The 57,339-nt window shown below is 71.2% G+C and carries 52 protein-coding genes (1 of these 52 only partly in view); 25 read left to right on the top strand and 27 right to left on the bottom strand.

Annotation, left to right across the window (positions count from 1 at the left end; all coding sequences use genetic code 11):
• The 3 genes from Pph01_RS42695 to Pph01_RS09295 form a co-directional block, all read left to right on the top strand.
• On the top strand, positions 1-478 hold the end of the coding sequence (locus Pph01_RS42695; protein ID WP_239116544.1) for a hypothetical protein. Its footprint begins 890 nt before the window's first position; the window shows 478 of its 1,368 coding nt (coding positions 891-1,368); the start codon falls outside the window, past its left edge; the stop codon is at positions 476-478.
• Positions 479-643: 165 nt separating this feature from the next.
• Positions 644-817, top strand: coding sequence for a hypothetical protein (locus Pph01_RS09300; RefSeq protein WP_204072599.1), 174 nt, complete (start codon positions 644-646; stop codon positions 815-817).
• 281 nt (positions 818-1,098) lie between these two features.
• Positions 1,099-1,683 carry a DJ-1/PfpI family protein gene (locus Pph01_RS09295; protein WP_204072598.1) on the top strand — a complete coding sequence of 195 codons (585 nt, stop codon included), beginning with the start codon at positions 1,099-1,101 and terminating at the stop codon, positions 1,681-1,683.
• A 6-nt stretch (positions 1,684-1,689) separates the two neighbouring features.
• On the opposite strand, the gene Pph01_RS09290 is transcribed toward Pph01_RS09295, so the two are convergent.
• From Pph01_RS09290 to Pph01_RS09265, 6 genes are all read right to left on the bottom strand, one after another.
• Positions 1,690-2,658 (bottom strand): M24 family metallopeptidase, encoded by a 969-nt coding sequence (locus tag Pph01_RS09290; protein ID WP_204072597.1) that lies wholly within the window; start codon positions 2,656-2,658, stop codon positions 1,690-1,692.
• 67 nt (positions 2,659-2,725) lie between these two features.
• Positions 2,726-3,640, bottom strand: coding sequence for an ABC transporter ATP-binding protein (locus tag Pph01_RS09285; RefSeq protein WP_204072596.1), 915 nt, complete (start codon positions 3,638-3,640; stop codon positions 2,726-2,728).
• The gene (locus Pph01_RS09280; protein ID WP_204072595.1) at positions 3,640-4,431 is read right to left on the bottom strand and encodes an ABC transporter ATP-binding protein; all 792 of its coding nucleotides are present in this window, start codon (positions 4,429-4,431) and stop codon (positions 3,640-3,642) included. The genes Pph01_RS09285 and Pph01_RS09280 overlap by 1 nt, the downstream gene beginning before the upstream one ends.
• A complete protein-coding gene (locus tag Pph01_RS09275) occupies positions 4,428-5,324 on the bottom strand; it encodes an ABC transporter permease (protein ID WP_239116543.1) in 897 nt (298 codons plus the stop codon). Before Pph01_RS09275 ends, Pph01_RS09280 begins: the two co-directional genes overlap by 4 nt.
• A complete protein-coding gene (locus Pph01_RS09270) occupies positions 5,321-6,451 on the bottom strand; it encodes an ABC transporter permease (protein WP_204072594.1) in 1,131 nt (376 codons plus the stop codon). The genes Pph01_RS09275 and Pph01_RS09270 overlap by 4 nt, the downstream gene beginning before the upstream one ends.
• Entirely contained in the window at positions 6,426-8,018 is a 1,593-nt protein-coding gene (locus Pph01_RS09265) for an ABC transporter substrate-binding protein (protein ID WP_204072593.1), read from the bottom strand. Before Pph01_RS09265 ends, Pph01_RS09270 begins: the two co-directional genes overlap by 26 nt.
• A gap of 120 nt (positions 8,019-8,138) precedes the next feature.
• Here Pph01_RS09265 and Pph01_RS09260 point away from each other — a divergent pair, with 120 nt between their 5' ends.
• On the top strand, positions 8,139-8,774 hold the full coding sequence (locus tag Pph01_RS09260) for an Lrp/AsnC family transcriptional regulator (protein ID WP_204072592.1): 636 nt from the start codon (positions 8,139-8,141) through the stop codon (positions 8,772-8,774).
• Between the two features lie 7 nt (positions 8,775-8,781).
• On the opposite strand, the gene Pph01_RS09255 is transcribed toward Pph01_RS09260, so the two are convergent.
• Positions 8,782-9,129, bottom strand: a complete 348-nt coding sequence (locus tag Pph01_RS09255) for an avidin-fold protein (RefSeq protein ID WP_204072591.1) — start codon at positions 9,127-9,129, stop codon at positions 8,782-8,784.
• A gap of 124 nt (positions 9,130-9,253) precedes the next feature.
• The gene (locus Pph01_RS09250) at positions 9,254-10,282 is read right to left on the bottom strand and encodes an ROK family protein (protein WP_204072590.1); all 1,029 of its coding nucleotides are present in this window, start codon (positions 10,280-10,282) and stop codon (positions 9,254-9,256) included.
• A 239-nt stretch (positions 10,283-10,521) separates the two neighbouring features.
• Here Pph01_RS09250 and Pph01_RS09245 point away from each other — a divergent pair, with 239 nt between their 5' ends.
• Positions 10,522-11,469 (top strand): endonuclease/exonuclease/phosphatase family protein, encoded by a 948-nt coding sequence (locus Pph01_RS09245; RefSeq protein ID WP_204072589.1) that lies wholly within the window; start codon positions 10,522-10,524, stop codon positions 11,467-11,469.
• Positions 11,470-11,505: 36 nt separating this feature from the next.
• Here the strand turns inward: Pph01_RS09245 and Pph01_RS09240 are convergent, their stop codons facing one another.
• Positions 11,506-12,612: an MBL fold metallo-hydrolase gene (locus Pph01_RS09240; RefSeq protein WP_204072588.1), complete on the bottom strand. Its 1,107-nt coding sequence runs from the start codon at positions 12,610-12,612 to the stop codon at positions 11,506-11,508.
• 200 nt (positions 12,613-12,812) lie between these two features.
• Positions 12,813-13,772: an alpha/beta fold hydrolase gene (locus tag Pph01_RS09235; RefSeq protein ID WP_204072587.1), complete on the bottom strand. Its 960-nt coding sequence runs from the start codon at positions 13,770-13,772 to the stop codon at positions 12,813-12,815.
• Between the two features lie 197 nt (positions 13,773-13,969).
• Here Pph01_RS09235 and Pph01_RS09230 point away from each other — a divergent pair, with 197 nt between their 5' ends.
• Positions 13,970-14,950, top strand: a complete 981-nt coding sequence (locus Pph01_RS09230) for a hypothetical protein (protein ID WP_204072586.1) — start codon at positions 13,970-13,972, stop codon at positions 14,948-14,950.
• A gap of 100 nt (positions 14,951-15,050) precedes the next feature.
• On the opposite strand, the gene Pph01_RS09225 is transcribed toward Pph01_RS09230, so the two are convergent.
• The gene (locus Pph01_RS09225) at positions 15,051-17,423 is read right to left on the bottom strand and encodes a Tex family protein (RefSeq protein ID WP_204072585.1); all 2,373 of its coding nucleotides are present in this window, start codon (positions 17,421-17,423) and stop codon (positions 15,051-15,053) included.
• A 183-nt stretch (positions 17,424-17,606) separates the two neighbouring features.
• Between Pph01_RS09225 and Pph01_RS09220 the strand changes: the two genes are divergently transcribed.
• Positions 17,607-19,523, top strand: coding sequence for an amino acid transporter (locus tag Pph01_RS09220; protein WP_204072584.1), 1,917 nt, complete (start codon positions 17,607-17,609; stop codon positions 19,521-19,523).
• A 99-nt stretch (positions 19,524-19,622) separates the two neighbouring features.
• On the opposite strand, the gene Pph01_RS09215 is transcribed toward Pph01_RS09220, so the two are convergent.
• The gene (locus Pph01_RS09215) at positions 19,623-21,572 is read right to left on the bottom strand and encodes a glycosyl hydrolase family 18 protein (protein ID WP_239116542.1); all 1,950 of its coding nucleotides are present in this window, start codon (positions 21,570-21,572) and stop codon (positions 19,623-19,625) included.
• A gap of 327 nt (positions 21,573-21,899) precedes the next feature.
• Positions 21,900-22,331 carry a hypothetical protein gene (locus Pph01_RS09210; protein WP_204072582.1) on the bottom strand — a complete coding sequence of 144 codons (432 nt, stop codon included), beginning with the start codon at positions 22,329-22,331 and terminating at the stop codon, positions 21,900-21,902.
• A gap of 223 nt (positions 22,332-22,554) precedes the next feature.
• Here Pph01_RS09210 and Pph01_RS09205 point away from each other — a divergent pair, with 223 nt between their 5' ends.
• Together Pph01_RS09205 and Pph01_RS09200 are read left to right on the top strand one after the other, a co-directional pair.
• Entirely contained in the window at positions 22,555-23,550 is a 996-nt protein-coding gene (locus tag Pph01_RS09205; RefSeq protein WP_204072581.1) for a Ppx/GppA family phosphatase, read from the top strand.
• Positions 23,551-23,629: 79 nt separating this feature from the next.
• The gene (locus Pph01_RS09200; RefSeq protein ID WP_204072580.1) at positions 23,630-23,851 is read left to right on the top strand and encodes a hypothetical protein; all 222 of its coding nucleotides are present in this window, start codon (positions 23,630-23,632) and stop codon (positions 23,849-23,851) included.
• Between the two features lie 167 nt (positions 23,852-24,018).
• Here the strand turns inward: Pph01_RS09200 and Pph01_RS09195 are convergent, their stop codons facing one another.
• Positions 24,019-24,156, bottom strand: coding sequence for a hypothetical protein (locus tag Pph01_RS09195; protein WP_203955333.1), 138 nt, complete (start codon positions 24,154-24,156; stop codon positions 24,019-24,021).
• 167 nt (positions 24,157-24,323) lie between these two features.
• Between Pph01_RS09195 and Pph01_RS09190 the strand changes: the two genes are divergently transcribed.
• The 5 genes from Pph01_RS09190 to Pph01_RS09170 all read left to right on the top strand — a co-directional run bounded on the left by Pph01_RS09190 (position 24,324) and on the right by Pph01_RS09170 (position 29,997).
• On the top strand, positions 24,324-24,815 hold the full coding sequence (locus Pph01_RS09190; protein ID WP_204072579.1) for a metallophosphoesterase family protein: 492 nt from the start codon (positions 24,324-24,326) through the stop codon (positions 24,813-24,815).
• 77 nt (positions 24,816-24,892) lie between these two features.
• Entirely contained in the window at positions 24,893-25,306 is a 414-nt protein-coding gene (locus Pph01_RS09185) for a PH domain-containing protein (protein ID WP_204072578.1), read from the top strand.
• A gap of 79 nt (positions 25,307-25,385) precedes the next feature.
• Positions 25,386-25,811 carry a DUF3592 domain-containing protein gene (locus Pph01_RS09180; RefSeq protein WP_204072577.1) on the top strand — a complete coding sequence of 142 codons (426 nt, stop codon included), beginning with the start codon at positions 25,386-25,388 and terminating at the stop codon, positions 25,809-25,811.
• Between the two features lie 166 nt (positions 25,812-25,977).
• A complete protein-coding gene (locus tag Pph01_RS09175) occupies positions 25,978-28,422 on the top strand; it encodes a CehA/McbA family metallohydrolase (RefSeq protein ID WP_204072576.1) in 2,445 nt (814 codons plus the stop codon).
• Between the two features lie 108 nt (positions 28,423-28,530).
• On the top strand, positions 28,531-29,997 hold the full coding sequence (locus Pph01_RS09170; RefSeq protein WP_204072575.1) for a WS/DGAT/MGAT family O-acyltransferase: 1,467 nt from the start codon (positions 28,531-28,533) through the stop codon (positions 29,995-29,997).
• A 61-nt stretch (positions 29,998-30,058) separates the two neighbouring features.
• Here the strand turns inward: Pph01_RS09170 and Pph01_RS09165 are convergent, their stop codons facing one another.
• From Pph01_RS09165 to Pph01_RS09135, 7 genes are all read right to left on the bottom strand, one after another.
• Positions 30,059-31,663 (bottom strand): serine/threonine-protein kinase, encoded by a 1,605-nt coding sequence (locus Pph01_RS09165; protein WP_204072574.1) that lies wholly within the window; start codon positions 31,661-31,663, stop codon positions 30,059-30,061.
• 88 nt (positions 31,664-31,751) lie between these two features.
• A complete protein-coding gene (locus Pph01_RS09160) occupies positions 31,752-33,062 on the bottom strand; it encodes an NAD(P)/FAD-dependent oxidoreductase (protein WP_204072573.1) in 1,311 nt (436 codons plus the stop codon).
• Between the two features lie 115 nt (positions 33,063-33,177).
• Positions 33,178-33,999: an ABC transporter permease gene (locus tag Pph01_RS09155; RefSeq protein ID WP_204072572.1), complete on the bottom strand. Its 822-nt coding sequence runs from the start codon at positions 33,997-33,999 to the stop codon at positions 33,178-33,180.
• A 37-nt stretch (positions 34,000-34,036) separates the two neighbouring features.
• Positions 34,037-34,756, bottom strand: a complete 720-nt coding sequence (locus Pph01_RS09150) for an ABC transporter ATP-binding protein (RefSeq protein WP_204072571.1) — start codon at positions 34,754-34,756, stop codon at positions 34,037-34,039.
• Positions 34,757-34,843: 87 nt separating this feature from the next.
• Positions 34,844-36,430, bottom strand: a complete 1,587-nt coding sequence (mctP, locus tag Pph01_RS09145; protein ID WP_239116541.1) for a monocarboxylate uptake permease MctP — start codon at positions 36,428-36,430, stop codon at positions 34,844-34,846.
• Positions 36,427-36,630 (bottom strand): DUF3311 domain-containing protein, encoded by a 204-nt coding sequence (locus Pph01_RS09140; protein WP_204072570.1) that lies wholly within the window; start codon positions 36,628-36,630, stop codon positions 36,427-36,429. The genes mctP and Pph01_RS09140 overlap by 4 nt, the downstream gene beginning before the upstream one ends.
• Positions 36,631-36,922: 292 nt before the next feature.
• A complete protein-coding gene (locus Pph01_RS09135) occupies positions 36,923-38,569 on the bottom strand; it encodes a CocE/NonD family hydrolase (protein WP_308441887.1) in 1,647 nt (548 codons plus the stop codon).
• 274 nt (positions 38,570-38,843) lie between these two features.
• Here Pph01_RS09135 and Pph01_RS09130 point away from each other — a divergent pair, with 274 nt between their 5' ends.
• The 5 genes from Pph01_RS09130 to thyX all read left to right on the top strand — a co-directional run bounded on the left by Pph01_RS09130 (position 38,844) and on the right by thyX (position 44,866).
• Positions 38,844-40,970: an anthranilate synthase component I gene (locus Pph01_RS09130; protein ID WP_204072569.1), complete on the top strand. Its 2,127-nt coding sequence runs from the start codon at positions 38,844-38,846 to the stop codon at positions 40,968-40,970.
• Between the two features lie 77 nt (positions 40,971-41,047).
• Positions 41,048-42,217, top strand: coding sequence for an amidohydrolase family protein (locus Pph01_RS09125; protein WP_239116540.1), 1,170 nt, complete (start codon positions 41,048-41,050; stop codon positions 42,215-42,217).
• Positions 42,218-42,278: 61 nt separating this feature from the next.
• Entirely contained in the window at positions 42,279-43,169 is an 891-nt protein-coding gene (locus Pph01_RS09120) for an ABC transporter ATP-binding protein (RefSeq protein WP_204072568.1), read from the top strand.
• Complete coding sequence (locus Pph01_RS09115; protein WP_204072567.1) at positions 43,166-43,954, top strand: ABC transporter permease; 789 nt, start codon at positions 43,166-43,168, stop codon at positions 43,952-43,954. Before Pph01_RS09120 ends, Pph01_RS09115 begins: the two co-directional genes overlap by 4 nt.
• A 129-nt stretch (positions 43,955-44,083) precedes the next feature.
• Complete coding sequence (thyX, locus tag Pph01_RS09110; protein WP_204072566.1) at positions 44,084-44,866, top strand: FAD-dependent thymidylate synthase; 783 nt, start codon at positions 44,084-44,086, stop codon at positions 44,864-44,866.
• A 10-nt stretch (positions 44,867-44,876) separates the two neighbouring features.
• On the opposite strand, the gene Pph01_RS09105 is transcribed toward thyX, so the two are convergent.
• The 3 genes from Pph01_RS09105 to Pph01_RS09095 all read right to left on the bottom strand — a co-directional run bounded on the left by Pph01_RS09105 (position 44,877) and on the right by Pph01_RS09095 (position 47,473).
• Positions 44,877-45,185, bottom strand: coding sequence for a ubiquitin family protein (locus tag Pph01_RS09105; RefSeq protein WP_204072565.1), 309 nt, complete (start codon positions 45,183-45,185; stop codon positions 44,877-44,879).
• A 1-nt stretch (position 45,186) separates the two neighbouring features.
• The gene (locus Pph01_RS09100) at positions 45,187-46,290 is read right to left on the bottom strand and encodes a WD40/YVTN/BNR-like repeat-containing protein (RefSeq protein WP_239116539.1); all 1,104 of its coding nucleotides are present in this window, start codon (positions 46,288-46,290) and stop codon (positions 45,187-45,189) included.
• A 67-nt stretch (positions 46,291-46,357) separates the two neighbouring features.
• Entirely contained in the window at positions 46,358-47,473 is a 1,116-nt protein-coding gene (locus Pph01_RS09095; RefSeq protein ID WP_204072564.1) for a globin domain-containing protein, read from the bottom strand.
• A gap of 312 nt (positions 47,474-47,785) precedes the next feature.
• On the opposite strand from Pph01_RS09095, the gene Pph01_RS09090 reads away from it, so the two are divergent.
• Together Pph01_RS09090 and Pph01_RS09085 are read left to right on the top strand one after the other, a co-directional pair.
• On the top strand, positions 47,786-48,469 hold the full coding sequence (locus Pph01_RS09090; RefSeq protein WP_204072563.1) for a gamma-glutamyl-gamma-aminobutyrate hydrolase family protein: 684 nt from the start codon (positions 47,786-47,788) through the stop codon (positions 48,467-48,469).
• Positions 48,470-48,509: 40 nt separating this feature from the next.
• Positions 48,510-49,292, top strand: a complete 783-nt coding sequence (locus Pph01_RS09085; RefSeq protein ID WP_204072562.1) for an enoyl-CoA hydratase/isomerase family protein — start codon at positions 48,510-48,512, stop codon at positions 49,290-49,292.
• A 37-nt stretch (positions 49,293-49,329) separates the two neighbouring features.
• On the opposite strand, the gene Pph01_RS09080 is transcribed toward Pph01_RS09085, so the two are convergent.
• From Pph01_RS09080 to Pph01_RS09070, 3 genes are all read right to left on the bottom strand, one after another.
• On the bottom strand, positions 49,330-49,752 hold the full coding sequence (locus Pph01_RS09080; RefSeq protein WP_204072561.1) for an SRPBCC family protein: 423 nt from the start codon (positions 49,750-49,752) through the stop codon (positions 49,330-49,332).
• A 77-nt stretch (positions 49,753-49,829) separates the two neighbouring features.
• Positions 49,830-51,011, bottom strand: coding sequence for an acyl-CoA dehydrogenase family protein (locus Pph01_RS09075; protein WP_204072560.1), 1,182 nt, complete (start codon positions 51,009-51,011; stop codon positions 49,830-49,832).
• A gap of 77 nt (positions 51,012-51,088) precedes the next feature.
• Positions 51,089-51,679 carry a class I SAM-dependent methyltransferase gene (locus Pph01_RS09070; RefSeq protein ID WP_204072559.1) on the bottom strand — a complete coding sequence of 197 codons (591 nt, stop codon included), beginning with the start codon at positions 51,677-51,679 and terminating at the stop codon, positions 51,089-51,091.
• Between the two features lie 197 nt (positions 51,680-51,876).
• On the opposite strand from Pph01_RS09070, the gene Pph01_RS09065 reads away from it, so the two are divergent.
• From Pph01_RS09065 to Pph01_RS09050, 4 genes are read left to right on the top strand one after another with little or no spacing between them, the layout of a single operon-like run.
• Positions 51,877-53,538 carry a sensor histidine kinase gene (locus Pph01_RS09065; RefSeq protein WP_239116537.1) on the top strand — a complete coding sequence of 554 codons (1,662 nt, stop codon included), beginning with the start codon at positions 51,877-51,879 and terminating at the stop codon, positions 53,536-53,538.
• Positions 53,535-54,224, top strand: a complete 690-nt coding sequence (locus Pph01_RS09060; RefSeq protein ID WP_239116536.1) for a response regulator — start codon at positions 53,535-53,537, stop codon at positions 54,222-54,224. Before Pph01_RS09065 ends, Pph01_RS09060 begins: the two co-directional genes overlap by 4 nt.
• 10 nt (positions 54,225-54,234) lie before the next feature.
• The gene (gene clsA / locus Pph01_RS09055) at positions 54,235-54,801 is read left to right on the top strand and encodes a cardiolipin synthase ClsA (RefSeq protein ID WP_239116535.1); all 567 of its coding nucleotides are present in this window, start codon (positions 54,235-54,237) and stop codon (positions 54,799-54,801) included.
• A gap of 2 nt (positions 54,802-54,803) precedes the next feature.
• The gene (locus Pph01_RS09050) at positions 54,804-57,308 is read left to right on the top strand and encodes a mannose-1-phosphate guanyltransferase (RefSeq protein WP_204072556.1); all 2,505 of its coding nucleotides are present in this window, start codon (positions 54,804-54,806) and stop codon (positions 57,306-57,308) included.
• The last annotated feature ends 31 nt before the right edge of the window (positions 57,309-57,339 follow it).

The following is a 57,339-nucleotide window of genomic DNA, read 5'->3' as shown; positions in this document are numbered from 1 at the left end:
CCGGGCGGTGGTCGCACGTCCGGTGGTGGCGCGTCCGGCGGTGGTGCGGCCGGCCGTGGTTCGGGCGGTGGTCGTCCGTCCGGCGGCGGCACGTCCGGCGGTGGTCGTCCGCGCGGTGGTCGCACGTCCGGCGGTGGTCCGTCCGGCTGCGGCGCGTCCGGCGGCGGCACGTCCGGTGGTGGTGGCCCGTCCGGCGGCGGTGCGGGCGGTGGTGGCGCGTCCCGCGGCGGTGCGGGCGGTGGTCGCGCGTCCGGCCGTGGTCCGTCCGGCTGCGGCGCGTCCCGCGGTCGTCCGGGCGGTGGTGCGCTTCGCCGCCCCGGCCGTCGGCTTGCGCGCGGTGGTGCGCCGGGCGGCGGGCTTGCGCGCCGCCGGCGCCTCGGCGCCCTCGGCGGCCTTCTCGGCCGTTCGCGTGGTTTTCGGCGGTGTGGGGCGCTGCGCGCGGAGCGGGGACCAGCGCTCCTGCATCTTGGTGCGCTGAGCGATTATCGTCCCGGCGCCGATGGCCGCCGCGACGGGCCATTCGATGAGCCCGAGGACGGCGAGCGCGCCCAGGCCGCCGTAGTAGACGATGCGCTCAGGCGGGGGGAGGAACGTCCGAGCGATGTCCACGGCCTGTCCGACCTCACGCTTGCTGATGTGAGGCATGTCCATGTGCGGCATCCGCATTTCCGGCTGGCGGACCTGGATGCTCATGAACGGCAGGTTGAGCTTGAGCTGGTGGCCGGAGGGCCTCTTCGCCACTGCGGGCCTCTTCGCCACTGCGGAGCGAGTTCTGGAGGTGCTGGACGTTCGCGTGCGTGACGGCCTTGTCGTCTGAGCCACGGTCATGGTTCCTCCCCCGAGTGCGAAACCCCCCGGCATGGTGGCGGGGTGTGGTCGGCCTGCCCGTGAGGTCCACGAGTGCAAAACGACCTTTCTATCTTCCACCGTGTCAGGTGGGGTTTCTGGAGCCGATAGCGGTTATTTGCTCACTTTTGCAGAAGCGATCTCCTGCATAGAGCTCGCTTCCGGGATATTCCCCACTAAAGCGCCCTTGGCTCGTCATAAGCGCGCGAAATCGAGTGGGATGACCAGAAACCGGTGCGCGAGGATGTCGACATGACACGTATCGGCATCCTGTTGTTCGAGCACGTCGAGGAGTTGGACGCGGTGGGCCCCTGGGAGGTGTTCGGCATGTGGGCGACCAAATGGCCGGGCGAGGCGGAGGTGGTCGCGTTCGCCGCCGAGGCCGGACCGGTTCTCGCGTCGAAGGGCATGACGCTGCACGCCGACCGCGGATACGCGGACGTCGGGCCGCTCGACGTGCTGGTCTATCCGGGGGGAAGGGGCACGCGCCCGCACCTCGGCGACCCCGCCCGGCTGGCGTGGGTGCGCGAGCAGCGGGAGCGGGTGCCGTTGCTGACCAGCGTGTGCACCGGCTCGCTCGTCTTCGCCGCCGCTGGACTGCTCGCCGGCCGCCCGGCGACCACGCACTGGGGCAGCCTCGACACCCTGAAGGAGCTCGACCCGAGCATCGACGTGCGGCCCGACGACCGCTACGTGGACGACGGCGACATCGTCACGTCCTCCGGAGTCTCCGCGGGGATCGACATGGCGCTGCACGTCGTCGCGCGGCTGGCGGGGACGGAACGCGCCCGGGAGGTCAGGCGCATGATGCAGTACGACCCGATGCCCCCGGTGTAGCGCCGGTCAGTGGTCGGCGATGTGCAGGGCCTGGGGGCCGGAGCTCAGCCGCTCCGGCCCCTCGGGGCCGCAGAGCACGACGTCGGCCACCCGCGCGCCGAACAGGTCGGGCAGATGGATGGCCGTTTCCAGGCAGACCGTCATGCCGGGGGCCAGCAGTTCGCCGGAGTCCAGCGACGGGCCCTCGTGGTCGCTGAGGCCGATTCCTCGCCCCTGCCGTTCGGACATGTAGTGGCCGTAGCCGCTGCCGTCGATCACCTCCCGGGCGAGCCGGGCCGGCTCGGAGGCTGGAACTCCCGCTCGTACGACCCCGGAAGCCGCCTGCTGGGCCGCGAGGACCACCGAATACATGGCCTCGAAGTCCTCGGGGGGCTCGGCGACGGCGAACACGCGGGCCACCTCCGCGCAGTAGCCGTCCCACCGCCCGCAGACCGATACGGCCACCGCGTCTCCGGGGTTGATCACCCGGTCGCACGGCGTGTGCGCCGGGTCGGCCGTGTGCTCACCCGCCGCGACGACCACGGAGAGGGCCTCGTCGCACCCGGCCTCCGCCAGCATCGCGCGCAGTCTGTAGCCCATGCCCCGCTCCGTGGCGCCGAACCAGGTCAGGTCCCGAGCCGCGAGCAGCACCGAGTCGGCGGCCGAGGCCGCCCGTCGCAGGGCCGCGACCTCGGCCGGACGCTTCGTCAGGCGGAGCGGCCCCAGCACGACCGAGGCCAGCATGAGCTCGGCGTCCAGCCCCATGATGAGCAGCTCCCGCGCCCGGGTCTCGGGGTCGACGGCGACGCGCCTCGCCGAGACGGGAACGAGTGACGCGGCCTCGGCCGGTCCCCGTGCCGTCCGCGGCGGTCCCTCGAGCGTGAGGACGAGATAGCCGGCGCCCCGCCCGCCGAGATAACGGAAGTCGGGGGAGGGGCGCAGCACCAGCGCGTCGACGCCCGCGGCGGCCATCCCCGCCCGCACGTCGTCGATCATGCCCGGGTCCATCAACGGAGGTCCGTCAGGCGCGGCTCGCTCCGGCGTGGCCCGTCGTGCCGCTCGGTCACGCCGGCTCGTGAAGCCAGCAGGCGACCGGCCCGAACTCCGGTTCCCGGTCCCGGCAGACGTCCATCACCAGCGGGCAGCGCGGGTGGAACCGGCACCCGGAGGGCGGATCCGCCGGGTCGGGCACGTCACCGGGCAACTCCGCGGGTAGCACGCCGCGGCCGTCGGGGTGCGGGATCGCGCCGAGAAGGGCCCGGGTGTAGGGGTGCTTCGGATCGGCCCACACCTCCGCGGTGGGTCCCGTCTCGACGATCCTCCCGAGGTACATCACCGCGATGCGGTCGGCGATCAGCCGCACGACCGACAGGTCGTGGCTGATGAACAGCAGCCCGGCCCCGGACTCCACGGCCAGGTCGCGCATCAGCCGCGCCACGTGCGACTGGGCCGAGGCGTCGAGCGCCGAGATCGGCTCGTCTCCGATCAGCAGGGACGGCCTGGCCGCCAGCGCTCTGGCGATCGCGATCCGCTGCCGCTGCCCGCCCGAGAACTCGTGCGGGAAGCGCTCGGCGAACTCGCGGGGCAGCCCGACGCGTTCGAGCAGGTCCTCGGGGGTCGCGGTGCGGTCGCCGGCCGTGCGGAGCCCGTCGGCTATCTGCGCGCCCACCCGCCGCCGCGGATTGAGCGAGGCGTAGGGGTCCTGGAAGACCATCTGCGCGCCGGTGAGCGCCCGGCTCCGGCTGCGCAGCCCGAGAGGGGTCACCGGGTGCCCGCCGACCGTGATCGTGCCCGCTGCCGCCGGATGCAGGCCGCAGACCGCACGCGCCAGCGTGGACTTGCCGCACCCCGACTCGCCGACGAGACCGACGACCTCCCCGGCCGCGACGGTCAGGCTCGCCCCCGCCACGGCCCGGACGAGGGGGCGTCCCGGCGTGCGGTGCTCGACGACGAGGTCGTCGATCGTCAGCAGTGTCATCACCGCTCCTCTTGCGGAAGCTCGGAGCCGTCCCCTGGCAGGGACTCCAGCAGGGCGCGGGTGTACGCGTGGCTCGGCTCCGTGAGCACCTGCCCGCGCGGCCCGGTCTCCACGACCAGCCCGTCCTTCATCACGCTCACCTCGTCGGCCACCGCCGACATCACGCCGAGGTCGTGGGTCACGAGGAGCACCGCCAGGCCGAGGTCGTCGCAGAGCCCGCGCAGCAGCCGCAGGATGCCCGCCTGGACGGTCACGTCGAGCGCCGTCGTCGGCTCGTCCGCGATGAGCACCTTGGGCTCGCAGGCCAGGGCGACGGCGATGGCGATCCGCTGGCGCATGCCGCCCGAGAACTGGTGGGGGTAGCGGTCGACGGCCGCCTCCGGAGAGGGGATGCGCACCTTGGCGAGCAGGCCGACGGCCCGCTCGCGGGCCTCCTTCCTGCCGATGCCGAGGTGGTGCCGCATGTGCTCGGTCAGCTGGACGCCGACCGTCACCATGGGGTGCAGGCTGGTGGCGGGGTCCTGGAAGACCATCGCGATCTCGGCCCCGCGCACCGCGTTGAGCCGCTTGGGGGGCATGGTGAGCAGGTCCCGGCCCTCCAGCTCGATCCGGCCGGCCGCACGTGACCCGTGGGGCAGCAGGCCGAGCACGGCGAGCCCGGTGATCGTCTTACCCGAGCCGCTCTCGCCCGCCAGGCCGTGGACGTGGCCGGAGTCGACCGCGAGGTCGACGCCGCGCAGGATCTCCGCGTCGCCGATGGAGACCTTCAGGTCCGAGATGGTCAGCGTCACAGCGCACGCTCCTTGATGGCCCGGGCGGTACGGGGGTCGAGGGCGTCGCGCAGCGAGTCACCGAGGAAGTTGAACGCGAGGACCACGGTCAGGATGGCCAGGCCGGGGAAGGTGGCGACCCACCAGCTGTCGAAGACCTCCACCCCCGAGGCGACCATCGCGCCCCACTCGGGTGAAGGCGGCTTCGCGCCCAGCCCAAGGAACGACAGCCCGGAGAGCAGGAGCAACGCCGTCCCGATGTCGAGGGTGGCGAGGACCATGATCGGTCCCGTCACGTTGGGCAGGACGTCCACCCGGAGTGAGCGCCAGGCGGAGAAGCCGAGCAGGCGCCCGCTCAGGACGAACTCCCGCTCCCGGACCCCCAGCACCAGGCCGCGCGTCACCCGGGCGTAGGACGGCCACGCGACGACCAGTACGGCGAGGACCGCGTTGGCCAGGCTCGCCCCGAGCGCGGCCGCCACGACCATGGCGAGGATCACCGTGGGGAAGGCGAACACCAGGTCGGCCACCCGCATGATCGTCTCGCCCACCCATCGGCCGAAATATCCGGCGGCGGCGCCCAGCAGGCCGCCGATCAGGACCGACAGCGCCACGAGCAGCAACGTGAGGGGGATCGAGACCCGTGCGCCGTACATGACCCGGCTCAGGATGTCGCGCCCGAGTTGGTCGGTGCCGAACCAGTGCCCGGCGCCGGGCGGCGCCAGGCGCGGCAGGTCCTGCGCCAGTGGATCGTGCGGCGCAAGCAGGGGCGCGGCGACGGCGATCACGATCCAGGCGAGGGCGATGACGCCCCCGGCCACGGCCAGGGGCCGCCGCCACGCCTCCGGCAGCCGGACCCGCCGCGGCCGGATCTCCGCCGGCGAAGGCCGGCCGAGGATCCCGGGTCGTTTCACGAGACCCTCACTCTCGGGTCGATGACGCCGTAGAGCACGTCGACGACGAGGTTGATGACGAGGTAGACCAGGCCGACCACGAGCCCGACCCCCATGACGGCCGGCAGGTCGAGGGTCGTCGCGCTCTTGTAGGCGTACTGTCCGACGCCCGGCCAGGCGAAGACCGCCTCGACCAGCACCGTGCCGGACAGCAGGCTGCCGAACGCGAGACCGGCGACGGTGATGATCGGCACCAGGGCGGGCCGCAGGACGTACCGGAACAGGACGACCCGGCCCGGCAGCCCCTTCGCCCGCGCGGCGCGGACGTAGTCCTGCCCGAGCACCTCCAGCACCGCGGAGCGGGTGAAGCGGGTGAGCAGGCCGATCGTGTACAGGGCCAGCACGAGCGCGGGGGCGAGCAGGTGCCCGACGGCCGAGGCGAACACGTCCCATTGGCCCGCCAGCGCGGAGTCGACCGTGTAGAGCCCGGTGACCTGCGGCGGCGGGCTCAGGCCCGGGTCGATCCTGCCGCTGCCCGGTGTGATCTGCAGCCGGAAGAAGAACACGTAGAACGCCACGAGCGCCAGCCAGAACGTCGGCACGGAGATGCCGATGAGGCTGACGAGCCTGAGCACGTGGTCGGACGGTCGATCGCGGCGCAGGGCGGCGATCACTCCGAAGGCCACCCCCAGGACAAGGGAGATGATGATCGCGGTTCCGGCCAGCTCCAGGGTCGCCGGGACGAACTCGGCGAGGTCGTCGCGGACCGGGCGGTGACTCTGCTGGCTCATCCCGAGGTCGCCGTGCAGCAGCCCCTCCAGATGCAGCAGGTACTGCTCCGGCAGGGGCCGGTCGAGGCCGTGGTCGGCCCGCCACTGGGCCACGATGGCGGGATCGCCGAGGGCCCGCTGGCCGAGGTTGGCCGCCACGGGGTCGCCGGGGACCAGGTTGGTCAGCACGAACGTGACCAGCGAGATGGCCACCGCCAGAAGCAGCGCGACGGCCACCCTGCGGGCCAGGAAGCGGGCCAGGGGCCTGCGGGAGCCGCGCGGCCCCCGCCCGGTACGGCCACGCGGCGCGGGGGCCGTGGGCCCCTGCGCCGCCGTACCGGACCCTGGTTCGCTACTTGACGCCGAGGCCGGCGACATCGACGGTCCACACCGGGTTGTAGGCCATGCCCGTGACGGTCCCCGCCGTCACGATGTTCTGGCTGGGCTGGACGAGAGGGACGAAGGGGCCGGACGCGTTGAGCTTCGTCTGGATGTCGGCGTACGCCTGCTTGCGCGCGTCGTCGCCGAGCGTGGTCGCCGCCTTGTCACCGGCCGCCTCGAGGTCCTTGTCCGCCCCCGCCTTCCAGCCGGCCCGCAGGCCGACGAGCTTGCCGGGGAGGAAGGCCAGGTAGTCGCTGGGGTCCGGATAGTCGGGACCCCAGTACCAGAGGCCGAGCTCCTCCTTGCCGTTGCGGTAGTTGTCCAGGGCGGTGGTGACCGGCGCGGGAGCCAGCTCCACGTTGATGCCGACCTCCTTGAGGTTGGCCTGGATCCGCTCGGCCAGCGGCTGGAAGGACAGGCCGTTGACGGTCAGCTCGCTCGGGTACTCGAGCTTCACCGTCGGGTTGCTCTGGCCGCTCGACTGGAGCGCGGCCTTGGCCCCCTCGACGTCACGCTTGGCGACCTGGTCGGGCGGGAGCGCGCCGAGCAGCATCGACGGGATCACGCCCGGAGCCTGCACCGACCCCTCTCCCGCGAGCTCGAGCAGGCCCGCGTAGTCGACTCCCTTGCGGACCGCCTCGGCGAAGCCGGGGCTGGAGGTCACCTTGCTGACCGACGGGTCCTGGTTGGCCAGCAGGAAGATGACGTTGGCCGACGGCGTCTTGGTGACCTGGAGGCCGCCGGAGATGCCGGACACCTGGTCACCGGACAGGTTCAGCGCCACCTGGCTGTCGCCGCGCTGCACGTTGAGCTTCTGCGTGGCGGCCTCGACGTTGCGGATGACCACCTTGTCGTAGACCGGCTTGCGCGCCCCCCAGTACTTCGCGTTCGCCTTGAGCACGACCTGGTTGCTGACGTTGAACGACTCGATCGTGTACGGCCCCGAGCCGGCGGAGTTCGAGTTCAGGTACTGCTCGGCCTTGTCGTTGGCGTCGGTGGTCGCGCCGTTGGCCTTGGCGACCTTGGAGTTGAGGATGCCGAGGGCCGGGTTGGGGAGCAGGAACGGCAGGGCGGGGTTGGGCGTCTTGGACGTCAGGGTGATCGTGGACTCGTCGGTCTTGGCGACGTCCACCCCGTCGAGGAGGAAGGACGGGGTGCCCTTCATGTCCCGCACCCGGGTCAGCGAGAACACCACGTCGTCGGCCGTGACGGGGGACCCGTCGGCGAAGGTCGCGCCCTTGCGGAGCTTGAGCGTGAGAGTGGTGCCGTCGGGCGACAGCTCGTACGACTCGGCCAGGGCCGGGACCGGCTTGGTCACGTCGGACCCGTCGAAGGTGAGCAACGTGTCGTAGATCGCCTTGTCGACGATCAGGCCGGTGGGCTCGTAGGTGCGGCCGGGGTCGGCCGTCTTCAGGTCGAACGAGGTGTCGATCACGAGCGTCTTGCCCGCGGTGCCCGGGGACGTCGTCGACGAACCGCCGCCGGAGCAGGCGGCGAGGGAGAGGAAGCCGGTGAGCAGCACCGGCAGCAGGGCTGCCTGCGCCTGCCGCGAACGGGTCGCCATTTCTGTATCCTCCGAAAATGGACCGTGTAGACGTTTGGTCGCCGATCGTCCAGGATTGTCCGGCAGAAAGTCCAGCTAGTACGGCAAAGCCGAGACGAAACGCCCGCGGAGGATTAGACGATGACCGAAACGTCAAGCAACCCGAGCACTGAGGGCGGCCCGCCTGGACGGATCGGCATCGGCCTGGAGCTCGACGCCACGCATCTGAAGATCCTCGAGGTGCTCCGGGAGAACGGGCGGATCTCCGTGGCAGCGCTCGCCGAGCGGGTCGGCATCTCCCGGGCGAACGCGTACACGCGCTTCGAGGCGCTCCGCGCAGACGGCGCGATCAGAAGGTTCACGGCCGAGATCGACCACACGCGCGCCGGGCTGGGCATCACCGCGCTGATCTTCGTGACCGTCCGGCAGCAGATGTGGCGTCAGTTCCGCGCCGAGCTCGCCCAGATGCCCGAGGTGGAGTACTGCGCCATCACCACGGGGCAGCACGACGCCATGATCCAGATCCGGGTCGCGGACGTCGCCGCCGTCCACACCATGGTCACCGAACGCCTGGCCAACATCCCGGCCGTCAAGGCGACCGAGACGGTCTTCATCCTCGACGAGGTGATCAGGCGGCCCTACGTCCTGCCGAGCGACCGCGGCCCGGGCCGTCCCCCGCGCCGTTCGGCCCCGGCGCCCGCGCAGGAGCCCGTCCCGCTCGGCAAGCTGGGCTTCGTAGGCGCGGCGGAGGGCCGGGCGGGGCTCGGCAAGGAGTAGCGCCCCGTCACCGAAGCTCGGCGCAGACGCTGACGTGCGTCTCGTCGTCACCGGCGAACTGGAACTCCTCGACCAGCCGCAGCCGGCCGTCGGGCAGGGTCTCGATGCGGCTGCTGCTCTGGCCGCTCGCCCGCTCGCCGGTCGTCAGCAGGTGGACGTACGACAGCTCGATCCGGTCGGCGTCCCTGGTGCCGACGAACCGGCCGTGCTCCACCGTGTCCCCGGCGTAGCTGCCCCAGATGACCCCGCCGGCCTCCTCGTAGGCGAACTCGGTCGGCGCGTCGGGGTCGACGGAGCTGGACGTGGAGCTGATCATGGCGAATCTGCGGCCGTTGAGGAGGTCCTTGTCGTTCACGCCTCCGCATCGTGCCGGACTTGCGGACTTCTGTAACCAGACCTGGACGTTTCTCTCACAATCGGGCGTTACCCGTGGTGATCCGTCCAGGTTCGGAGGCTGCCGACAGGTGACAGGCGGGAGATCAGCGGCCGACGATCTCGCTGAGGGCGGCCAGCGCGGCGCCGCGAGCACCCGCCATGTCCAGGTCCTCCACGAGCGCCACGGTCGCGACCCGCTGCTGCTCCTCGCGCAGAAGCGTGTGCTCGCGCACCGTCTCCAGGAACCACTCGCGGAAGTGCGGCGCGGCCTCGACCACGCCGCCTCCGACGAAGTACGCGTCAGGGTCGGTGAAGTTGGCCGCGATGGTGAACAGCCGCCCGATCGCCTTCGCCTGCTGCTCGAAGACCTTGAGCGCGAGCTCGTCGCCGTTCTCCGCGTAGCCGCGCAGCAGCTTGGCCGCCTTGCCGATCGGCTCGACCCGGGCGAGCTCGTGGTCGGGATACCGCGACAACCAGTAGGGCAGGAGGTTCCTCTCGATGCCGGTCAGGGAGGCGACGCTCTCGGCGTCGCCGGAGAACCCGCAGTTGCAGGCGGGCAGCGGCTGGCCCTCCTCCAGCAGCCCGTGCATCGGGATGTGGACGTGACCGAGCTCGCCCGCCATGCCGGCGGCGCCCTTCACCACCTGGCCGGACTCGATGACGCCGCCGCCGAGCCCGGTGCCGACGATGGCGGAGACCGAGGAGTTGTCCCACGCGTCGTCGCCGAACCGGACGTGGTGGGTGTAGAGCGCGGCGGCGTTCCCGTCGTTGTTGTAGACGACCGGCAGGCCCAGCCGGGCCTCGAGCGCGCCCCGGAAGTCGTAGCCGTACCAGCCGGGGTCGACGAAGTTCGTCGCGCCCTTCGATGAGATCACCCCGTTGGCGCTCGCCGGCCCCGGAGTGTCCAGGCCCACGGCGCGGACCCGCTCGGCGGCCGTGCCGGTGACGTCGAGCACGTTCTGCAGGGCGAGGACGAGCTGCTCGACGGCGATCTCCGGGCCCTCGCGGACGAGGCTGGGCGTCTCGACCAGCCGGTCCACCAGGAACCGCCCCGAGGCGTCCAGGATCGTCGCGTTGTTGCTGGTACCACCGTTGTCCAGGCCGACGACGACCCAGGACCCTGCATCTGCCATTGGGGGTGTTCCTTCTGTCGCGCTTGTGAGAGCTGACACTACGAGAGATCGCACGCCCAGCACACCCCGCGCTTCACCGCCGCGGCCCGCCGCATCAGTCTGACATGTCCAGTTGGAGTGGCTTTACAGAAACTGTGTTGGGTTTCGCGATGCGATGTCCTCGCCAGAGACCCTGGAGCGGTACATAGTGAATCCGTCTCCGGAATCCCTTGATTCGACCCCTACCCCGGGTGGCGGCCATGGCTGTAGTCGGCACGTGGAACCTCGAGAACCTCTACCGTCCGGGCGGCGAGTTCGGCCCCCGCGACCCGGCGGCCTACGAGGCCAAGCTCAAGGCGCTGAGTGGAACGATCACCAGGATCTCTCCCGACGTCCTCGGCGTGGAGGAGGTCGGCGACCCGGCGGCCCTCGGAGACCTGGTCTCCCTCCTCGGCGGCGAGTGGCACGTCGCGCTCTCGCGGCATCCCGACGCGCGCGGCATCCGCGTCGGCTTCGTCAGCAGGCTCCCTCTCCAGGTGCTGCACGACATCGCCGGCTTCTCCCATCCGCTGTCACCCGTCCAGGCGGACGACAACGGGGCGACCACCTTCCAGACCAGCAGGGGCGTGCTGGCCGTACGAGTGGAACCGAGGCCCGGAACCACGCTCGACCTGGTGGTCTGCCACCTCAAGTCGAAGCTGCTGTCGTTCCCCGGCAAGCGCTTCCAGCCGCGGGACGAGGGGGAGCGGGCCAGGTTCGGCGCGTACGCGCTGTACCGGCGCAGCGCCGAGGCCGTCACCGTGCGGACCCTCGCCGACGGGCTTCTCGACCGTCAGGGGGACAAGCGGGGCGTCATCGTGCTCGGCGACCTCAACGACGAGCCCGAGGCGGCGACCACGCAGATCCTGCTCGGCCCGCCCGGCTCGGAGATCGGCACTGTGGGGGAGCGGCGGCCGGACAAGGGCGACGCGACGCGCCTGTGGAACCTCGCGCCGCTCATCCCCGAGGCCGAGCGGCACTCCCGCGTCTACCACGGCCGCGGCGAGCTGATCGACCACATCCTGGTCAGCCGGGCCGTCCTGGAACGCGTGGAGTCGGTCAGGTCGGTGGTCGACCACGGGTTGCCGTCGGTCGGGGACGAGCCGGCGGCACGCCGGGACGCGGCAGACTCCGACCACGCGCCCATAGTCGCGACGCTGTCGATCTGAGGCGCGCCGATCTGACTGGGCGCTCTGCCCGGACGGCTACGCGATCGTCTGCCACCAGGCGTCGACGGGCGGCGGGGCGTCCACGTTCACCCGCTCGCCGGGCCGGGGCACGACGAGCCGGACGTCGCGCGCCTTCGCCTCCCGCCACAGCCGCTCGATCGGTTCGCTCCAGGCATGGTAGGAGAGGTTGAAGGTCCCCCAGTGCACCGGCAGGAGCACACCCGCGCGCACGTCGAGGTGCGTGAGGATCGCCTCCTCCGGCGTCATGTGGATGTCCGGCCAGCCGGGGCTGTACGCGCCGATCTGGACGAGCGACAGGTCGAAGGGGCCGTGCTCCTCGCCGATGGCCGCGTACCCGGCGAAGTAGCCGGTGTCGCCCGTGTAGAACACCCGCCTGCGCTCGCCGGCGACCACCCAGGAGGCCCAGAGGGTCTGGTCGCGGGTGAACACGCGGCCGGAGAAGTGCTGGGCGGGGGTCGCGACGAAGCGCAGCCCGGAGACGACGGCCTCCTCGTTCCAGTCGAGCTCGATGATCCGCGACGCGGGCACCTTCCACCGCTGGAGATGGGCGCCGACCCCCAGGGGCACGAGGAACGGCGCGGATCCCACCCGGGTCAGCGCCCTGACGGTCTCCAGGTCGAGATGGTCGTAGTGGTCGTGGGAGATCACGATGGCGTCGACCTCGGGCAGGTCGTGCAGCGGCACCGGGACGGGATGCAGCCGCCGGGGCCCGGCCAGCGGGGAGGGCGAGCAGCGGTCGCTCCACACCGGGTCGAACAGGACGCGCCTGCCCTCGATCTCCACCATCGCCGAGGAGTGGCCGTACCAGATGACGTCCAGATCGCCCTCCGGCGCGCGGGACGGCGTCACGAGCGGCACCGGCAGCCGGGGAGCGCGCCGCTGCTTCCCGAAGATCATCTCGCGTGCGACCCGGCTGACCGTGCCGGGAGGCAGGATCGGGCTCGGGTTGCCGTTCCGGAACGCGCCGTTTCGGAACTGGGGCGAGCGCCGCACCCGGTGGGCCCGGTCTCCGGAAGGCCGCGAACCGAGGGCGGCGGGAATGCCGCGCAGCGCCCACCCGGCGGCGCCGAGGGCGACCGCTCCGGTGATCAGGGCCAGCTTCCGGCCGTGTCGACCTGCCATTGAACACTCTCCTTGCCGGGGGCGGCGCGGCGCCGGTACGGCGCGAAACAGAATGGGGCGAATCGGGATGGGTGAGCCGGGGGGTGGGTGTGAGTAGGGGCGGACGGGATCCGGGGGTCGTGCGTGCCGGGGACGGCGCAGATCAGCCTAGACAATCCCGGCCGTGCTCCGCGCACGCGTCCCCTCGCGGCGCCGCCCGCTCAGCCGAGGAACTCCTCCAGCGCGCGGCCGAGGCGCCCGCCGTCCTCGCCCGGGACGCTGTGGTGCGAGACGCCGGGCAGGACCTCGGTGACGGCATGGGGCAGGAGCCGGCGGGCGCCGGCCGCCACCTCGCGGATGTCGTGTGCCCTGCTCCGCTCGGCGAGGAGCACCAGCGCCGGGACGGCCGCGGCGCGCAACCGCTCGGGGGCGGGGCGGCGCGGCATGACGACCTTCGAACGGGGGAACTCAGCGCCCAGGCACACCAACCGCAGCCAGGTCGGGTCGACCGCCGCGCCGCCGGTCTCCCAGCCGATGAAGGCGCGCGTCCGCTCGGCGCTCGGCCTGACGAACTGGGGGACGGCGTGCAGGCGGTAGCTCAGGCGCAGGCCCGCGAAGCAGTCGGTCGGGTCGAGCAGCGCGAGCCTGCGCACCCGCTGCGGGGCGTGCAGGGCGTACCCGAGCGCGAGCCACCCGCCGTAGGAATGGCCGCAGAGGTCCACGGCGTCCAGGCCCAGCCCGCCGAGCAGTCCGTCCAGCCAGTCCATCAGGTCGGCCGGGGCCGTGACGGGGCGGCCGTCGGCGACGCTGCGGCCCGCGTCCCCGATGGTGTCGACCGCGTACACGCGGCGGGTCCGGCTCAACTGCTCCACCTGGCCGAACCACACGGTGGACGTCGTGCCGCCGCCGTGCAGCAGCACGAGGGGCTCGCCGTCGCGCGGCCCGCAGACGTTGACGTGGGTCGTGCCGTACGGCGAGCGGAGCCTGACGGGCTCGGCGGTGACCGGCCACTTGGCCAGGACGGCGTCGTATGCGGCGAAGTACCCCGCTTGCCCGCCCGTCGTCGTGAAGGGGCTCCGGTTCGCTGGACTCGGTGCGGAGTCCTCGGCCCTGTCCTCTGCCTTGTCCTCGGCCATGGTCACCTCGCTCGTCGGGTGGCACGCCCGCCGGTGCGCGCTCACGCCCCCGGTGATCGTGCGTGGATCTTACACAATCCCTTATATCCCATATTTCGGACTAACTTCGCATAACCGAAATTCAGCGAGTGGCCTGATATTTCTCTGGATAAGGCGGAACCGGACAGGGTGATCGGTGCGTTAATGGATCGGAAAGATGAGTGGACCGATCCAACCCCCCAGCGCACCGGAACAGGAACACGGTGGAAGAACGCAAGAGCCGGTGGAGTCCCAGTGTCGTCCGCGCCGTCGTCGGCGGTTCCCTCACAGCCGCGCTGACGCTCATGTCCGCGCTGCTCGGCCTCATGCAAACAGGCCCCCCCGACTGGCGGATGCCGCTGCTGGTGGCGCTGGTCGGATCGACGCTCACCGTGGCGACCGACCTGAGCATGAAGCTCGACGCCCTGCGGACCGACGGTCTCGACAAGGCCGACCAGATCAAGGCCGAGACGCGGCGGCACATCAAGACGATCGAACTGGAGCCGAAGATCAAGGCGCTCCAGGACGGCGACCTGGAGTTCGTCGTCGCCGTGACGGAGCATTTCAACCGGTTGCGCGCGTCAGGCCATCCGTTCTTCCAGGACTTCTGCGGAAAGCTGCAGGACGAGTTTCAGGAAAGGGTCCGCGGGCTCGCCGACGGCACGATCGTCATCGACCCGAGCGCGCATTTCCATACGATGCCGACCTTCCGTTCCGACGACCTCGACCAGTTCACCATGCTCGACGTGGTCCACCTCGGCGCCATCGAGTACTGGCGGAGCGAGCACGGCCGGATCTATTTCGAGCACCAGAAGAGATCGATCCGCGCGAGCGGTCTCAAGGTGCGGCGAGTGTTCGTCCTGGAACGGGGGCAGCGAGAGGGGGCGGCCGACATCGTGGCGGCGCACGTCCACGCCGAGATCGACGTGAAGATCGCCGATCTCACCCGCATCAGGGAGGAGAACGGCACGCTCCTCGAGGACTACTGCGTGGCCACGGACAAGGAGGGCCGGCGCATGCTCATCACCCCGAGGGAGAACGACGGCCGGTTCGACGCGACGATCAAGTCCCGGTACGGCGAGCGCCTCGTCGCGAAGAAGGAGATCATCGACCGCAAGGCGTTCAGCTTCGAGGAGCTGTGGCGGCGTTCGGAGCGGGCGGAGGACGCCTACCCCCGGCTGCGGGCCAAGCGGAAGGCGGGCTGACCGCGGCAGGGAAGGATCGCCTGCGGGGAGAACAGAGCGGCCGGGCTCCCGGAGGGGAACCCGGCCGTGATGCCTGAGACGTCTCCGGCGAGTGCCGGCGTCAGCGGCGGGTGGACCCCGGGTCGGTGAGGCCCGCGCGCCGGAGGGCCTCGGCCATCGCGCCGCCGCCGGACGCCGAGCCGCCTGAGCCGCCTGAGCCGCGGTTCGACCGGTTGGCCGAGCCCCGGTTCTGCCCGCCGTCCCTGCCCTGACGGCCCTTGCCCGCGCCCCGGTCCTGCTGGGGCCTCCCGTCCCGGGAAGGCCGTCCGCCCGGGTTCGCCGCGGCCTCGTCCTCAAGACGGAGGGTGAGCGAGATGCGCTTACGCGGGATGTCCACGTCGAGCACCTTCACCCGCACCACGTCGCCGGGCTTGACGACGTCACGCGGGTCCTTGACGAAGGTGTTCGACATCGCCGAGACGTGGACCAGCCCGTCCTGGTGCACGCCGACGTCGACGAATGCGCCGAAGGCCGCGACGTTGGTGACGACGCCCTCAAGGATCATGCCGGAGGCCAGGTCGGAGATCTTCTCCACGCCCTCCTTGAAGGTCGCGGTCTTGAACGCGGGCCGGGGGTCGCGGCCCGGCTTCTCCAGCTCCTTGAGGATGTCGGTCACGGTGGGCAGGCCGAAGGTGTCGTCGACGAATTCGGCCGGCTTGATCGAGCGCAGCACGGCCGTGTTGCCGATGAACGAGCGCAGCTCGCCCTGAGTGGACTCCAGCATGCGCCGCACCACGGGATAGGCCTCCGGGTGCACGCTGGACGCGTCGAGCGGGTCGTCGCCGCCCGGGATGCGCAGGAAGCCCGCGCACTGCTCGAACGCCTTGGGGCCCAGCCGGGGGACCTCCTTCAACGCGCCCCTCGACCGGAACGGGCCGTTGGCGTCGCGGTGCGCCACGATGTTCTCCGCCAGGCCGGAGCCGATGCCGGAGACGCGGGTGAGCAGCGGGGCCGAAGCCGTGTTGACGTCGACGCCCACACCGTTCACACAGTCCTCGACCACGGCGTCGAGCGACCGGGAGAGCTTGACCTCCGACAGGTCGTGCTGGTACTGCCCGACGCCGATCGACTTCGGGTCGATCTTCACGAGCTCGGCGAGCGGGTCCTGCAGGCGGCGCGCGATGGAGACCGCGCCCCGCAGCGACACGTCCAGCCCGGGAAGCTCCTGCGAGGCGTAGGCCGACGCCGAGTAGACCGAGGCGCCCGCCTCCGAGACCACGATCTTGGTGAGTCCCGGCATGAGCTTGACGAGCTCCCCGGCGAGCTTGTCGGTCTCGCGCGACGCCGTGCCGTTGCCGATCGCGATCAGCTCGACCCCGTGCTCGGCGGCCAGCCGGCCCAGGACGGCGAGCGACTGGTCCCACTGGCGCTTCGGCTCGTGCGGGTAGATCGTCTCTGTGGCCACGACCTTGCCGGTCGCGTCGACCACGGCCACCTTCACGCCCGTCCGCAGGCCCGGGTCGAGGCCCATCGTCGCGCGGGTGCCCGCAGGGGCCGCCAGCAGCAGGTCGCGCAGGTTGGCGGCGAAGACGCGGACGGCCTCCTCCTCGGCCGCCTGCCACAGGCGGGTGCGCAGGTCGATGCCGAGGTGGACCAGGATCCGCGTCCGCCAGGCCCAGCGGACGGTCTCCCCGAGCCACTTGTCCGCGGGGCGGCCCAGGTCGGAGACGCCGAACCGGGCGGCGATCCGCTGCTCGTAGCCGTTCGGCTCCTCCGCCTCCGGGTCGAGCGTCAGGGTGAGGATCTCCTCCTTCTCCCCCCGGAACATCGCGAGGATGCGGTGCGAGGGCAGCTTGGTGAACGGCTCGGAGAAGTCGAAGTAGTCGGAGAACTTGGCCCCGGCCTCCTCCTTGCCCTCCTTGACCTGCGCGGCCATCCGGCCGCGTTCCCACATGCGCTCGCGCAGGCCGCCGATCAGGTCGGCGTCCTCGCCGAAGCGCTCCACCAGGATGGCCCGGGCGCCCTCGAGCGCGGCCGCCGCGTCGGCGACGCCCTCCCCGAGGTACGACTCCGCGGTGGCGACCGGGTCGAGTGTGGGGTCGGCGAGCAGGCCGTCGGCGAGCGGCTCCAGCCCGGCCTCCCTGGCGATCTGCGCCTTCGTCCGGCGCTTGGGCTTGAAGGGCAGGTAGATGTCCTCGAGCCGGGCCTTGGAGTCGGCCGCCATGATCTGCGCCTCGAGCGACTCGTCGAGCTTGCCCTGAGACCGGATCGACTCGAGGATGGCCGCGCGCCGTTCCTCCAGCTCACGCAGGTAGCGCAGCCGCTCCTCGAGGGTGCGCAGCTGCGCGTCGTCAAGCGTGCCGGTCGCTTCCTTGCGGTAGCGGGCGATGAACGGGACCGTCGCCCCGCCGTCGAGCAGATCGACGGCCGCGGTCACCTGGTTCTCGCGCACGCCGAGCTCTTCGGCGATCCGCTGCTGAATGGAGGTCGTCACGATCCTGATCGCTTTCTTCCGGGAGGGCACTCATTCTGCCGGATCGCGGGCGTGATCCCGCCTCCGCGGGCGAAGGCCGGATGACATGGCCGTACGGCCCGGCTGAACGCGGCGGGCCGCGCGATTGGTCAGTATGGTCTCCCTGCCGCCATCGTGTCCCCCAGCCGAGGAGAGTGAGCCGGATTGACCACGTCCGCGCAGCGGGAGAGCCCCGGGACCGTCCGCGCCTGGCTCCTTGAGGGCCTTCAGCGCGAACGCCGGGGCACCGGCCCGCACAAGGAGCATCCGGAGAAGCGGCACAGCTGGTGGCAGGTCATGTGCCTCACCGGTGTCGACTACTTCTCCACACTGGGATACCAGCCTGGGATCGCGGCGGCGGCGGCCGGAGCGCTGTCGCCGATCGCCACGCTCCTGCTGGTGCTGCTCACCCTGTTCGGCGCCCTGCCCACCTACCGGGCCGTCGCCGGGCACAGCCCCAACGGGATGGGCTCCATCGCGATGCTGGAGGGGCTGCTGCCGCGCTGGTGGGGCAAGCTCTTCGTCCTCGTGCTGCTCGGGTTCGTGGCGACGGCGTTCATCTTCACGATCACCCTGTCCGCGTCGGACGCCACGGCTCACATCCTGCAGAACCCGTTCGTGCCGGGATTCCTCACCGGCCACGAGGTCGGCATCACGCTCGTGCTGATCGCGCTGCTCGGCGCCATCTTCCTGCGCGGATTCAGCGAGGCGATCGGGCTCGCGGTCGTCCTGGTCGCGGTCTACCTCGTGCTCAACGTGGTGGTCGTCGGGGTGGCCCTGGCGAAGGTCGTGTCGGAGCCGTCGCTGTTCCAGGGCTGGCAGACCGCGCTCACGGCCGACCACTCGAGCCCGGTGGCGATGATCGCGATGTCCCTGCTGGTGCTGCCGAAGCTCGCGCTCGGCCTGTCCGGCTTCGAGACGGGCGTGGCCGTGATGCCGCAGATCGAGGGCGACCTGCGCGCCAGGATCGCCGGCGCGCGGCGGCTGCTCACGACGGCGGCGCTGATCATGAGCGTCTTCCTGCTCGCGAGCAGCGTCGCGACGACCATGCTGATCCCGGCCCAGGAGTTCGAGGAGGGCGGCAAGGCCGCCGGCCGGGCGCTCGCCTATCTGGCCCACGAGAACCTGGGCGACGCCTTCGGCACCGCCTACGACGTCAGCACGATCGCCATCCTCTGGTTCGCGGGCGCGTCCGCGATGACCGGCCTGCTGAACATCGTCCCCCGCTACCTGCCCCGGTACGGCATGGCCCCCGACTGGGCCAGGGCCGTCCGCCCCCTCGTCCTGGTCTTCACCGCCATCGCGTTCGGCATCACGATCCTGTTCGGCGCGCAGGTGGAGCCGCAGGGCGGCGCGTACGCCACGGGGGTGCTCGTGCTGATCCTCTCGGCGGCGGTCGCGGTCACGCTCACCGCCTTCCGGGCGGGGCGCACGGCCGCCGGCGCGGGGTTCGGCGTGATCTCCCTCGTCGTCGCCTACGCCGCGGTCGAGAACATCAGGGAGCGGCCCGACGGCCTGAGCATCGCGATCGGCTTCGTCGTGGCCATCGTCGTGAGCTCCCTGGTGTCCCGCGCGACCCGGTCGACGGAGTTGCGGGTCACCGAGGTGCGGCTGGACGAGGCCGCCCGCCGGATCGTCACCGAGGCCCCCGGGCAGCTCCGCCTGATCGCCAACGAGCCCGACGCCCGGGACACGGCCGAGTACGCCGAGAAGGACCGCGAGACGCGCGAGTACCACCACCTGCCCGAAGACGAGCCGATGGTCTTCCTGGAGGTGACCCTCGGCGACGCGTCGGAGTTCGAGACGGATCTTCTCGTCAAGGGGGAGACGCGGCACGGCTACCAGGTGCTGACCGTGGAGAGTCCCGCGGTGGCCAACACGATCGCGGCGATCCTGTTCCACCTCAGGGACCTGACGGGGAACCGGCCGCACGTCTACTTCCACTGGGCCGAGGGGAACCCGGTCGGCGCGCTGCTGCGCTACCTGGTCTTCGGCGGGGGAGACGTGCCGCCGCTGACCCGGGAGGTCATCAGGAAGGCGGAGCCCGACATCGGGCGCCGCCCCCAGGTCCACGTGAGCTGACCCCTGCGGCGAGCGGCGGACACGGCGCAGGCCCGGGGACAGGAACAGGCCGGGGAAAGCGGACAGGCCGGGGAGGCGGGCGCCTCCCCGGCCCTCCGGTCAGCCCAGGCCGTTCTTCATGGCCGTGATGAGCTCTCCGTTGGAGGTGTCACCGCTGAGCTCCCAGAAGAAGGAGCCGCCGAGACCCTGGTTCTTCGAATAGGTCATCTTGCCCCCGATGGTCGCCGGGGTGTCGTAGCTCCACCAGTTGCTTCCGCACTTGGCGTACGCCGTACCCGCGATGGTGCCGGTCGACGGGCAGGTGTTCTTGAGGACCTTGTAGTCCTCGATGCCCGCCTCGTACGTCCCGGGAGCCGGGCCGGTCGCGCTGCCGCCCGGCGTGGCCTGGGTCACGCCGGTCCAGCCCCGGCCGTAGAAGCCGATGCCGAGCAGCAGCTTGCTCGCGGGCACGCCCTTGGCCTTCAGCTTCTGGATGGCGGCGTCGGAGTTGAAGCCGTCCGCAGGGATTCCGGTGTAGGAGGTCAGGGGCGAGTGGGGAGCCGTCGGGCCCGTCGGCGCGAACGCCCCGAAGTAGTCGTAGGTCATGACGTTGTACCAGTCGAGGTACTGCGCCGCGCCGCCGTAGTCCGCCGCGTCGATCTTCCCGCCGCTGCTGCCGTCGGCGGTGATGGCGGCGGTCACCAGGTAGTTCTGGCCGAAACGCGTGCGCAGCGCCGACATCAGGTTCTTGAACGCGGCCGGCCCGCTGCTGTCGCAGCTGAGTCCGCAGGCGTTCGGGTACTCCCAGTCGATGTCGATGCCGTCGAACACGTCCGCCCAGCGCGGGTCCTCGACCAGGTTGTAGCAGGAGTTCGCGAAGGCCGTGGGGTTGGCCGCCGCCTGGGCGAAGCCGCCCGACCAGGTCCACCCGCCGAACGACCAGAGGATCTTGAGGTTCGGGTGCAGGGCCTTCAGCTTGCGCAGCTGGCCGAAGGAGCCGCGCAGCACTCCCGCGTCCCAGGTGTCGGCCTTGCCGTCGACGCTGTTGGCCGCGGTGTAGGCCATGTCGTAGTCGGCGTAGGAGTCGCCGATCGCGCACTGGCCGTTGGTCACGTTGCCGAAGGCGTAGTTGATGTGGGTGAGCTTCGACGCCGAGCCGCTGGTCTCGATGTTCTTCACGAAGTACTGGCGCTGGTAGACGCCCCACTGGGCGAAGTAGCCGAGCAGCTTGTTGCCGCCTCCGCCTCCGCCGCCGGTCTGGGTGGTGCCGGTCACGGCGGTGCCGGCCGCTGAGGTGTTTCCTGCGGCGTCCTTGGCGCGGACGGTGTAGGAGTAGGCCGTCCCCGCCGCGAGCCCGGTGTTGGTGTACGTCGTGCCGGTCACGGTGGTCAGCAGGGTGCCGCCGCGGTAGACGTCGTAGCCGGTGACGCCGACGTTGTCGGTGGAGGCGTTCCAGGCCAGGGAGACGCTGGAGGTGGTCGTGCCGGTGACCCGGAGGTTGCCGGGGACGCTCGGCGCGGTCGTGTCCCCGCCTCCGCCGCTGCCGCCCGTGACCGAGATCGCCGACACGGTCGCGTAGTTGGCTCCGCCGTTCATGTTGAACTGCACGTTGAGCTGGCCGTCGCTGACCGTCGTGGTGAAGGTCCGGTCGCAGGCCGTCAGCGCCCCGCACGAGGCGAAGACGTCGAAGCCGGTGAGCACGGTCGTGTTCTCGGCGCGCACGTCGAACTTGCGCTGGCCGGGGCCGTTGGCCCAGTCCTCGACCATCTTCAGCGTCACCTGGTAGGTGCCGTTGGCCACGTCGAACTTGTAGCCGGTCCAGCCGCTGAAGAGCGTGTAGTTCTGGTACAGGGCGTCGTCGGTGGTGCCGGCGATGGCGCTGGGGGTCGAGCCCGACCCGTACACCGTGTCGTAGCCCCAGCTGCCGCTGGAGTAGGCCTTGTCGGCCGCCCACGCGTTGCCCGAGCCGTCGGTGAGGGCCGGGCCGCCCGCGTTCGCGCGGATCGGGACGGCCACGGCCCCGTATGCGCTGGGCGCCGAGACGGCGATCGGCAGGAGCAGTGCCCCCATCGCCGCTAAGAGTGTCGGAAGGATCCTGCGTTTCATAAGTGCTCCACGTCCAAGGGGCGGATGCGAGGGGAGGGTGCGGAGGACGCGTGCGCGAGGCCGGCCGCGGCCGGTCGCGTGGAATGCCGGGGCACAGGGGATCGGAAAGAGGACGGGCGGTGACCGTGGCATGGCGTGGGTCCTGCCTGTGGGTTCGCAGGGAACTATTAGTAAGCTTTCCTTTTAATTAAGGTGAACTTACCCACGGTCCGCACGAGCGTCAATATGCGAGAAAAGACCGCACGCCGAGGCCCCGGCGGCTTGCTTCCCGCCGGGGCCTCGATGGCGTGATCAGTGCCTGATCGCCTGGCCGTACATCTCGACGCCGGTGAAGACGAGCAGCGAGATCGCCAGCAGGGCGTACGGCAGGAGCGGGGTGGGGTGCCGGCGTCCGGCCGCCTCCAGCGCGGGGGGCACGGCGGCCGCGCGGGCGGTGATCTCCGCGTGGTGTGCCAGGTAGCCCGTGGGGAAGGTCGTCACACTGCCGCATCCGCAGTGCGGGCAGAACATGCCCGACCAGGGAGGCTGGACCTGCGTGCCCTCCCGGGTCCAGATGACGACGTCGTTGCCGTGCCCGTCCGACTGGCGGCGCACGAGGTACTCCTCCTCCCAGACGCGCAGGCAGTGCAGGCACTCGAAAGGCCACGTCTCGTAGGTGCTGAACCCCTCCGGCACCCGGACCACCCCCTTGGTCGATGGGTCGCCGGAGATCTCGTGCCCCACTGCCGAGATCGCGGCAAAGCCCGTTTTCGAGTGTCGTCTTGTCATGGAATGACCCGCAAGAGGAGCGTCCGCCACGATACGTAATTATTAAGTCGCGTATCGTGATTTACGGTTAGCCCAATATCGTGAGGTGCGTCACTGAGCGTCCGATTCTGCAGCTTCGCACGGTGTAATGGACGGGGATGTGCGGAAACCGCTCTGTCGTGGGCGGTAGCGTCGGATCATGCGACTCGGAGTCCTGGACGTCGGTTCCAACACGGTGCACCTGCTGGTGATGGACGCGCACCAGGGCGCTCGTCCCATCCCCGCCTTCTCCCACAAGGAGGAGCTGCGTCTGGCCGAGCACCTCGTGGACGGCAACAGGCTCTCGGAGGAGGGCGCGGCGAGACTGAGCGCGACGGTCGCCGACGCCCTGCGCATCGCCGAGGACAAGGGCGTGGAGGACCTGGTGGCCTTCGCCACCTCGGCGGTCCGCGACGCGGTCAACGGCGAGGACGTCCTCAGCAGGATCGAGTCGGGCACGCCGGTCGGGATCCAGGTGCTCTCCGGCGACGACGAGGCCCGCCTGACCTTCCTCGCCGTCCGCCGGTGGTTCGGATGGTCGTCGGGCCGTCTCCTCGTCGTCGACATAGGGGGCGGTTCGCTGGAGATCGCCTCCGGCATCGACGAGGAGCCCGACGTAGCGGTGTCGCTTCCGCTCGGGGCCGGACGGCTGACCAGGGACTTCTTCACCACCGACCCACCTCCCGCCGAGGAGGTGCGCCTGCTGCGGCGCCATGCCCGGGCCGAGATCGCCCGCCAGGTCGGAGCCATCACCCGGTACGGCCGGGCCGACCACGCCGTCGCCACGTCGAAGACCTTCCGCCAGCTCGCCAGGATCGCGGGCGCGGCCTCCTCGAGCGAGGGCCCGTACATCAGGCGCACGCTCGCGCACGGCGCCCTGACGGAATGGACGGCGCGACTGTCCGCGATGCCGGCGGCCGAGCGGTCCAAGCTGCCCGGGGTGTCCGTCGGGAGGGCGCCGCAACTTCTCGCGGGGGCGGTCGTCGCCGACGCCGCCATGGACCTGCTCGGCCTGCCCGTGCTGGAGCTGTGCCCGTGGGCGCTGCGCGAGGGGATGATCCTGCGCCGCCTCGACGTCCTGCCGGGAGGCCGGCCGGGGACTTCCGATCGGCGCGGTCTGGCGGTGTCCGCCGAGCAAAAGTATGAATCTCCTTAAACAGGGCACTCAGCCGCTATGACGCGATCTCGCGTGCCGCCCTGCGGGATCGCCGGGCCGACCTCGTGGGGGACGACGTATGGGAGACCTGCTGGGAGCGATCATCTCCCTCGCGGCGCTGGCGGTGCTCGCCGTACTGGCGCTGCTGGCGATCTCAGCCGCCGTGCTGGTCGCGCTGGGAGCGCTGGCGGCCACCACCAAGCGGGAGCGGTACGTGCCGGAGCCGTACGTGGGGGACCTGGTCTCCGAGCGTGAAGGGATTCGCGGACCCGGGCACCCGGACAACCCGCCGCGCTGGTGACCGTCCCGCGCCGTGCGAGGTCTGGGCCCGGTGCGAGATCTGGGCGCGACCCGAGCGCCGGGCGCGGGGCGAGGTCTGGGCGCTGCGTGAGGTCTGGGCACCCCGCGCGGGCCCGGTGGCCGGGGGATCGGGGGAGGGCAGCCCGGCAGGGTCGGACGGCTGGCCGGTCAGGTGGGGTCGCGCTCGCCGGAGAGGGCCTTGACCAGCTCGGTGAGGTGGGCGACCTGTGTCTCCAGCCCGCGGACGCGGGCTTCCAACTCGATGAGCCGGGGGTTCTGGAAGCCGTCGGCGATCTGCCTCGTCATCGTTCCTCCCGAGCGGCGCCGGGTGGGGGCCGGCGTGTGGTGCGCGCCTCACGTCGGCGACGTGTCACGGCGGGGACGTGGGTTCCTATTCCCCTGAATATTCGGTGTTATCCCGTGATCTCGCGCCGACTTCCGGCGCCTGGGGCCGGTTCGGGGAGGATGGAACGATGAGGGTCGTGGTCCTGTCGGACACCCATGCGCCGCGACGTTGGAAGTCGTGCCCGTCCGCGGTGGCGGAGCACCTTCGCCGCGCCGACCTGATCCTGCACGCCGGAGACGTCTGCACGGCGGACGTGCTGGTCGAGCTCGCCGCCTACGCGCCCGTCCGGGCGGTGCTCGGCAACAACGACGGGCGGGACGTGGCCGCCTGGGGCGCGCCGGAGACGCTGGAGTTCGAGCTCGACGGCCTGCGGGTGGGGATGATCCACGACAGCGGGCCGGCCGCCGGGAGGACGGCCCGGATGCGCCGCCGGTTTCCCGGTGCCGACCTCGTCGTCTTCGGGCACTCCCACATCCCGATGGACCTCACGGGCGACGGCGTCCGGATCTTCAACCCGGGGTCGCCGACCGATCGCCGCAGGCAGCCGCAGGGGACCGTTGGCGTGCTCGACATCGAGGACGGCCGTGTCGTCGAGGCCCGGATCCTCCCGGTGACATAGCCCTTACCAGGCCGGAAGGGACGCCATGGCGCGAGGCAAGATCTGCGCACGGGTCGCTGAGGGGTTACGCTCTCACGGTGGCTGATGTTGAGGGGCCGCGGCACGAATGGCGGGTGCCCTGGCAGGTCACTGCTCTGAAGGCCGCCGGTGTCGCCGTATGCGTGGGGCTGGCGCTCATCGGTGACCGCCGGCAACTCCTGCTGGCCGGAATCGCCGCCGTCGGGTTCGCCGTGCTGGCGGTCCGTGACCTCTTCGCGCCCGTACGGCTGGCCGTGGGGGACGACGGGCTGGTCGTCGCCGGGCTCGCCGGCAAGGAGCGGATCTCCTGGAACGACGTCGACCGGATCCGGGTGGACAGCCGCCGCCGCTACGGCCTGACCACCGAGTTGCTCGAGATCGACGCGGGGGAGCAGATCCACCTGTTCAGCCGCTTCGATCTGGGCGAGTCGGTGTTCGACGTGGCCGAGACGCTGATGCGCCTGCGCCCGTGACAGGCCGGCCCGCGAGGGTGTGACTGTACGGCAACTCGATCGCAAGGCGGGGGCAAGCTCTTCCCCCTACGGTGCTGGCGTGGTCCAGAACCTCTTTTTCTCGCTCATATTCGGAATCGTCGGCGCCGGTCTGATCGTGGCCGGAGGCGTCATGGGGATCGGCTCGTACCGATTCCTGCGCCACGCCGAGCGGGCGGACGGGGAGGTCGTGAGACTGCGGACCCGGCGGACGGGGCGGCAGGGGCACCGGTCCCGCGTCTACTACCCGACCGTGCGGTTCACGACCGTCTACGGCCAGCAGGTGGAGACGGAGGCGAACATCGGCGCCGGACGCCCCGCCGCCATGCCGGGGGAGCGCGTCCCCATCCTTTACGACCCGGAGAGGCCGACGCGCATCCGGATCGACACTCCGTCGGGCAGGGGCGTCGTCGGCGGGGCGGTCTTCGCCGTGGTCGGCCTCGTCTTCTGCGCCGTCTCCCTCTATGTCCACGCCGTTTCACCGTAGCCCCGGCTCCGACCGATGCCGTGAGACGTACGAAGTGTCCGAGGGATTAAGAAAACGGACATATGGTCTTCCGGTCTGATTCAGCTCTCGCCACAGTGCGATGGCTAACGTTCTCCGCGCTTGACCGCCGAGATCACCTCGACGCGGGCACCTGAGGGGGACGTCAATGGAGCTGAACAGAAGGCAGTTCATCGTGGCCGGCGGGACGGCGGTCGCCGCCGCCGGGCTGCCCGTGGAGCAGGCGGCCGCCTCCGCCCAGCAGACCACGGACCACGCGAAGAAGGCGGCGCCGCGGGGCGAGTGGCTGGCCGGGGAGACCCACGCGCACGATGACCACTCGTCGGACGGCAGCCTCCCCCGCCAGACCTCCAAGCAGGCGCTGCCGGGGAACCTCCCCGTCAGCGACCAGATCGCCGAGGCCGAGCGGATGGGGCTCGACTTCCTGCCGCTGACCGACCACCGCACCTACGACCAGCACTGGGACCCCCAGTGGCGCTCGTCGAAGCTGATCCTCCTCCCCGGTGAGGAGGCGAACGGCTCCCCGCACGCCACCGTCCTCGGAGCGGTCGACACGATCGTGGACGGGGCGAACCCGCCCGGCTCCCCGGCGTTCCGCCACGTCCAGCAGTCGATCTGGGACGCGCACGCCCAGGACGCGTCCTGGGGGACGGCCCACCCCGACGACGGCGAGTACACGCGCGAGGCCGGGCCCAACGAGAACGCCAGTGCCCAGGGCGTGAACACGGTCGAGGTGTGGAACGTCGCCTCCGACCCCGACGCGGAGATCGACTACGCCGAGAACCGCTGGAACAAGGGGTTCCGCTTCGGCGCCGTCGCCGCGAGCGACTGCCACTTCCGCGAGGTGTGGGGGAAGGCGAGCCCCGGCCAGCCCACGACCTGGGTGTTCGCCGCCGAGCGTTCCGTGCGGGGGATCCTGGACGCGCTCCGCGCCGGCCGCACGGTGGTCTCCGCCACGCCTCAGGGGGCGTTCGTCACGATCGAGGCCGACGTCGACGGTGACGGCGTGTTCGAGGCCGTCGGCGGCGACGAGGTGATCGTCCGCGACCGACGTCTCCCGAAGAAGGCCCGCCTGCGGGTCCGCATCCGCGGCGGCGTGGGCACCAAGGTCCACGTCTACGCGTCCCCCGGGCGCGCCGCCGGTCCGCTGGCGACGTTCACCCCGGCCTCGGCCGACCAGACGTACCTCGTGCCCTTCACGCTCGACGGCGCCCACAACTGGTTCCGGGCCGAGGTCCGCGCGCCGGGAGACCCGTCAGGGGTCGACGCCGACCCGACGCTCCCCGACCAGCTGCGCGCGGCCACCTCGCCGGTGTTCGTCTCGCTGAACGCGCCCGCCGTGCCGGCCCCCGAGATCGCTCTTCCGCCCGCGGAGACCCGCGACGACCACGCGGCCCTGGCGCTCGGCGACACGGGCCGGTTCGCGGGCTTCGCCGACGTCGCGGGGCAGGGATCGGTCGCGCACGTCGTCGCCCAGGTCCACCGCGACCACAGGACCTCCGTCGTCTACCGCCGGGTGGAGCCGCACGGCAACGCCCAGCACACGATCGAACTGTCGGCGGGCTCGCCCACCGCCTCCTCGCCGAAGATCGCGGCGTCCGGCGACGACGTCTGGGTCGTGTGGCAGGACTCGCGCGGCCAGGAGCGCCCGCACCGGTCGCAGATCTTCCTGCGCCACAGCCGCAACGGCGGGCACTCCTTCGAGCCGGCCGTACGCCTCACGGACACCCAGGGCCGGGCCATCCACCCGGCGGTGGCGGTCCTGGACGGACGGCACGCCGTCGTCGCGTGGGCCGACAACGACGGAGGCGCGTTCGACGTCTACGCGCAGGTGATCGGCGTCGACCAGGCGCCGGTCAACCTGTCGGCGCCCGGCAAGGCCGTCTCGGCGGGAACCGCCACGGACGCGAGGTCGCCCCGCCACCCCGCCTCCCTGTTCCCCGCGATCGCCGCCGCGAAGGACGGCGGGCTCGTGGTGACCTGGCAGGACAACCGGTTCGACCCCGACCCGCTCTGGACGGGCCACACCCCGCCCGCCGGCCAGCCGGCCGGTGGCGGCACCGACCCGGACAACTGGCAGATCGTGGCGAGCGTCCGGCCCGCCAGGGAGAAGAGCTGGTCCGCGCCCGTGCAGGTGAGCGCCGCCACGGACGCAGCCGACCGGCACCCGGGCATCGCGGTGGACCGCGACGGCACAGTCGTGATCATGTGGGAGACCAAGCGGCTGCAGAGCTCGGGGGCGAACCTGTCGCTGCGCGCCAGCCGGTCCTTCGACGGCGGCAGGACCTGGTCCGCGTCGGAGCCGGTCGGGCTGAACCCCGCCGCGATGAGCCAGCGTCCCAGCCTGAGCCGGGACTCGGACGGCTCGGTCCGCGCGGTCTGGTACGACACCCGCTCCGCCGACTGGCGGTGGAAGGTCTTCACCTCCCGGCTCGACCGGGCCACGGGCTGGACCGCGCCGGCGCAGCTCAGCACCCTCGCCAACGGCGCCTTCCCGTCCGCCGCCGACGGATTCGTGGTCTTCACCAGCGACCGGGGGGCCACCCGCACCCAGCGGGACGGCACCCAGCAGATCTTCCTGCTGCGCCTCTAGGCCGGCGGACCCCGCCCGCACCGGGACCGTCTCCAGATTGTGAAATCTGGAGACGGCCCCGGTGCGGCGGCTGGTCCAAGTCCGGATTTTCGGGGCAGGGAGTAGGGCATGGGACGGCAACTCAGCGCCCTCGACGCGCAGTTCCTCAACTTCGAGACGGCCACGAACCTCGCGCACATCGCGGGGCTCACCATCCTCGACCCGTCCACCGCGCCCGGGGGCGTCATCACCCGGGACGATCTGGTCGGCCTGCTCCGCGACCGGCTCCACCTCGCGCCGCCGCTGCGCCGCCGCCTGGTCGAGGTGCCGCTGGGGCTCGATCACCCCTACTGGGCCGAGGACGAGGAGGTCGACTTCGACTACCACGTCCGCGAGCTCGCACTGGCGCCGCCGGGCAGCGACCACCAGCTCGCCGCTCAGGCGGCCCGGTTGCACAGCAGGCGGCTCGACCGGCGGCGCCCGCTCTGGGAGCTCTATCTGATCCACGGGCTCGCGGACGGACGGGTGGCCGTCTACACCAAGGTGCACCACTCGGCCGTCGACGGTGTCACCGGCGCCGAGGTGCTGGCCGCCCTCATGGACTTCACGCCGGAGCCGCGCGAGGTCGCGCCGCCGGACGGCTCACCCGACGTGCCGCTCTGGGAGTCGGCGCAACGCGCCCCCGAACCCCTCGAGATGATCATCAGGGGGGTCGCGCGGATCCTGGACAACCCGCTGGCCCTGATGCGGTTCTTCAGCGAGGCGGTGTCGAGGCTCGACGAGGTCCCGATCATCTCTCAGATCCCCGGGGCCGGGTTGTTGTCGCGCCTGATCCGTGGCAGCGGCGCCAGTCTGCCGGGCCTGCCGCGGATGTCGGTGCCGCGCACGCCGTTCTCCGGACGGGTTTCGGAACACCGCAGGTTCGCGTTCGGGGCGCTCCCGCTGGACGAGGTCAAGCACGTCAAGAACGCCTTCGGGGTCACCGTCAACGACGTCGTGCTGGCGTTGTGCGCGACGGCCCTGCGGAGGTGGCTGGACAAGCGCGACGAACTGCCCCGCCTGCCGCTGGTCGCGGGCATCCCCATCTCGACCCGGGGACAACGGTCCGACGACTCCCTGGCCAACGAGGTCATGCTGGCGATGACGACCATCCCGACCGACGTGGCCGACCCCGAGGAGCGCCTGAAGTCGGTCAACCAGTCCATGAAGCTCGTCAAGGACCGGTTCGCGGCGGCGCCCGCCACCTGGCTGCTGGAGTTCAGCCAGGCCATGCCGGCCGCGCTGAGCGCCCTCGCCAACCGTTCGGCGTTCCGGCTAGCCTCCCGTACGGCTCCCGCGGTCAACCTGCTCATCTCGAATGTGCCGGGCCCCCAGTCGCCGCTCTACATCTGCGGCGGGCGGGTGCTGGCGCAGTACCCGATGTCGGTGATCACCGATGTGAGCGGCGGGATCAACATCACCGTGTTCTCCTACGACGGGCGGATCGACTTCGGCATCGTCGTGGACAGGGAGATGGTCCCCGACGTCTGGGACCTCATCGACTACCTGAGAGACGCCCTGGCCGAGTTCACCGAACTGGCCGGGAGGCAGCGATAGCCGTACGCCCGCAGCACGCGTGCGAGTCTCGCGCCGCGACTGAAGGGCTCCGAGGCCGCGGTCAGCTCTGCACGGCGAAGGCGCTGCCCGTCGTCTCCTTGCCGGTGACGTGACCGACGCAACGGAAGACCCGGGAACCCGCCGCGAACCGGGCGGCGCTCGGCGGCAGCACGTCGACCTCCCACCTGTCGGGTGTCAGCTTCGCCGCGGCGCCGTGCCGTGATTTGAGCAGGGTGTCCAGGGTGCACAGGCTCGCCACGGCGGGATGCCTGGCCACCGTCTCCTGGTCGCTCGTGCTCAGCTCGAGAGGCAGCGGCGCGATGGCGTACGTCTCCCAGGAGTGCGGCCCGTCACAGGACGCGGCCCGTGCGGTCACGTCTCCGGCAGTCGAGGTGAGCCCGTGCCAGCACTCCGGCTTGACGACGCACGCGGCTCCCATCACTCCCGGCACGGAGGAGGCCGGGCAGCCGTCGTAGGTGACGGGCACTTCGTAGTTGGGCGGCGGCGGGCCTCCGGGCTGCCCCGGTGGCGGACCGGGTTGCCCGCCCGCCTGGGGCGGCGGCGGGGGACGGTCCAAGAGCAGGACGCCGACCCCGGCGGCGAGCAGGAGCGCGAACACCGCGGCCACGGCCGCGAAGATCGTCGACTGGCGCGAGCCGCCCGACAGCAGGCCGGACGGAACGGTGTGGGGTCTGCTCGCCTCGGAGAGCAGATCCGGGCCCGTCGGCTGCGGGTCCGCCGACGGCCGGTCGGCGTCCGGTCCGGTCACGGCGTAGGACGGCGTGGCCAGGCTCGACGCCGACGCCTGGCTGACGCCGGAAGACATCGACGAGCCGTCGACGTCCAGGGCGGCCAGCGCGTCGCGGAACTCGGCGGCCGTCTGGATGCGCTGCGCGGGATCGGTGGCCATGCCGTGCCGGAGCACGGCGGTGAACGCGGCCGGCACGCCGGGGATCTCGGGGACGGGCCGCCGGTGCAGCACCATGATCACCGCGAGGTTGACGACGCCGCCCTCGGGGAAGCGGGGCGGCCTGCCCTGCAGCAGCGCGTAGAGGGTGGCGGCGAGGGCGTAGACGTCCCCGGCCGCGGTCGGCTCGGTCAGGTCGAACGCCTCCGGAGGAGCGTACGCGGGGGTGAGCGACTCCCTGGTCACCGACATCTCGCTCTGCGCGGGGTCGGCCCCGGGCCTGGTGGCCAGCCCGAAGTCCGACAGCGCCACCATCCCGTAGGAGTTGATGAGGATGTTGGCCGGCTTGACGTCCCGGTGCAGGACTCCGGCCGCGTGCGCGGCGGACAGGGCGTCGGCGATCTTGATGCCGATGTCGCGGACCTCGTGGGCGCCCAGCGGCCCGTTGCGCCTCAGCTGGTCGGCCAGCGATCCGCCGGGACACAGCTCCAGGACCATGTACGGCCGGCCGTCGGGGAGCATGCCCGCGTCGTGGATGTCGGCCACGTGGGGGTGCCCCGACAGCGCGCCCGCCGCCGTCACCTCGCGCATGAAACGCCGCTGGTCGCGCTCCGACACCAGCACGCGGTTGTCGATCTTCAGGGCGACCTCGCGGCCCACGGCGAGCTGCCTGGCCCGGTAGACGACGCCGAACCCGCCCTGGCCGAGGACACCGAGCACTTCGTACCCCGGCACCAGTGGCGCGCCCGCCTCGTCCACTTCCGCTGCCTCTCGCCTGGGGGGAACGTCCGCGTCGCGCACACTACCGGAGTCGGCGCGCCGTCGATCGTTTACGCGAGGACAGGCGTCAGGCGGTGGGCTCCTGGGGCCGTTCGGGAGTCGTTCCTGCGAGCGGGACGGCCGAACCGCGCACCAGGTCGAGCTGGACCGTCTGGCGGGGCAGCACGGCGTCGAGCAGCCAGTTGCCGGCGATGCGGGCCCTGCCGCCGGGAAGCGCGAGCAGGTGGTAGCCCCGGGTGACGGCCTTGGCCACGATGCCGGACAGCGGCACCCCCAGCGGGTTGGCCGCCGCCTTGACCCCGCCCAGGTCGACGACGAACCCCAGGTCGCTGTGCCGGTACGGCCGGCGTGTGCCCATGCCGAGGGAGGCGGACACGTTGTGCGCGACGCGCTTGCCCTGGCGCTGGGCGTGCTGGGCGGTCATGGTCGTGTACTCGCCCGGTCTGGTGAGGTCGGGGACGGCCGCGGCGTCCCCGACGGCGAAGATCTCCGGATGGCCGGGCACGTTCAGGTACTCGTCCGTCAGCAGGCGGCCCTTCTCCGTGGGCAGGCCCAGCGACTCCACGAAAGGATCGGGCCGCACGCCCACGCACCAGATCAGCGAGCGGGTCGGCACGAACTCCCCGTCGGAGAGCTTGACCCCCTCGGCGGTCGCCTCGGACACGCTCGTGCCGGTGCGGATCTCCATCCCGCGCTTGACCAGGGTCCGGTGGGCGGTCCGGGACAGGTGCTCGTCGAGCTCGGGCAGGATGCGCGGGGCGAGGTCGGCGAGGATCCAGCGGAGCGGCTGGTCGCGCAGGCCCGGCCGGCGCCTGCGCGCGTCCCGGGTCAGCAGCTGGCCCTGGGCGGCGACCTCGGTGCCGGTGTATCCCGCGCCGACGACGACGAACGTGCAACGCGCCGCGCGCTCCTCCGGATCGTCGGCGGCGTCGGCCAGCTCGATCTGCCGGATCAGGTGGTCGCGCAGGTAGAGCGCCTCGCCGACGCTGCGGAAGCCGTGGGCGTGGTCGGCCACCCCCGGGACGGGGAGCAGCTTGTTGACGCTGCCCACCGCGAGGACCAGCCGGTCGTACCCGAGTTCCCGGGAGTTACCCTCCGGGTCCGTGCAGGTCAGCCGGCGGTTCTGGATGTCGACGGAGTCGACGGCGGCGAGCAGGTGCCGTACGCCGGGGCAGTTGCCGGACAGCGGGATCGCGACCTTGCGCGGGTCGAGGATCCCCGCGGCCACCTCCGGCAGCAGCGGGAGGTAGAGGAAGTAGTCGGTCGGGTTGATCAGGATGATGTCCGCCGTCCCCCGGGTGATCCGGGCGAGGGTCCTGGCCGCGGTGAAGCCCGCGAAACCACCTCCGACGATCACCACTGTCTGCCGTTCGGTCATGCTCATGTTCTCCCGGGTTCGCGGAATCGGCTGCCCTTGGCTGCCTGCCCCTTTTATTACAGATCGACCGTCCAAGGACATAGGGAAGACGATTCGGCGGGCCGGAATGTGACACTCACTCGCCGAAACGGGACAGACGCCCCTTCGCGCGGGCGTGCCGGAGGGTCACCGTGTAGAGCCCGAGGGCCAGGGCGACGTACACGACGTCGAGCGCGGCCGCCGCGGCCATCCGGTCCCACGGGATCGCGGCCCCGCCGAGCACGTCCCGCATCCCCTGGAAGACGTGGGTCGCCGGGACGAACCAGGCGACCACCTGGAGGCCCGACGGCAACACGGACACCGGATAGAAGACCCCCGCGATCGGCTGGAACACGAAGACGAGGCTCCACGCGATCACCTGGGCGCCCTCGCCGAAACGCAGCACACAGGAGATCGCGGCGATGGCGAGGGCCCAGCCGAGCACGAGCAGCACCGCCATGAACGGCACGAGCGCCACGCCGACCGTCAGGATCCCGAACCCGTAGAGGACGTACGCCAGCGTGCCCATCACGGCGACGCTGAAGACCACCTTGGTGAGGGAGAACACCACGAGCCCGCTCAGGTACTCCGCCGCCGTCAGCGGGGTGACGTGCATGTTCAGCAGGTTGCGCGACCAGATGTCCTCGAGGAACCCCATGGACACCTCGTTGGACGCCCGGTGGAGGATCTGCCACAGCAGCACGGCGCCGAGCAGCGCCGACACGATGAACGGGACGTCGCCTGCCCGGAGGTACACCGTCACGAACCCCCACACCACGAGCTCGACCGTCGGCCAGAAGACGATCTCGAAGATCCGGATCGGGCTGCGGCGCAGCGCCGCCAGGTCGCGGCGGACGACCCCGCCGATCCGGCGGCGCCGGGCCGCCGCGCTCAACGGGGGGAAGGCCGTCGTGGTCATCGCTTTCCTCCGCTCCGCGGATCGTGGGATCCCCGGATCACTGCCGGGCGACCTTGAGGAAGACCTCTTCGAGGTCCGCCACGTCGAAGAGGTCGGCGAGCTCGGCGGCCGTGCCCGTCGCGATGATCCGCCCGCCCGACATGAAGTGGATGCGGTCGCACATCCGCTCGACCTCGCGCATGTTGTGCGAGGTGATCAGCATGGCGCCGCCCCACTCCCTCGCCACGCCGACGAGCAGGTTCCGGATGCGGTCGCCCGCGTCCGGGTCGAGCGCCGCGGTGGGCTCGTCGAGGATCAGCAGTTTCGGCCTGTTCAGCAGCGCCTTGGCCAGCTGGACGCGGGTCTGCTGCCCCGACGACAGGTCGATGACCTTGCGCCGGAGCAGGGGACCGATCTCCAGCAGCTCGGCGACCTCCGCGACCGTCACCGCCGGGCGGCGCAGGCCGTACAGGCGGGCGAACGCGTCGAGGACCTCGCGCACCTGGAGCACGCCCGGCAGGCCCAGGTAGCTCGCGGAGAAGTTGACCTGGTTCAGGACCTCCGTGCGGTGCCGTTCCAGGTCGAGGCCGAAGATCCTGATCCGGCCCGAGTCGGGCGTGACGAGCCCGAGCAGCATGTGCAGCGTCGTGGACTTCCCCGCGCCGTTCGGCCCGAGCAGTCCGGCGATCTCGCCTTCGGCGACCGTGAGACTGACTTCGTCGACCGCCGTCACGGGACCGAAACGCTTGGCGAGCAGGTCCGCCTGGAGAATCGCCACCCGTCCAGGGTGCGCGGGCGCGCGGACGCGCCGCAACGGATTTTCCCCGGCGCACGGATCGGCCGCACGCCGGGGAGATCCGGCTGGTCAGGTGGAGCTGGTGACCTCGAGATCGTGCACCCGGGGGTCGCCCTGGTCGGCCGTGTAGTCGTCGGTGCGGGTGGCGTCGGGACCGTCGGCGAGCTTGGCGGACCGCGCGATGAGCGTGCCGAGCAGCGCGACGATCAGGTTGACGGCGAGCGCCAGGAAACCGGCGTAGATCGTCATCTTGGTGTCCAGGCCCAGCTTGGACAGGGCGAACGCCGAACTGCCGAAGTGGGCGTGGTTGGTCGCGGGGTTGGCGATGTTGTACAGCATCAGCATGCCCGCGGCCATGCCCGCGGTCCATCCGGCGATCAGGCCGGCCCGGTGGAACCACCGGGTGAACAGGCCGAGGGCGACGGACGGAAGCGTCTGCAGGATGATGACGCCGCCGATCAGCTGCAGGTCGATCGAGAACTGCGGATCGATGAGCAGGATGAACAGCACCGCGCCCACCTTCACCACCAGCGAGGCGATCTTGCTGGCCGCGGCCTCCTGCGCGTCCGTGGCGTCCCGCTTGATGTACTCGCGGTAGATGTTCCGGGTGAACAGGTTGGCGGCGGCGATCGACATGATCGCGGCGGGCACGAGCGCCCCGATGCCGACCGCGGCGAACGCCACGCCGGCGAACCAGTCGGGGAACATCCGGTCGAACAGCTGCGGCACGACCGTGTTCACGTCGGTGCCGATCGGTTCCACCCCCGCTGCGATGGCCATGTAGCCGAGCAGCGCGATCAGGCCCAGCAGCACGCTGTAGGCGGGCAGCGCGGACATGTTGCGCTTGATCACGTCACGGTTCTTGGAGGCCAGCACGCCGGTGACGCTGTGAGGGTAGAGGAACAGCGCGAGCGCCGAGCCCAGCGCCAGCGTGACGTACTGGAGCTGGTTGTTGGCGTTGAGCAGGACGCCGTCGGTGGGCGCGGGCGTGGCGTCGAACTTGGCCTGGGCCGCGTCGAAGATCGATCCCCAGCCGCCCAGCTGCGCCGGGATGTAGATGACCGCCACCAGGATCACCACGTAGATGAGGATGTCCTTGACGAAGGCGATCAGCGCGGGGGCGCGCAGCCCGGACTGGTAGGTGTAGGCGGCGAGGATCGCGAAGGCGATGATGAGCGGAAGGTCGCCGGTCACGCCCATCGTCTTCAGGACCGCCTCGATGCCGACCAACTGCAGGGCGATGTACGGCATGGTCGCCACGATGCCCGTGACGGCGACGAGCAGCGCCAGGGTGGGCGAGCCGAACCTCGCCCGCACGAAGTCGGCCGGTGTGACCAGCCCGTGCACGTGCGACACCGACCAGAGGCGGATCAGCACGATCATGACCAGGGGGTAGACGATCACCGTGTACGGCACGGCGAAGAAGCCCGTCGCGCCCGCGCCGAACACGAGGGCGGGCACCGCCACGAACGTGTAGGCCGTGTAGAGGTCGCCTCCGACGAGGAACCACGTGATCCACGAGCCGAAGTTGCGGCCGCCCAGCCCCCATTCGTGGAGGCTCGCGATGTCGTCGGGCCGGCGCCAGCGGGAGGCCACGAAGCCCATGCCGCTGACGATGAGGAACAGGACGGTGAAGATGACGATCTCGGTGGTCACCGGGCCCTCCTCGTCATGTGGTAGACGACCAGGGTCACGGCGACGCTGAGGAGGACGAAGGCGAGCTGCAGCCAGTAGAACAGCGGGATGCCGAACAGTCGCGGCTCGACCGCGTTGAACAGGGCCGGTATCAGGGGGACGGCGATCGGCAGCAGGAGCAACCAGTTCCATGGACTGCGATCAGTGCGGGGGGTGGTCATCGCACGCTCCTTCGGACACGAACTGATCCGCAGCGTAAAGTCCCCAGTGAACGGGAGGGATCGCTGATCGCCAAACGGTCGTGTTGCCGCGACGAGCGACCCTCTCCGGTGTGTGATCATGCACACATTCGGCGGTCACCCCCGCAACCTCCCTGAATCCCCCGCATGATCACGGTCGGCGTTCGCGCAGCTCGCAGGCCCCGCAGCCGAACCCGTGCATGATCACGGCGAGGGAAGGGGCACGTCGGAGGGCACCTCGCCGAACCTGTGCATGATCACACCCAAATCGGTGTCATTGGGGGAGGTGGGGGAGGATCACCGCGCTGGGGTGGGCGGGGGTGTGCAGGATCTCCTGGTCGGAGGGGTACATGGTGGCGCCGAAGGGCAGGGGGTCGCCGGTCCCCGGGTTCCGGGCGATCCGCGGGTAGGCCCCGCTCGCCACATGCACGCGGATCCGGTGGCCGCGGCGGAACCGGTGGCCCATCGGCCACAGGTCGACCTCCACCCGGCGCACGCCGTCCCCGTCGGCGGGCACCGAGGGCGTCAGCCGCCGGACCCCCTCGCACACGTTCATCGACGACCCGTCGGGGTGGACGTCGCAGATCCGCACCACCATGTCGGTGTGCTCCCGGCTCGACCGCAGGTACAGCTCGGCCGTCACCGGCCCGATCACGTCGGTGTCCTCGGCCAGCACGTGCGACGTGTAGACGAGCATGTCTTTACGGGACTCCAGCCGCCGGTTGTCGCGCGGCTCGGAGTTGCCGATCAGCACCGGGCCCCCGATCACCGGGGTCGGGTTGGCCGGGTCGTAGCGGTATTCGTCCGGCGGGGACTCCGCCGGGTTGTCCCGCGACAGCCCGAAACCGGGCTGGAGATGCCAGCGGACCGGATGCGTGCCCGCCACCGGCCAGTCGGGGAAGTCCCGCCACTCGTTCGCGCCGGTCACGTAGAGCCGGACGGGCGAGGCCCGCAGCCCGGAGTAGTCGCCCATGAGGTGCGCGCGGAACCAGGCGAGGGCGTCGGTGTTCGAGACCCTGCCGTGCCGGATGTCGGCGTGGTACCAGGGCCCGATCGTGAGGTACGGCTGCCGCCCGGCCGCCCGCATGGCCGCGTAGTCCTTGAGCTGCCACGGGAGGAACACGTCGTACCAGCCGCCGGTCATCGTGACCTCGGCCGTCACCTCGCCCACGGTGGCCGAGAAGTCCCTCTTCTTCCAGTACGCCGAGGCCGGGTCGGAGTGGTTGGCCAGCAGTTCCTGGAAGAACGGCATGGGCCGCCCCGCGGACGCGAGGTCGAGCTCCGACAACGGGCGTCCCGACAGGACGGCGCGCCGCGTCCGCCACGGGGCGGTCAGCGCCGCCATGCCGCCGAGGCGGCCCTCCATCTGGGTGGTCAGCGTGGTCCAGATCAGCGAGGACTCCAGCGCGAACGCCCCGCCGACGTAGGCCGCGTCCCGGAAGTTCGAGGCGGTGACCTGGGTCGCCATGGCCATGAGATCGGGCGTCTCCGAGGCGATCGCCCACTGGTTGTAGCCGAGGTAGGAGGGGCCGTGCATGGCGAAGCCGCCGCCGTACCAGGGCTGGCCGCGCATCCAGCGGACCGTCGCGAGCCCGTCCTCGCGCTCGTCGCCCAGCGGGTCGAGCAGGCCGCCCGAGCCGAAGCCCCCGCGGCAGCTCTGAATGATCACCTGGAACCCGTGGCGGGCGAACGTCCAGCCGTACAGCCAGCCGAAAACCCCGGCCCTGCCGTACGGCGTGCGGATCAGGATGGCCGGCGGCTGGTGGGCGCCCACGGGGATGTAGTGGTCGGCCAGCAGCGCCACGCCGTCCGGCATCGGAACGGGAATGTCCCGCCTCACCCGTACGCGCCGAGGCACACCGGGTGGGCGGGGGACCGGCAACCGCGGGACGGGTAGCCGGGGAACAGGCAGGTAAGCCACGCCGCCTCCTTAACCTCTTGGTAACAGAATATCAATACTCTGTGCCTTCTTGGGGTCTATCGTCCTGTTTGTCCATTTACATGATCGTATTGCCGCGTTGCCTGATCACGACGCGCACCGCTACCCTGGCGGCATGCGAACTTCCGCATCACTTCAGTGGTGGCGCCGCTAGCAGGCGGCGCGAGTTCGTTGTGAGCAGATCGACTGGCCGCCCCGAGAGGCGGCCTTTTCTGTGTGTCCGCCCCCGGGGCATACGACTTAAAGGGGCGAGGCAGTGGAGACCAGCGGATATACCACCGCAGGGGGCGTCGCGGTCGAGCGTGGCGTGCGTGAGGTGCCCGAGGAGGCCCTCGAGGAGATCGTGACGGCCCTGGGGGAGCGCCGCGGCGGGGCGTTCTCCTCCGGCATGGACTATCCGGGCCGCTACAGCCGATGGGCCTTCGGCTACGTCGATCCGTGCGTGGAGATCGTGGCGAGGGGGCGGCGGATCTCGGCCCGTGCCCTCAACGAACGCGGCCGCGTCGTCCTGCCGGTGATCGCCTCCTGCCTGCTCGCCGCGGGCAAGCCGGTGTCGGAGCCGGACGCCGGGCACGTCGAGGTCCACGTGGCCGAGTCGGAGGACCTGCTGCCCGAGGAGTTCCGCAGCCGGCGGCCGACGGTCTTCACCGCGATCCGCGAGGTGATCGCCGCCTTCCGGGGCGACGACCCGCACCTGGGCCTCTACGGCGCGTTCGGCTACGACCTGGCCTTCCAGTTCGAGCCGATCCGCTACCGCCTCAGCCGCCCGGCGGACCAGCGCGACCTCGTGCTCCACCTCCCCGACCGGCTCGTCGTGATCGACCGGGTCCGCGAGACCAGCGTGGAGTACACCTACGACTTCACCGTCGACGGCGTCTCCACCCGGGGCATGGACCGCTCGGGTGACGGCTTTCCGCTGGTCACCCCCACCGAAATACCGAAAAATCCGGAAAAGGGGACGTACGCGAAGATCGTCGCCACGGCCAAGGAGAAGTTCAAGCGAGGCGACCTGTTCGAGGTGGTCCCGGGCCAGGTCTTCCACTCGTCCTGCGCCGACCCCTCCGGCTTCTACCGGTCCCTGCGCACGAGCAACCCGGCCCCGTACGAGTTCCTGCTCAACCTCGGCGACGGCGAGCACCTGGTGGGCGCGTCCCCCGAGATGTACGTCCGGGTGACCGGCGACCGGGTCGAGACGTGCCCGATCTCCGGCACGATCGCCAGGGGCGCCGACCCGGTCGAGGACGCCGAGGCCATCAGGACCCTCCTGTCCAGCGTGAAGGAGGAGTCCGAGCTGACCATGTGCACCGACGTGGACCGCAACGACAAGTCGCGCATCTGCGTCCCCGGCAGCGTGAAGGTGATCGGCCGCCGGCAGATCGAGATGTACTCCCGCCTGATCCACACCGTCGACCACATCGAGGGCCGCCTGCGCCCCGAGTTCGACGCGCTCGACGCGTTCCTCACCCACATGTGGGCCGTCACCGTCACCGGGGCCCCGAAGACGTGGGCGATGCAGTTCATCGAGGACCACGAGGAGACCACCCGCCGCTGGTACGGCGGAGCCGTCGGCTTCATCGGCTTCGACGGCTCCATGAACACCGGCCTGACCCTGCGGACGGCCCAGATCCGCGACGGGATCGCCGCCGTCAGGGCGGGGGCGACGCTGCTGTACGACTCCGACCCCGACGCGGAGGAGCGGGAGACCGAGCTCAAGGCCAGCGCCCTGCTGGCCGCGCTCGCCGCCGCCGGCCGTGAGCGGGCCGAGACGGCGCCGGACCGGGGAGCCGACCTGCCCGGCGACGGCCACAAGGTCCTGCTGGTCGACTACGAGGACTCGTTCGTCAACACCCTGGCCGACTACTTCCGGCAGCAGGGGGCCTCCGTCGTGACCATGAGGCACGGCTTCCCGCCGGAGATGGTCGAGGAGATCGCACCCACTCTGGTCGTCCTCTCTCCCGGTCCCGGCTGGCCGTCCGACTTCGGCGCCGCCGCCCTCCTCGACGCGGTGTACGCCAAGGGCCTGCCGGTCTTCGGTGTCTGCCTCGGTCTGCAGGCGATGGTCGAGCAGGCGGGCGGCACGCTGGAGCTGCTGCCGTACCCCGAGCACGGAAAGCGCGGCCACGTCCGCCGCGAGGGGAGCAGCGCGCTGCTCGAAGGGCTGCCGGAGGAGTTCGTCGCCGCCCGGTACCACTCCGTGCACGCGAAGGAGCCCGGTGTCCGCGGTTTCACCGTCACCGCCTCGACCGAGGACGGCGCGGCGATGGCGATCGAAGACGTGGAGAACCGGCGGTTCGGGGTGCAGTTCCACCCCGAGTCGATCCTCACCACCCAGGGCGGCGCCGGGGCCCGGATCATCGCCAACGTCCTGCGGCTCACCCGCTGACGCCGTCCGGGTAAAGCAGGTAAAGAGGGCCGCGAAAGCCGCGCCGGCACGGGAGTGGACCCGTAAAGTCCACTCCCGTGCCGGAGATCAGAGTGGACGACGCGCTGCCCGTGCCCCTGCCCGACCCGGTCCGCGCGGCGCTCGCCGCTCCGATGGTCGACCACCACTGTCACGGCGTGCGGCGCGACGACCTGTCCCGGTCGGAGTTCGAGACCCTGATCACGGAGGCCGGCACGCCCGCGCCGCCCGGCACCACGCACTTCGACACCCCCGCCGGGCTGGGGATCCGGCGCTGGTGCGCCCCCGCCCTCGACCTCGAACCGCACGTGTCGCCCGCCGTCTACCTGTCCCGCAGGGCGGAGCTCGGCGCGGCCGAGGTGAACCGCCGCCTCCTGCGCAGGGCCGGCGTCGCGGCCTTCCTGGTGGACACCGGGCTCGACCGGCCCGAGCTGCTCACCGCGGCGGAGATGGGCCGCACGGGCGGCGCCGCGGCCGACGAGGTGGTCCGGCTGGAGCAGATCGAGCAGGAGGTCGCCACGGCCGGGCTGTCCGCCGTGGGCTACGTGAAGGCGCTGCGCGAGGAGCTCGCCGTCAGGGCGGCGCGCGCGGTGGGGCTGAAGTCGATCGCGGCCTACCGCTGCGGGCTCGGGTTCGACCCGTCCCGGCCGTCCCGGGGTGCGGTGATCGCAGCCGCGGGCCGGCGGCTGTCCGACCCGAAGGAGCGGCTCACCGACCCCGTCCTGGTACGGCACCTGCTCTGGGCGGCGGTCGACGTCGCGAGGGAGCGGAGCCTGCCGCTCCAGTTCCACTGCGGCTTCGGCGACACCGACCTCGACCTGCACGCTTCGGACCCCTCGCTGCTGACGGGGTTCATCCGGGCGGTCGCGCCGGCCGGGATGCCCGTGGTGCTGCTGCACTGCTACCCCTTCCACCGGCAGGCGGCCTATCTGGCGGCGGTCTTCCCGCACGTCTACGCCGACGTGGGCCTCGCGCTGACGTACACGGCCGCGGGGTCGGCCGCGGTGCTCAGGGAGATGCTCGAGCTCGTCCCCTTTCACAAGCAGATGTTCAGCTCCGACTGCTACGGGCTCGCGGAGTTGTGCCTCCTCGGGGCGGTCTACCACCGCCGGGGGCTCGCGCGGGTGCTCGCCGAGCGCATCGAGGAGGGGGAGTGGAGCGCGGCGGACGCGGCCCGGGTCGCCCACATGATCGGGTCGGGCAACGCCAGACGGGTGTATCGGCTCTAGCGCCGGCGGATCATCATCAAGAAGGAGGAAACGCCGCGGAGCCCGCACGATAATCGCCGGGATGACTGCCATTGAAATCCGCGACCTTGCGAAGTCGTTCGGTTCGGTGAAGGCGGTCGACGGGGTCTCCTTCACGGTGGAGGCGGGCTCCGTCACCGGCTATCTCGGTCCCAACGGCGCCGGCAAGACCACAACGCTGCGTTGCCTGCTCGGCCTGGTCACTCCCGACTCGGGAGAGGCGCTCGTCGACGGCAGGCGCTATGTCACACTGCCCCAGCCCGTCACCGAGGTCGGGGCCGTGCTCGAAGCCACCAGTTTCCATCCGGGCCGCACGGCCCTCGACCACCTGCGCATCCTCTGCGCCGCCGCCGGCCTGCCCGACGAGCGCGCGAGCGAGTCCCTCGCCATGGTGGGCCTCGCCGACGTCGCCGACAAGCGCGTCGGCGGTTTCTCGCTCGGCATGCGGCAGCGCCTGGCGCTGTCGTCCGCGCTGCTGGGACGGCCCAAGATCTTCATTCTCGACGAGCCCGCCAACGGCCTCGACCCCGCGGGCATCGAGTGGCTCCGGGGCTTCCTCCGGCACCTGGCCCACGACCAGGGCGCCGCGGTGCTGGTCTCGAGTCACGTGCTGGCCGAGGTCGAGCAGACCGTCGACAACGTCGTGATCATCGCCAAGGGGCGGCTCGTACGGCAGGGCAGCCTCGCGGAGCTCACCACGAACGGCGACTCGGCCATCCGGATCCGCGCCTCGGACGCGGCCACGCTCGCCCCCGCACTGGAGGCGGCCGGAGCCGCCGTCGAGCGGGTCGAGGACGGCCTGCTCCGTGTCCGGGGGATGGACGCGACGTCCGTGGGCCAGATCGCGCTCGACCAGCGCGTGGTGCTGACCGAGGTGACCCAGGAACGGTCCGACCTGCAGAAGGTCTTTCTCGAGCTGACGGGGGAGCGATGATCGGGCTCGTCAAGGCGGAGGTACGCAAGCTGTTCACCACGCGCCTGTGGTGGATCATGCTGCTCGTCATGCTCGTCCTGATCGGCGTCAACCTGACGTTCATCACCGCGTTCGCCGGCGTCACCAACGAGGCAGGCGGCGGGGCGGCCCTCCCCGCGCGGGACACCGCGGAATGGGTTCAGACCGCGTGGTCGTCCGGCTCCGGCGGCTCCATCTTCGTGATGATCCTCGGCGTCGTCATGATCACCTCCGAGTACCGTTACCAGACGGTCACGGGGACCTTCCTCACCACGCCGCGCCGGAGGCGGGTGATCGCCGCCAAGCTGATCACCGGTGCGCTCGTCGGCCTGCTCTTCGCCGTGGTGGCCCTGGTGGTGGTCGCCGCCGTCGTGATCCCCGCGACCCTGCTGTCGGGGGGAGAGCTCTCGTTGTCGGAGTCGCGCATCCCCCAGGTGAGCCTCGGCATCCTGGTCAGCACCTCTCTCTACGGGCTGTTCGGCATCGGCCTGGGGGCCCTGGTGCGCAACCAGATCGCCGGCATCGTCGGCGCGGTCGTGTGGGCGTACGTGATCGAGAGCATCTTCACCGCGATTCCCGTGCTGCACCCGGTGGGCAAATGGCTGCCGGGCGGCGCGGCCCAGGCGCTGATGAGCATCGACGTGGACACCGGGCTGGGCAGGCCGGAGTGGCTCCCCGCCTGGGGCGGCGCCCTCGTCCTCATCGGCTACGGGCTGCTGTTCGCCGTCGTCGCCTCGGCCACGACGGTCCGCCGCGACATCACCTGAGCGACCGCCGGGAACGGCACGAGGTCTGCCGATGGACGGCGCACGGCCGTCCATCGGTAGGGTGTTGGGCCGAGTAAGCCGAGAAGGTGGCCTACTCACCAAGGACAACAGCGGACGGGGACGGTCATCATGCGCAGTGTGGAACCCGAGGTCTTCATCGTCGCCCGGCCGGAGCTGGACTACGACGAACTCGCCCGCTACCTGCGGGAGGTCGGCGGGGAGAGCTGGCTGGACCGGCTGGAGCGCGGTGAGTTCGACGCGCAGAACCTCGCGGAGTTCGCCGGGAGGCTGTGCTACCGCTCGTTCGAGCCCGGGCTGAACCCCAACGTGACCCGCATCCGGACGGACCAGACCCAGTACCTCCAGAACATCCTCGCCAGCGCGCACGGGTCGGTGCTGGAGCACGTCAGCTTCAGCTTCGTCCTGCACAACGTCAGCCGGGTCTTCACCCACGAGCTCGTACGGCACCGCCCCGGCGTGGCCATCTCGCAGGAGTCGCTGCGGTTCGTCCGCCTGTCGGATCTGCCGTTCTGGTTCCCCGACTGGGCCACCCAGGACGCCGAGCTGATGAAGCGCGCGACGGCGGTGCTCGACCAGCTGGAGGAGTTCCAGACCTGGATGGCCGGCCACTTCGGGCTCGACGAGGAAGGCGTGAAGTTCGCCGAGAAGAAGCACCACACCTCGTTCATGCGCCGCTTCGCCCCCGAGGGCGTGGCGACCGGCCTGGTCTGGACGGCCAACGTCCGCACGCTCAGGCACACGATCGAGGCCCGCACCGCCGTCGGCGCGGAGGAGGAGATCCGCCTGGTGTTCCAGCGGATCGGCGAGCTCATGAAGGAGGAGGCGCCCGCGCTGTTCGGCGACTACGTCGTCGAGGACGGCGCCTGGGTCCCCGGCTGGCGGAAGGTCTGACCCGGAGCGGTCAGCTGAGCGCCGGGAGGACGTAGACCTCGGCGCCGGGAGGCAGCGCGCACGACAGCCCGCCGAGCCGCCGTGCGTTCTCCCCGCAAACGAACATGCTGATGTGCCGCCGGATGTGGCCGTCCTCGTCGCGCAGCCGCTCCTCCAGCGAGGGGTGCGTACGGCGCAGCGTGTCGAGGGCGGCCCCCAGCGTCGGGCTGTCCTCGTCCGGCGGAGCCACCGCGAACACCCTGACCTCCGACCGGTCGCCGATCCAGTGCCGGAGCGTGTGCGGCACCACGAAGGTGACCAGCGTGACGGGCCTGGTCACCTCAGAGCACCGCCGCCCGGACCGTGAGGACGTCGGGGAGGTGGCGGGCGATCAGCGTCCAGCTCAGGCCGTCGTCCTCGGACCCGTACACCTCGCCGTCGCGGGTGCCGAAGAAGACGCCCGCGTCGCTGGCGACCAGCGCGTCGCGGAGCACCGCCGCGTGCACCGGACCCTCCGGCAGCCCGGCGCCCAGGCTCTTCCAGCCCGTCCCGCCGTCGTCGCTGCGGAAGACGTTGTAGCGGTGACCGACCGGAGTGCGGTCCATGTCGGCGTGCAGCGGGAACACGTAGACCGTGTCGGGGTCGGCGGGGTGGACGGTGATGGGGAAGCCGAAGTCCGAGGGCAGTTCGGAGCCGATGTCCGTCCAGGACCCCCCGAAGTCGTCGGAGCGGTAGACGCCGAAGTGGTGCTGGAGGAAGAGCCGGTCGGGCCGGGCCGGATGGTGCGCCACCTTGTGCACGCACTGGCCGAACTCCGGGTACTGCGCGCCTTCCGGCAGGAACGGCGCCCGGATGTTCCGGTTTGCCGGCTCCCACGAGGCGCCGCCGTCCGAGCTGCGGAAGAACCCGACGGCCGAGGCGGCCACCGCGATGCGGCGCGGATCGGTCGCGTGCGGGATGACGGTGTGGAGGCACAGGCCGCCGCCGCCCGGCTGCCACTGGGGCCGGGTGGGATGGTCCCACAGGCCCTCCACGAGCGAGTAGATCTCGCCGCGATCCTCCGACCGCCACAACGAGGCGGGCTCGGCGCCCGCCCACACCACGCCGGGCTCCGTCGGCGAGGGCTGGAGCTGCCAGACGCGGGCGAGGGAGGCTCCGGTCCGTTCCGGGAACGCGACCGGCGGCGTGGCCGCCTCCTGCCACGTCTCCCCGAGGTCGTCCGACCACATCACCGAGGGGCCGAAGTGGCCGTACTCGATGCCGGCGAGCAGCCGCGGGGCCGGCCCGCGCGTGTCGATCGCCACGGAGTGGACGCCGACGGTGGAGAAGCGGACGGGGTCGACCTCGAAGGGCCGGCCGCCGGACGAGCGTGCGATGAACAGTCCCTTGCGCGTGCCGATCGCGAGCAGGGCTTCCACGGACACCTCCAGGTGGGCTTCGTGCACGGCCTTTTCCGGGTTGCGCCCATCGTGCCAGGAGTCGGGCGGCCGGTCAGGGAGATACGGCAGGCCGTCAGGGTTCGCCCTGGATGGTGTCGCGGTGGATCCGGCACAGGGGCACGCCGGACGACTGCAACCTCCGGACCGTCTCGTTCACCATCGACGCCGGGCCGCAGACGTAGACCTCGTGCTCGGCCCAGGAGTGGAAACGCTCGATGACCTCGGGCAGCCGCCCGCGCATGCCGTCGTAGGCGTGCTCGTCGGACACCACGGGCAGCACGCGCAACCACGGGAAGCTCGACTCCATCCTGATGAGGTCGTGCATGTCGTAGAGCTCGGACGCCTTCCGGGCGCCGAAGATCAGGTGGATGTTGGGCCGGCGGCCGGACGCGATGACGTGCTCGAGAATGGCCTTCAGCGGGGCCAGCCCCGTGCCGCCCGCCACGAGCAGGATGTCCCGTTCCGACTCGACGGGCGCCATCGTGCCCACGGGCGGCCCGAGCAGGATCTGGTCGCCGATCCGGGTGTGCTGCACGAGCGCCGAGCTGACCCATCCACCGGGGACGGCGCGCACGTGCAGGCGGATGGTGTTGTCGTCGCGCGGGGCGTTGGCGATGGAGAACGTCCGCCAGACGCGTGGCCACCGGGCGGTCTGCACGGTGAGGTACTGGCCCGGCGTGAAGTCCAGCCGCTGCGCCGGCCGCACCGTGACGACGGCGATGTCACGGGTCCGGCGTTCGTGGTCGACGACCTCTCCCAGCCACCAGGGGGGAGCGACTCCGGCGTCGGCGGCCGCCGCCTCGATCATGGCGGAGGAGGCCAGGCCGTACGCGTCGACCCAGGCGGACTCGATCTCCTCGGTCCACATGTCGGCGGCGAAGTGCTTGATCGTGGCGACTAGGGCGTTGCCCACGGCGGCGTAGTGCTCGTCGACGACACCGTACTTGCGGTGGTCGCGCCCGAGCTGGCCGAGGTAGGCCGCGAGACCGTCGGGGCTGTCGAGCAACCACACGATCCGCGTGAGCGCGCTGAAGAGGCGGTCACGCTGCATGTCCATCGCAGGCGGGAACATCGCCCGCAGTCGCGGGTTCTCCGCGAACAGCCGACCGTAGAAAAACGCCGCGGCCTTACCCGCGACGGGTTCGATGACGGAGAAGCTCTCTTTGACGAGGCGCGGATTAAGCGTCATCTACTGTGTCCCACCCTTGGGACCGGACCAGCTCCGGTCTTGTCGATCCACCTCCCTGACGGCTCCGGGTGATGAACGCCGCAGGCCCCGGCTCAACAGCGCTCATTCGGGAGTCTTGCACTCGCAGTCGGACGTCACAACCGATTCTTCACAAGGTGGTGCGAAAACCCACTCACCGTGATTGAGCCGTAATGGATTGTAATCAGGGATGCTTGCCGCTACCTGCGGTAATAGTGAGGTAAGTGGGACAAAGTGAAATCCCGCTGCGCCATTATTGGGTGTACCGAATTGCAAGACACCCGGGAGATCGCAATGGCGCGTCCGATCGTCGGTATCACCACTTACCTCGAGGCCGCGCGATGGAGCGTATGGGTGAGGGAGGCCGCGGTCTCGCCCCAGGCGTACGCCGCGGCGGTGGACAAGGCGGGCGGCGCGCCGCTGCTGCTGCCGCCGGCCAGCCCGGCCTCCGTGGCCGACTACGTGCGCGGGCTCGACGGGCTGATCCTCGCCGGCGGCGTGGAGGTCTCCCCCTCGCTGTACGGCGAGGAGCCGGAGCCGCGGGTGGAGGAGCCGCAGGTCCACCGGGACCGCTTCGAACTGGCCCTCGCCCGGGCGGCGGTGGAGGCGGACCTCCCGGTGCTCGCGATCTCCCGCGGCATGCACATGCTCAACATCTCGCAGGGCGGGACGCTGATCCCCTGGTTGCCCGACGTCGTCGACCACCCGCGGCACGAGACGGCCAGGCACGAGCTCATCGTGAGCGTCTCCAGCAAGGTCGGCAAGGCGATCGGCGACCACGCCGAGGTCACCGGCGCGCACCGCCAGGGCATCAGGCGGCTCGGGGCCGGGTTCCAGGCGGTCGCGTGGGCCGACGACCAGATCGTGGAGGCGATCGAGATCCCCGGCCACCGGTTCGCCGTCGGGGTCCAGTGGCACCCCGAGCGCGGCACGGACAACCGGCTCATCGAGTCCCTGATGGAGGCCGCGCGGCCGTGACCGTTCCCTCCGCGGCGCCGCGCGGTTACTGTGCCCAGGAGTGAGGGACTACGAGAAGCTGAAGATCGACTGGCCTGCTGAGGGCGTGCTGCGGATCGTCATCAGCGAGCCCGGCAGGCTGAACGCGGTGGACCGCACGGGGCATCGGGAGCTCGCCGAGGTGTGGCGCGACGCCGGCGACGACGACGCGGTCCGCGCCGTCCTCATCCGGGGGGAGGGCGAGGCGTTCTCGGCGGGCGGCGACCTGTCGATGATCGAGGAGATGACGCGCGACCACGCGACCCGCATGCGCGTCTTCGCCGAGGCCCGCGACATCGTCTACAACGTGATCAACTGCCCCAAGCCGGTGGTGTCGGCCATCCAGGGCCCCGCCGTCGGCGCGGGGCTCGCGGTGGCGCTGCTCGCCGACGTCTCCGTGGCCGGCCGTACGGCACGCGTGATCGACGGCCACACCCGCCTCGGGGTGGCGGCGGGCGACCACGCGGCCATCGTCTGGCCCCTGCTGTGCGGCCTGGCGAAGGCCAAGTACCACCTGCTGCTCTGCGAGCCCGTGACGGGCGAGCAGGCGGAGGCGATGGGCCTGGTCAGCCTGTGCGTCGACGACGACCTGGTCCACGAGAGGGCGCTGGAGGTCGCGGTCCGGCTGGCGAACGGCTCCGCCGAGGCCATCCGGCTGACCAAGTACGCGCTGAACAACTGGCTCAGGCTCGCCGGCCCGTCGTTCGACGCGTCGCTGGCCATGGAGTTCCTCGGCTTCACCGGTCCCGACGTCGCCGAGGGGGTCCGGGCCGTGCGGGACAAGCGGCCTCCGCGCTTCACCTGAGGGGTCCGCTCTTCTCAGGCGTCCGCGCGGCGGCCGGTCAGCCGAACCGCTTGCGCAGGGAGTCGAGGCCGGGGGCGAAGACGCCACGTGCGAAGATCTTGGCCACCCGGCCCGGGTCGTCGGCCTCGAAGGACGCGTACCACTCCACGAAGGCCTCGCCGGTGTCGGTCACCGGGGCCACCCGGCAGGTCCCCCGGTAGTCCGTGACCGGCAACGGGCACTCGAGGATCTCGTACGTCAGCGACCGCCCCGCGTCGTCGAGGGACAGCAGGCGTTCGCGGAACACCCCTCCAGCGCCGTCGATCCGGCGGACCGCCCCGGGGGCGAGCTCTCCGCCGTCCTCGATCTCACAGGTCGTGATGCCGGGAAGCCACTCCTCCAGGTTGCCGAAGTCCCGGAGGAAGGCCCAGACCTCGTCGGCGTCCGCCCTGATCACCGTGCTCGCGTACGGCTTGTCCATCCGATGTCCCTTCACCGCTGCCTGCCGTAAGTCTTTACCTTCCCCGCAAGCCGTGTGCGCAAAGGGCGATCCGGCGGTCAGAAGCTCCGCGGCAGTCCCAGAACCTGGGTGGCGAGGTAGTTCAGCAGCAGCTCCTCGGTCACCGGCGCGATCTTTCCGATGCGCGCGTCCGTGAGCAGGCGGGCGACCGGGTACTCCAGCGAGTAGGCCATGCCGCCGTGGGTCTGGAATGCGGCGTCGGCCGCCTCCCACGCCGCCTGCGACGCGGTCAGCTTCGCGATGTTGGCCTCGGTGCCGCAGGGGAGCCCGTTGTCGAAGGACCAGGCCGCCTTGTACAGCATGAGCCTGGCCAGCTCGATTTTGGCCTTGACCTGCGCCAGCGGGAAGGCGATGGCCTGGTTCGCCCCGATCGGCCGGCCGAAGACCTCGCGCTCCTTCGCGTAGTTCACCCCGGTCCGCAGCGCGACCTCGGCCCCGCCGAGCGCGCTCGCGCCCAGCAGGATCCGTTCCGGGTTGAGGACGTCCCACAGGACCGCGGCGCCCCCGTGCAGCTCGCCGAGCACGCTCGACGCCGGGACGCGCAGCTCGTCGATGAACACCATGTTCGACGGGGTCGTGTTCGCGCCCATCTTCGGGATCGGCCGGTACGACAGCTGCCCGGCCGCGACCGCCTCCGGCACGTTGACCAGGAAGACCGTCAGGCCGTTCGTCCGGGGCCTGGCCTCGGCGGCCGGGATGGTCCGCGTGACGAGCAACATCCACGTGGCGCGCTGCACGCCGGTGATCCAGATCTTCTGCCCGTTGACGACGAAGTCGGAGCCGTCCTGCCGGGCGAAGGTGGAGATCGCCAGCGAGTTGGACCCGGCGTCCGGCTCGGTGAGGGCGAAGCAGGTCTCGATCTCGCCGGTCGCCAGGCCCGGGAGCAGCGCGGCCTTCTGCTCAGCGGTGCCGTGCCTGGACAGGGTCATCGCGCCGAAGCCCGGCGTCAGGACGTAGGTGAACGCGGAACCGCCCGCGGAGCCGGACGCCGACAACGTCTCGGTCGCCACCGCGAGCTCCAGCAGGCCCTGCCCGGAACCGCCGTACTCCTCGGGTACGGCGAGGCCGAGCCAGCCGCCCTTGGCCAGGTCCGCCCAGACTTCTTCAGGCCACCGTTTCTCGGTTTCGCAGCGCTCCCAGTACGCCATGTCGTAACGGGAGCAGATGTCCGCGACACCCCGTTGTACGGCTTGCGCGCTCTCCGGCAGTGAGAAGTCCATAACCGTCTCCATTTCCTGGTCGCGCGCAATAGTAGAACGAAGCGATCTCCGTAATCAGCCCCGCGACCGGCGCACGGTCAGCGGCGCGGGCGGCGCGCGTGGTAGACGAACGCCGGCGGGAGGTTCCGCCACACGGTGCGTCCCGGCACCACCTCCTCGAACGACTCGGAGAGCCTCCTGCGGAAACGCGCCGCGGGGGGAAGCGCCCGGGCGTGCACGTAGGAGAACGTCGTGAAGGCGCCGCCCGGCGCGAGGGCCTGGACGACAGCCCGCAGGACCTCGGACTGGCGGCCGTAGGAGAACGCCGCCCACGGCAGCCCGCTCACGATGACGTCCGCCTCGGACAGGCCCCGCTCGCCGAGCAGGGCGGGAAGCCGCCCGGCGTTGTCGACCACGATCTCCACACCGGGGTGGCGGTCGGTGAGGACCTCGGCGAGCTGCGGGTTGATCTCGACGGCGAGATGCCGTCCGCGACCGCCGAGGCGGCGCTGGATCTCGCCGGTGAAGGGACCGGTGCCCGGCCCGAGCTCCACCACGACGGGGTCGCCGCGCTCGGGCACGGGGACGCACACCGCGGAAGACAGCCTCCGGGAACTGGGCGCGATCGCGCCGGTCACGGCGGGCGCGCGGAGGAACTGACTGAAGAAGATCGCTGACTCGTTCGCCATGCCCCGAAGCTAGGGCCGCGTGCCCGGCCGCGGCGCCCGCCGACCGGCCCGCTCCCGCGGCCACAAGGACCCGCTCGGGCGGCCACGAGGGCCCGTGCGGGCGGCCACCTGGACCGGGCCGCGCGGCCAGAAGGAGGAGACGGTCTCGTCCCCTGGGAGGAAGCAGACCCGGCCCCGAGTGCGGATACCGTTCCGGTATGCGGTGGCGCGGCGGAGTGCTGGACGTCTTCCTCGCGGTGTGCGGGGTCGTCCTCGACATGCTCGTCACCCATGGGCACTGGGGCGGGCCGTCGGCGCCCTGGTGGATCAGGGCCCTGTTCGCCCTGCTCGCCGGGCTTCCGCTGGGACTGGTGCGCCGGTTGCCGGGCCCGGTCGCGATCTACTTCGCCGGCTTTCTCGTCGTCTGCGACCAGCTCGGCGCCTCCACCACGGACACTCTGCAGATCCTGCTCCCCATCGCCGTCGGAGTGGTGTCCCGGGAGCGGGGGTGGCGCTGGACGGCTCCGGTGGCGGTCCTCGCCGGTGCGGCGACGGCCGTCAACCTGGCCGACCCGGGGATCGCCTTCACACAGAACTCGTGGTTCTACTCGGTCGGCATCATCGCCTTCCCGGTGCTGGTCGGCCGATATCTGCGCAGCGAGAAGGGTCAGGGCAAGGAGGATCCGGCGCCTCTGCTCGACCTGCTGCTCGCCGGCGGCGGGGTGGCGTTCGCCGTCCTCGGCACCTGGCCGTTCTGGGACAGCGGGAAGCCGCCGGTGTGGGTGGTCGGCCTCGTGGTCGTGGTGGCCGGCTTCGCCCTCGGCGTGGTCCGCAAGCACCCGGGCGCCGTGCTGCTGCTGGAGAGCGTGATCCTGGTCGTGGCCGACCAGTACGCCCCCCGGACTGGGAGCAGCCTGCAACTGCTCGCCCTCGTCGCGCTGGGCGTGTTCGCCACCCGGGCGAGCTGGTCGTGGGTGGGCGCCGGATATCTGCTCACCTGCGCCGTCACCGCCATCGTGATCGTCGACGACCCGGCCGACATCACCTTCGTCCGCGTGGTCACCCTCATGGCCATCGTGACCGCCCCCGTCGCGATCGGCCGGTACGTCCGCGCCCGCCAGGCAGAGGGACGTCAGGCGAGGGAGCTGAGCGCCGAACGCATGCGCGCCGACCGGCTCGCCGAGCGGGAGCGGATCGCCCGCGACGTCCACGACATCGTGGCGCACCACGTCGGCGCGATGGTGCTGCGGGCGAGCGCGGCCCAGTACGCCGGGGCGACCGGCCCCGCGGCCGAGGCACTGGCCGATATCAGGGAGACCGGCCACCGCGTGCTCGAGGACCTCCGCGGGCTGCTCACCGTGCTCCGCGATCCGGAACGCGACGAACTCGCCCGGCCCGGGCCCGGTGACGTCAGCCGTGGCCTGACGCTGGCCGACCCCGACGACATCATGCGCGACGCCGTCGCCCGGATGGCCGCGGCCGGGCTGCGGGTGGACCTGGACATCACCGCCGAGGCGGTGGCGGCGCCCCTGGTCGTCCGGGCGTCCGCGGCCAGGATCGTCCAGGAGGGCCTGACGAACGTCCTCAAGCACGCCGGCCCGGAGGCGAAGGCCGTGATCACGGTCGGGATGGAGAACGGAGCGATGACGGTGGAGGTCCGCAACGGCCCGGGGACGGCGGGACCGGGGGAGAGGCTGCCGTCCACCGGGCAGGGGATCGCGGGGATGCGCGAGCGGGCCCGCGCGCTCGGCGGCCGGCTGACCGCTGGGCCGGTGGAGGACGGCGGCTGGCGCCTGGCCGCGTCACTGCCTCTGCCCGAACCCGCGGACGGGCCCGAGGCCGGCCCGGAATGCCGGTGGACCTCGCGGAGCACGCCGTGATCCGCGTCGTGGTCGCCGACGACCAGGCGCTGGTCCGGGCCGGCGTGCGGATGATGCTGGAGGCCGCCGGGGACATGGAGGTCTGCGGCGAGGCCGCCGACGGGGCCGAGGCCGTGCGCCTCGCCGACCGCCACCGGCCCGACGTGCTGCTCATGGACCTGCGGATGCCGCGCGTGGACGGGCTCGAGGCCACCCGGCGCATCCTGGCCGCCGACCCGGCCGCCAGGATCGTGGTGCTGACCACGTTCTCGGACGACGTGAACGTCTACTCCGCCCTGCGCGCCGGGGCGCTCGGCTTCCTGGTCAAGGACGACCCCCCGGACCGGATGGTCGAGGCCGTGCGCCGGGCCGCCCTCGGAGAGCCGCTGCTCGCCCCGTCGGTCCTGCGGCGGGTGGTCGACCGGGCGCTGGCGGCCGAACGGCAGACGGCGCGCCTGCCCGGCACCCTCACCGAACGCGAGGTGCAGGTTCTCACGCTGGTCGGCATGGGCCTGTCCAACGCCGAGATCGGCGACCGCCTCCACGTGGGGGTGACGACCGTCAAGAGCCACGTCGCGGCGATCATGGAAAAGCTCGAGTTGCGCAACCGCACGCAGGCCGCGGTCGTGGCGCATCGGTTCGGCTTGGTCGACGCTGAGTTCAATGCCATGGAACCGCCTCGCGGCGGGCGGGAAAGGGGCATGTAGGGTCTGGGGCGTGAACGCCTCGGAAGACCGGATCTTCACGGTTCCCAACCTGCTGAGCATGCTCCGTCTGCTCGGCGTCCCGGTCTTCCTCTGGCTCGTTCTGGGACCCCATGAGGACGGCTGGGCCATTCTCCTGCTCGCGCTCGCCGGGTTCTCCGACTGGCTCGACGGCAAGATCGCCCGGGCCTGGGGGCAGACCAGCAGGCTGGGCCGCCTGATCGACCCGCTGGCCGACCGGCTCTACATCCTGGCCACCCTGGTGGGCCTGGTGCTGCGCGACGCCATCCCGCTGTGGCTGGCGCTCGTGGTGCCGTTGCGCGACGTCATGCTCCTGTGGGTCCCGCCGGTCCTGCGCCGCCACGGGTACGGCCCGGCGCTGCCGGTCCACTTCCTCGGAAAGGCGGCGACGGCCGCCCTGATGTACGCCTTCCCTCTGCTGTTCCTCGCCTCCCACGACGGCTGGTACGCGGAGATCTCCACGATCTTCGGATGGGCCTTCGCCATCTGGGGAACTGGTCTGTATTGGTGGGCGGGGGTGTTGTATGTCGTACAGGTGCGCCACCTAACGAAGGGGTGACCGTGAAGGCCGTCGTCATGGCGGGCGGGGAGGGGACACGGCTGCGGCCGATGACCGCCAACCAGCCCAAGCCCCTGCTGCCGATCATCAACCGGCCGATCATGGAGCACGTGCTCCGGCTGCTCAAGCGCCACGGGTACACCGAGACCGTCGTCACGGTCCAGTTCCTGGCCGCCCTGATCCGCAACTACTTCGGCGACGGCGACGAGCTCGGCATGAGCCTCCACTACGCCACCGAGGAGGTTCCGCTCGGCACGGCCGGCAGCGTGAAGAACGCGGCCGACAAGCTCCGCGAGGACCGGTTCCTCGTCATCTCCGGCGACGCGCTGACCGACATCGACCTGACGGACATGCTCCGCTTCCACCGGGAGAACCGGGCACTGGTCACCATCGGGCTCAAGCGTGTGCCCAACCCGCTCGAGTTCGGGATCATCATCGTCGACGAGAACGGGCGGATCCAGCGGTTCCTCGAGAAGCCCACCTGGGGACAGGTGTTCTCCGACACCGTGAACACCGGCATCTACATCATGGAGCCGTCCGTCCTCGACGGGATCGAGCCGGGACAGTCCGTCGACTGGTCCTCCGACGTCTTCCCCCGGCTGCTCGAGAGCGGCGAACGGCTCTTCGGGTATGTCGCGGACGGCTACTGGGAGGACGTCGGCACCCACGAGAGCTACCTCAAGGCCCAGGCCGACGTCCTGGAGGGCAAGGTCAAGGTCGACTTCGACGCGTTCGAGCTCGCGCCGGGCGTCTGGGCGGCCGAGGGCGCCTCCGTCGACCCGGACGCCGTGCTCAAGGGCCCGCTCTACATCGGCGACTACGCCAAGGTCGAGGGCGGGGCCGAGCTGCGCGAGTACACCGTGCTCGGCAGCAACGCGGTGGTCAAGGAGGGCGCCTTCCTGCACCGCGCGGTGGTCAGCGACAACGTCTACGTCGGCCCGGCGGCCCACCTGCGCGGGTGCGTGATCGGCAAGAACACCGACGTGATGACCGGCGCCAGGATCGAGGAGAACGCCGTCGTCGGGGACGAGTGCGTCATCGAGGCCGAGGCCTACGTGTCCTCCGGCGTGAAGATCTACCCGTTCAAGACCATCGAGGCCGGCGCGGTCGTCAACACCAGCGTCATCTGGGAGTCGCGCGGCCAGCGCAGCCTGTTCGGGCCGCGCGGCGTCTCCGGCCTCGTCAACGTGGAGATCACCCCGGAGCTGTGCGTACGGCTGGCCAGCGCGTACGCCACGACGCTCAGGAAGGGCGACACGGTCGTCACGTCCCGCGACGCCTCCCGGGCCGCCAGGGCGCTCAAGCGGGCCGTGATCAGCGCGCTGAACTCCAGCGCGATCAACGTCGTCGACCTGGAGGCCGCAGCCCTCCCGGTGACCCGGTTCAACACCTCCAGGGAGAACGTGCGGGGAGGCATCGCCCTGCGGACCACCGCAGGCGACCCCCAGAGCGTCGACATCGTGTTCATGGACGAGTCCGGGGCCGATCTGTCCCAGGCGGCCCAGCGGAAGCTTGAGCGGGTGTTCTCGCGGCAGGAGTACCGCCGGGCCTTCCCCGGCGAGATCGCCGAGCTGACCTTCCCCGCGAGGGCCGTCGACACCTACGCGCGGGAGCTCCTGCGCTGCATCGACATGAGCGGCGTGAAGGACGCCGAGATGAAGGTCGTGGTCGACTGCGCCGGAGGCACGTCCTCGCTCGTGCTGCCCAGCCTCCTCGGCCGCGCCGGCGTCGACGTGCTGACCGTCAACAACCGCCTCGACGACGTCTCGCCCACCGAGAGCCTCGCCGAGCGCCGCCGTGACCTTCAGCGGCTCGCCGAGCTCGTGGCCTCGTCCCGGGCGGCGTTCGGCGTGCGGTTCGACCCGGTCGGCGAACGGGTGTCCCTGGTCGACGAGATGGGCCAGCTCATCAGCGAGGAGCGGGCCCTGCTCGTGGTACTCGACCTGGTCGCGGCCGAGCGCAGGGGAGGCAGGGTCGCGCTCCCGGTCACGACCACCCGGGTCGCCGAGATGGTCTGCCGGTTCCACGGAGTCCAGGTCGACTGGACGGCCACGAGCGTGGACACGCTCGCGACGGCCGCGCGGCATCCCGACATGATCTTCGCCTGCGACGGGCGCGGCGGCTTCATCGTGCCCGAGTTCGCCCCCACGGTTGACGGTCTCGCGGTGTTCCTCCGGCTCCTCGGCCTGGTCGCGCGCACCCGGCTGTCCCTCAGCCAGATCGACGCCCGCATCCCGGAGGCGAAGCTGCTCAAGCGGACCGTGCCCACGCCCTGGGCGCACAAGGGGGCGGTGATGCGCTCGGTCGTCGAGGCCGCCGAGGGCCACCGGATCGACACCACCGACGGCGTGAGGGTGGTCGAGGACGACGGCAGCTGGGCCCTCGTCCTGCCCGACCCGGCCGAGGCCGTCACCCACTTGTGGGCCGAGGGACACGACGTCGACAGCGCCCAGACCATCCTCGAAAGATGGGCCCGCGTCGTCGAACAGGCCGCCGGCTCCCAATGAGATTGATCACAGTATTTATTGCCTCGCCTCC

This window comes from Planotetraspora phitsanulokensis (genome assembly GCF_016863295.1).
Lineage (GTDB): Bacteria > Actinomycetota > Actinomycetes > Streptosporangiales > Streptosporangiaceae > Planotetraspora > Planotetraspora phitsanulokensis.
Note: the sequence above shows the minus strand (reverse complement) of the source record. Positions and strands in the feature narration are given on the sequence as shown.

Excerpts from the sequence above, each read along its gene's own strand:
- Pph01_RS09300 (WP_204072599.1), top strand. The coding sequence starts at position 644 with ATGTCCATGTGCGGCATCCGCATTTCCGGCTGGCGGACCTGGATGCTC.
- Pph01_RS09295 (WP_204072598.1), top strand. The coding sequence starts at position 1,099 with ATGACACGTATCGGCATCCTGTTGTTCGAGCACGTCGAGGAGTTGGAC.
- Pph01_RS09290 (WP_204072597.1), bottom strand. The coding sequence starts at position 2,658 with ATGATCGACGACGTGCGGGCGGGGATGGCCGCCGCGGGCGTCGACGCG.
- Pph01_RS09285 (WP_204072596.1), bottom strand. The coding sequence starts at position 3,640 with ATGACACTGCTGACGATCGACGACCTCGTCGTCGAGCACCGCACGCCG.
- Pph01_RS09270 (WP_204072594.1), bottom strand. The coding sequence starts at position 6,451 with ATGTCGCCGGCCTCGGCGTCAAGTAGCGAACCAGGGTCCGGTACGGCG.
- Pph01_RS09265 (WP_204072593.1), bottom strand. The coding sequence starts at position 8,018 with ATGGCGACCCGTTCGCGGCAGGCGCAGGCAGCCCTGCTGCCGGTGCTG.
- Pph01_RS09260 (WP_204072592.1), top strand. The coding sequence starts at position 8,139 with ATGACCGAAACGTCAAGCAACCCGAGCACTGAGGGCGGCCCGCCTGGA.
- Pph01_RS09250 (WP_204072590.1), bottom strand. The coding sequence starts at position 10,282 with ATGGCAGATGCAGGGTCCTGGGTCGTCGTCGGCCTGGACAACGGTGGT.
- Pph01_RS09245 (WP_204072589.1), top strand. The coding sequence starts at position 10,522 with ATGGCTGTAGTCGGCACGTGGAACCTCGAGAACCTCTACCGTCCGGGC.
- Pph01_RS09240 (WP_204072588.1), bottom strand. The coding sequence starts at position 12,612 with ATGGCAGGTCGACACGGCCGGAAGCTGGCCCTGATCACCGGAGCGGTC.
- Pph01_RS09215 (WP_239116542.1), bottom strand. The coding sequence starts at position 21,572 with ATGGGGGCACTGCTCCTGCCGATCGCCGTCTCGGCGCCCAGCGCATAC.
- Pph01_RS09205 (WP_204072581.1), top strand. The coding sequence starts at position 22,555 with ATGCGACTCGGAGTCCTGGACGTCGGTTCCAACACGGTGCACCTGCTG.
- Pph01_RS09200 (WP_204072580.1), top strand. The coding sequence starts at position 23,630 with ATGGGAGACCTGCTGGGAGCGATCATCTCCCTCGCGGCGCTGGCGGTG.
- Pph01_RS09195 (WP_203955333.1), bottom strand. The coding sequence starts at position 24,156 with ATGACGAGGCAGATCGCCGACGGCTTCCAGAACCCCCGGCTCATCGAG.
- Pph01_RS09190 (WP_204072579.1), top strand. The coding sequence starts at position 24,324 with ATGAGGGTCGTGGTCCTGTCGGACACCCATGCGCCGCGACGTTGGAAG.
- Pph01_RS09175 (WP_204072576.1), top strand. The coding sequence starts at position 25,978 with ATGGAGCTGAACAGAAGGCAGTTCATCGTGGCCGGCGGGACGGCGGTC.
- Pph01_RS09170 (WP_204072575.1), top strand. The coding sequence starts at position 28,531 with ATGGGACGGCAACTCAGCGCCCTCGACGCGCAGTTCCTCAACTTCGAG.
- Pph01_RS09160 (WP_204072573.1), bottom strand. The coding sequence starts at position 33,062 with ATGACCGAACGGCAGACAGTGGTGATCGTCGGAGGTGGTTTCGCGGGC.
- Pph01_RS09155 (WP_204072572.1), bottom strand. The coding sequence starts at position 33,999 with ATGACCACGACGGCCTTCCCCCCGTTGAGCGCGGCGGCCCGGCGCCGC.
- Pph01_RS09140 (WP_204072570.1), bottom strand. The coding sequence starts at position 36,630 with ATGACCACCCCCCGCACTGATCGCAGTCCATGGAACTGGTTGCTCCTG.
- Pph01_RS09120 (WP_204072568.1), top strand. The coding sequence starts at position 42,279 with ATGACTGCCATTGAAATCCGCGACCTTGCGAAGTCGTTCGGTTCGGTG.
- Pph01_RS09115 (WP_204072567.1), top strand. The coding sequence starts at position 43,166 with ATGATCGGGCTCGTCAAGGCGGAGGTACGCAAGCTGTTCACCACGCGC.
- thyX (WP_204072566.1), top strand. The coding sequence starts at position 44,084 with ATGCGCAGTGTGGAACCCGAGGTCTTCATCGTCGCCCGGCCGGAGCTG.
- Pph01_RS09095 (WP_204072564.1), bottom strand. The coding sequence starts at position 47,473 with ATGACGCTTAATCCGCGCCTCGTCAAAGAGAGCTTCTCCGTCATCGAA.
- Pph01_RS09090 (WP_204072563.1), top strand. The coding sequence starts at position 47,786 with ATGGCGCGTCCGATCGTCGGTATCACCACTTACCTCGAGGCCGCGCGA.
- Pph01_RS09080 (WP_204072561.1), bottom strand. The coding sequence starts at position 49,752 with ATGGACAAGCCGTACGCGAGCACGGTGATCAGGGCGGACGCCGACGAG.
- Pph01_RS09075 (WP_204072560.1), bottom strand. The coding sequence starts at position 51,011 with ATGGACTTCTCACTGCCGGAGAGCGCGCAAGCCGTACAACGGGGTGTC.
- Pph01_RS09070 (WP_204072559.1), bottom strand. The coding sequence starts at position 51,679 with ATGGCGAACGAGTCAGCGATCTTCTTCAGTCAGTTCCTCCGCGCGCCC.
- Pph01_RS09065 (WP_239116537.1), top strand. The coding sequence starts at position 51,877 with ATGCGGTGGCGCGGCGGAGTGCTGGACGTCTTCCTCGCGGTGTGCGGG.